This is a genomic window from Sulfobacillus thermosulfidooxidans DSM 9293, assembly GCF_900176145.1.
GTDB classification, from domain to species: domain Bacteria; phylum Bacillota; class Sulfobacillia; order Sulfobacillales; family Sulfobacillaceae; genus Sulfobacillus; species Sulfobacillus thermosulfidooxidans.
The window spans coordinates 115,344-171,601 of record NZ_FWWY01000001.1 but is presented as its reverse complement, the minus strand read 5'-3'; the positions used below and the strand labels follow the sequence as shown (position 1 = coordinate 171,601).

Below are 56,258 nucleotides of genomic sequence, written 5' to 3'. Positions count from 1 at the left end.
CGGTAGGACAAATTTGTGCTAAAGGAGTTTCACTATGTGGACAGTCATTGTGGCAGTCGATCCCAATGCCAATACGAGTTTATTGGAATGGGTGCGGGATCAAGGGCGCGATGCCGTGCAAGAAGTGCTCGAAGTGGCGCACGCCTCCCAGATTCCGAATGTGCTCACGCTGCGGTCGGATCAACCGATTGCGTTGTGGCTCTCGACCATTTGTCCGGATTTACCGCAATGGGCCCAGGTGATTATGACGCTCATTCAGCATCGCACGGCGCCCACGCGCATTGTGCTTCTCGCGGAGGGGACGCCGGATGGCGTGGCGGGGTCCTTAGGCAGTTTGGCGGCGACGCCGTTGGCGACGGCGGCGACGGTGTTTGAGGGGCAGACGCAACCGGACACAGGGGAATTGATCTATGACTATGCGGCCATTGGGGATGCCTTGTGGGGATCCGCCGCGCCGGTTGTGCCCCCGGCGTCAGGACCATCGGTCGAGGTGACTCGGGCGATGCCGGGCTCAGCTTCGGCGCCTGCATCCGCCCCAGACATTCCGGATCACGCCGCCTCGGCCCCGTCTCCGTCGTCTCGTCCGGTCAAACGGCGCTGGTGGGGGCGGGCGAAGACTCCGCCGTCTGCTCCGGGCGCGGAGGCTCTGGATGCCTACGAACCCCGTGTGGTGCGGGCGGTGCTTCCGGCCAGTCGGCTGATTGTGGTGGTAGGGGGCAAAGGGGGCGTCGGCAAAACCACGGTGGCGGCGTCGTTATTACGACAAGCCGCGCAGCGGTACGGCAGTGCGATGGGCATTGATTTTGACTATCTCAAGCCCAATCTCGCCCTCCATTTTTGGCCCATCGATGCCCGGATGCCGAATATTGATGAACTCTTTGACAGTATCGAGATTGCCCGCACCGCGATTCGGGAACGGGGCATTGACGAGGATACCGAACGCCGGATGGTGGGGGAGTGGATCGAACGCTTGCGCCCCCCCGAACCCGGGGTGTTTGTGATTCCGGGGCCGACCCGGCGGTTGCGGGTGTCCTTGCCCCCCGAACGGACCCCGGGTTACGTACTGGATTGGGCCCTGGCGCAATCGGATCCCGTCGTCGTCGTGGATACCGATCCTGCGCTCGATGAAGCAGCCGAAACGGCCCTGACGCGGGCGGGACAAGATGGAGTCATTGTGCTGGTGACGACGCCGGAGTACGATGCCCTGGCCGAAGCCGACCGGGTGCGGCAACAGATGGTGCAAGGGTTGGGGATTCCGGATGAGCGCATTGTGTTGCTGGTGAATCACCGGGGATCCCCACACGACGCCGTATCTCTGAAAGACATTCGCACCGTGCATTTGCCGAACTTAGAACTCGTCGGCAATCTTCCGTGGGTGCCGAAAGCGGCGAATGCCGCGTTGATGCATCAGCGTGCGATTCCATGGCCGCGCAAAGTGCGGTGGGATCACATCTTGGTGGCGTTGACGGGACGGCAACCGGATCGGCATGCGCGCAAACGCCGCGAGAGCCGGGTGGTGGGGCGTCAGTAATGCGTAGCGTCGAAAGGAGGACACATGGCCAACATTGATCAATATTTGCGGCGGGGGACGGAACGAGCGGCCCTCCGGGCGAATTTGCAACAGGATACGCGAGATCCGCAGATTGATGCGTATGAAAATGCCGCGTGGGACTGGATTGAACAGCATTATCCGGCGCTCATGTCCGCCTCCGCGACGTATGTGGATGCGGGACAGGTGGCGGATGTCGTGGCGCGCGCCGTCGCGCAGCTCAACATTGCCGCCCCCAAGATTCGTCAAGCGATTGTCGAAAAACTCCAAAGTCGCATTATTGGAGCGGGGGCGATTGATCCGTGGATGAACGATCCGACTGTCACGGAGATTACGGTCAGCGGAACGCGGGTGCGGATTTTGCATCAGACGCCGGAGGGCCCGCGATGGGATGTGGTGCCCGGCGTGCTCCGCAGTCCGCAGGAAGCCTCGCAACTCGCCGACTTTTTGTGTACCCGCGCCGGGGCCCGGTATCAGCCGGTGCGGCCCTTGCAAACCATTATGTGGCCCTCCAACGGAGCCCGCATCAACGTGGTGCACGAAAGCATTTCGGGCAACGATGGCCCGTTGTTAACGATTCGCAAACGCTCCCGGGGCCAAGCGATGGATTTGAGCGACCTGATTGACCGCGGGATGCTCAATGCGGAAATGGAGGACTTTTTGATTCAAGCCGTGCGGGGGCGGGCCAACATTGTGATTGCCGGGGCCACCAACACCGGTAAAACCACGATTTTGCGCGCGGTGGCGCGGGCGGCGATTCCGCCCACGGAACGCATTGTTACCATTGAAGACATTGACGAGTTGCAATTGGTGGACTTTTTCCCCGATGCCGTGTCGATGATCGGGCACGAAAAGTCGGATGCGGATGCGGCGGACGTCGATGTGTCATTGCACGCCCTGTTTGTCAATGCGTTGCGGATGACACCTGATCGCATTATCGTGGGAGAGATTCGGGGAGCCGAAACCAAGGATGTCCTCGAAGCGGGCGTGACGGAAGCTGGAGGACTCTTGCTCACGGTGCACTTGAAAGATCCGTCCATGCTCTTCGGGCGGTTTTATTGGATGCTGCTGGGAGCGGGCTTAGAGATGCCGTGGGACACGGTGGTCCAGCAAGTGAAAGCCGCCTTTAATGTGATTGTGCACATTACGCGGTGGGTGAATGCGGATGGCGAACTTGTGCGCCGCATTACGAACATTTCCGAGATTTTGGAATCCGGTGAGATTGTCTCGCTCTGGGATTGGGATGGCGCCGATTGGATTCCCGTGCACGATCCGTCTCCGACACTCATGGCGCAAATTCGCCGATATGCGCATCACGGGTCATAAGGAGGAACGACATGCTCTTCATCGCGATAGTAATCCTGGCGATCAGTTTGGGATGGATGGGGTGGATGCTCGGGGGGATGCGGATCGCACGTCAGGGATCCGCTCCGAATGCGCCGGTCTGGGATCTCGGTCCCACGTGGCCGGCTAGTGTGCAATCGCTCGCGCCACTAGGCGCCGGACTGATTGGTGGCGGCCTCGTGTGGACGATTACCCATAATGTGGGGGAAGTTCTCGGACTCGGATTGACGGCCAGCATGATTCCCGGATGGATCCGATTGCTGCTACGCCGCCGACGGCATGTGCTCCTCGATACCCAGTTTTACACCTTGGCGAATACCTTGCGTCTCCTCTTGCCTATTACGGCGAATCTCGTCATTGCGTTGCGGGATGCCCGGGAGACGGCGGAATCGCCCTTGGCGGATGTTCTCACGGCCGCGCTACGGCGCGAAACCCGGCAGACGGGAGCCGCGACCGAGTTTATTCGCGATGTCGGGCGGGATCTGGGCTTGGGCGAAGTGGAGTTGTTGGGGGATGTGCTCACACAAGTCCGCACGCAGACGGTGCAAGCCAGTGATCTGCTCACGAATTTGACAATGATGTGGGGGGACCGGCTCCAAACCGAACAAAAGCGCGCCGGAAAAATCACGGGGAGCCAACGGTTGGGGCTGATCATGTTGGGCATCACAATCCTGATCCAGTTGGGGTGGCCGCTCGTCTCGCAGACGGTGGCGACTTTGGATCGGGGCATTATCGCGGCGGTGTTTGGGGCGGTAGCCAGTGGAATTACGTTTGGGGCGTTCACGATTTTGATGAATCAGACGCAAAAAGTGGCGTAGGCTGACCGCGGAACGATTCCGCCAGGACGTCTGGACTAGGGTGAAGTCTCTGAGAAAGGTTCAGCAATGGATGGTGAGGCTCATGAATCGGCCTTCAGGAGATCCCCGGTTTTATTCCGTGGCCGCCTGGCGACGGCAAGTGTCGTGGGTAGGACGGGGGCTGTATTATGTTGGGGCCACCGAGTGGTATCTCGATTATCAACGGTGGAAAATTCGCTTCCGCTGGTGGCATCCTGTGGTGTGGCTTGTCGTGGGGATCGCGTTCCTCACATCGGCTGGTGTCGGAGCCTATCACGGCATCGAGGACGGGATCGCTGGACTGAAATTGGCCCGATCTCCGACTGCACACCCGGACACGTCATTGCGGCGGGCTCCCCGGTAGGGTCCATAGGTGACCACTTGGCAGATGGGAGGTTGACAGATGACGACGCTGTGGCGATGGGTGGCATTAGGATTATTGGGTGGAGTCGGACTCTGGACCGGATGGATGCTGGGCCCCAAACCCCGCCCCTTGTCGTACTTTGCCCCAGCCCGTCCGGGATGGGAAGACCGGCTGCGGTTCGCGGGCCAATGGGTGTGGCGGCGAGTCACGATGGAACGGATACGGCAAGACGCGGTGACCATGCGCATCAACGTGACGCAATGGTTTTTGACGGTCCTGGTCCTGGCCGGGGGGATTGGGCTGGTGCTCGGATTATCCGGGATTCCTTGGCCCATCGTGGCGCTCGGTGTGATCGGGACGGTGTTAGGCTTGCCGAATGTGGTGATTCGCCGACGTTTTGCGCGGTGGCAACGCCGGGTGGTCGCAGGCTTACCGGCCTTTTTACATCATTTACAGATTTTGTTGGACTTGGGTTTGCCGCTGATTCCCGCCATTGAAGCCGGCCGTCAGCGGGTGCGGGGGCCGTTAGGGGATCAGTTGGATCGGGTGCTGTTTGACTTGCAACGGGGTCTGCCGGTTGCGGCGGCATTTGGCCAGATGGCGACGCGGGTGCGGCGCATGGAAGCGGTGGTGCTCGCCGCCATTTTGGGGACCACGGCCGGACGACGCTTATCCGGCAAGGCGTTGGAACCGCTGGTGACGATGCTCAATGCCATTCAGTACCGCGAGGAAGAACGCATTACGGGGCAAGTGGATCAGACGATGAGCACGATTCCGATTTTGGCGGTGTTTAGTGGGATGGTCATGGGTCTCTACTTCTTGTTAGCGCAAGCCTTGAGTGGCTTGCATGGACTGCAATTATGATCTGGGATCGCTGGTATCTGCAACCGTGGGCCTGGATCTGGTCCAATTTGGAACGTGATCGTTTGGGATTCTGGGGCGTGCTGGGCATGATGGGCCTGACCGCCCTGATTCCGGCCGCCGGACTCGGGGACGTCCTGGGGGGCATGTCCGGGGCGATGATCGGCATGATCGTCACGGCGGTGGGGGCGCAGATCGCCATCATCCAGATCAATCGGATCGGGATGCGACGGGCGCAACGGGTGGGATGGCAGACGGTGTTTTGGATGCCGACGAGTTGGGCGGTCTGGCGTCAGACGGCCCAGGTTTTGGGGGTGGATCCCTGTCCTGCCGTGCCCCATTGGGAACGGCATACCATTGTGACGCCATGGGCTGGCACCTCGCCACAGGATGCGGCCCACGCCTTTCAGAGGACCCGGCGCCGTGAGTGGCAGGCGTTAGCCGATGCGGAAGCGCCGGTGGGAGCCCCTGTGCACGGCATTCTCATCAGTCATACGTTTTCGACGATTGGGGGCATTGGGCTCCGACGGGGACGGACCCGTCAAGGAACGCCGTTTGCGGCCCTTCCCCGTCGGGAAGTGCGCGAGTTGCCATGGATGCAAGCAATCATGTTTGGCGATGCGGTCCCGCTCCGGCCCGGTCATGATGTCGGGGATCCCGCGCAATGGTGGGTGGTGTGGTTGCCCCTGCAGCACATGCCCCATCCTCCGAATTGCGTGCACACGGAGTTTGGCTGTCCCGCATCGTCCCCGTCGGAGATCCCGTCATCATGATATGCCCTGCTGGCTGTGGTCGGCAGGGCGTGTGTGTTTTATGGGATCTCGGTGTGAGATCCTCGTGTCGCGCACACGCAGGATTCTAGAATTCGAGAAAGGAGACTCGTCATGGCGAATCTGATGGCATGGTGGATGGTGCACCGCACCCACGCTCGCGGATCGGTGAACTTCACGACCATTATCTGGATCGTGATCGGCGTCTTGGTTGCCGGCGGCACTGTGCTGTGGTTGACCGCCGGCGGCGGCATCACCGCGATTAAGAACTTGCTCACGAACGTTACCAACTTCTTCAACACCCAAGCCCAAACGCTCTAAGACGCAGCGGTCATCCTCGGTTTAGATCGGAATCGTTCTGATCCGAACCGAGGATTTTTTTGTGAGAGAGAGGGACCACAACATGGGCCGCCTAGAATGGATGATTTTGTTCGGGTTGCTTTTTCTCTCGGTGGACATCGTTTGGTTGGTCCTCACCCACGGGATTTGGCCCCGGTTGTGATGATGATTTTGTCGCTGAGGAGATGGCACATGGCTAAATATACTATCGACACGGCTCGGGTGATTCTCACTCAAGCTGAGATCCGGGCGTTGTTTGATCGGATTGCTCCGATGGATCTGTTTGGCGAATTTCGCGCGGGATTGGCGGCCTATCTCACCTTTGAGACTGCGCAGGCGATGGGGCTGCTCAAAGACGGGACGACAGCATCTCAATGGGGCGAACCCAAAGGAGATGTGGCGTTGCGTGAAGATATGGTGCATTACCGGGACTGGTGGCGCCAAAAGGTGGAGAACGGACGCGGCATCTCCTGCTTTCGCGGTAAAGTCCAATTTTGCATTCGCATGGCCATTGCCGGAATGCCGGAGTGGGAATCCGTTTTGGATAGTGATGGTGGCTACTATCAAGAAGACGCCTACAACGCGATGGGCGCCTTGTTCGGGTGGGAGCCTGTCGAGGGCTGTCGGCATTGTTGACACCCCTCTCCAGGTCCCCGCGGACTGAGAACAAAAAGGGAGATGAGCATCCATGCGACGACAGCAGCCCCGTCGGGGAATCGCACGTGGCGGGATCAGTTCCACCTTGGATCTCGGCGCGGTGTTGCTCTTTTGGATCGCGGTGTTCTTTGTTCTGGTGGATCTCGTCCAAGTCGGTCGGGGATGGGCGGTGGCCCAAGAAGCGGCGTATGATGCGGCCCAAGGCGTGGCCGCCTACGGATGTTGGACCTCGACGGTGACGCAGGTCGTGCAACAGGATGTTGCCGGCCTGACGCTGGCGCCGGGTCGGGGCGTGACCGTGGCGTTGACGACGCCCCAAGGGGCGCCGATTACGCAACAAGTGCTCTTTGTCTCCTCGGGCGGCGGCGGATTAACCTCGGGATATGATCCCGCGATGGTGGTCACAGTGGATGTGCCCATTCAAATCGGGGGATGGATGGGGATTCCCGTGTTATCGATCACCATGCAAGGGCGGGCGGAGGTGACCAGTGATGCGTATTATAACGCGCAAGCGAATCTCCCAGCGGGGAGCGCGAGCTGTACGACGCCGCAGGGCTAGGGGCGCGGGATGGCTTGCCACGCAAGGCAGCGTCAATATCCCCAATCTGCTCATCCTCAGTGTGGTGGTGGTGTTTCTGACCGCGATGGTATGGACCGCTCGCACGATCCTGGTGGAGATCGAACTCCAACAAGCCGTTCAAATCGCCACGCACGCGATGGCGTCAGAAGGGTGTTGGGACAGTACGGTGAACCAAGACTGGACGCGGGCCGTGGCCGTGTATCCGTTGAGTACCGTGGCGCAGCAGATCCAGTTCATGCCCGCCACCACGTTGACGTACACCGGGTATGGCCAAGCGGTGACGGTGGATGCCCAGGTGGCCGTCCCGTTTTGGTGGGGCGATAGCGCGGCGGGATCGCCGACGATCACGTGGCGGGCGATGCGGCAAGCGGTGAGTTTGGCCCCGACGGTCGATCTCAACACCAGTTGTCAGACGCCGCCGGGATATCAATAGGCACTGATCGGACAGAGAGGAGGAACCGCATGCAGTCGTGGATGGGGCAACCCCGATCCCGAGGGCCGGATGGTATCGCCATTTGGATTCTCTCGGTCGGCTTTAGTCTGATTCTGGCCGTGGCGGTATTTATCACCACCGTGGCCGCTCGATGGCAAAGCGTGGAATCCCAACTCCACGTCGCCCTCACGTCGGCGGTGCGCACGGCGGTGGCCTATAGTTATGCTTCCGAATCGGCGTCATCGTTGCAAGTCAGTACATCCCAATTTACGCAAGATCTCGAACAAGCTGCCTTGAGCGAACTGAGTACGGCATCGTCCGTGACGGGATGTGTGCCCGTACCGGGCGTTCCGGCGACGTGTTCCACCGCCAACGGCGCCACGTGGGTGGGGATTCCTGTCGCCACGCAATTAGCGCAAAACGGGGTGGTGGATCTCGGCGTCGCGCCGTCGGGATCGGGACAGTTTACGGTGGCGCTGGTGTTGAACCCCCCGCCGGTGTGGGGCATTCAGGCGCCCTTGGGATCGTCCCAAGTGGCCACGATCAATTTGGGGAATAGCACCTCCGTCCAACAGCAATCGTCCGGCAACGGCAGCGGGGGCAGCATGATGCCCGGCGGCCTGAGTAACGGCATGATGCCCTAGCGTCCGGGACAGTGGTGAACAATCCCATCATAAAGGAGGGAAGGCCCCTCGGGGCCAGAGGATGAACGCACAATGGTTACGCATTGGATTAGCCAGTACGTTGGGGATTGTGGGCGTCGTGATTGCGACCGCGGCAGCGCATCCGCCCCACATGGTCTCCGTTGCGGTGCTCCGGCAAGCGGTACCGGCCAATACGCCCGTGGGGGCCAGTGAGGTGGCGTCGGAATCGGTCCCGGCGTCGTGGGCCAGTCAAGAGCATTTGTTAACGCCGACGCAAGTCATTGGGTTTAAGGCACGGATGCCGTTGCCTGCCGGGGTGCCGATTCCGGCCGCGGCCCGCGCGGGATTTCATTTACCGCCCGGTGTCGTCGCGCTGCCGGTGACGCTGCAAGAAGGGGCGGCCACCGGCGTCGTAGTGGGCGGTCGGGTCGCCGTCTATCGGACCAGCGTGGGCGGCGCGAGCGCGGGAGAACTCTTAGGTGCCAACGTGCCGGTGTTGCAGGTCTTGGCACCGCCGGGCACGCCCAATCCGCAAACGGATGAAGTGGTGGTTTTGGCGGTACCCGTCTCCGTGGGGGCGAGTCTGGTAGGCCAAACGCTGGTGTTGGCCCCGCAGACGACGCAAGCGGCTCCCGTCTGGTACGCCGGGGGCAGTGTGCCGACGGCATCCGTGACGACATCATCGGCTCCGTCGGGATCATCGTCAGCGTCGGCGTCGTCTACCCAGTCCAAGTCCAAAGGATAAGGAGACGGAGATCGCGTCGTGAAGATTGAACAAGGAGGAATGGCATATGTGGTTTGCGAGTGGCAACACGACGGGCACGGGGAGTGGATTTACGGTGCCGAACGTACCCGTGACCAATCCCGCGCAAACAGCCTTTGGACAAGTAATCATCCAGGGGTTTGGCTGGTTTCTCGGACTCATGGGGCTGATCATCATTGTTGCGGGGGTCTGGCGCTTTGTACAGATCCTCATCGCGCATTATCGGGGCGGCGATAGTGGGTATACGAATGGGATTTTGGGATCCGGAATCTCGAAGATGCCGAAAGTGGTGGCCGCCGGTGTGGACATTTTAGCGGGGCTTGTGCTCGCGGGCATTTTTCTGAATGGCGATTGGGTGTCGATTGTCAATGGATTGCTGCACATTGGTGCCAACGCAGGGAACACGATTGGCCAGCATTTGCAAAATGCGCCGTAAGGCGACCGGAACCGTAAGACGTGCGCGAAATCTGATGTGCGTAAGACGACGAGAGCCAGGGGGTGGGGATCATGCTCGATGTGGTAGCGCGATTGGCGAATGCCGTGATTGGGATCATGGGATTAGGCGTCATTGCCTGGGGCATGGCGCATCTTGCCCTCACCCTCTGGCATGCCTATCAGAGCCCGGAGCGGATGCGCGTCGCTCCGATCAAGGGGGTCGCTGACGGGGCTCCAGTCGTGCGTCACGTGCTCCTGATTACGTTCGGGCTGATTCTCGTCGGCATGATGGTGGGCGGAGGTTGGGAAACGCTGATTACCGGCCTTGTGCGATGGAGTGCGCGATGGCACTTGCCAGGAGGGCGATCATGACGGGACAGACGCATATTGTCGCAGGAGTGGCGGCGGCGGCCGTCGTGGCCACGATCACGCATCATTCCCTCACACCGGCCCTCATCGTCTGTGGTGGGATCGGCGGTCTGGCCCCGGATCTCGATCATCCCGAAGCCTTGTTAACCCGCCATGTTCCCGGGATATCCTGGGTCGTGCGGATGGGGCAAGCGGCCGGGTGGTGGCGGCATCGCGGGTTGTGGCATTCTCTGCTCTTTTGGATGGGGACGCTGATCCTCGTGCCCGTGCTGGGACGTCTGATGCTGCATGGTCTCTGGGCCGTGGGGGTCGGATTGGGACATCCCGAGAGCGTCACGTGGCTCCGCCACCTGTGGGGATCGGGGAGTGATTGGGGATGGGGGGCTGGATATCTCTCCCACATGCTGATCGATACCTGGAATACGACGGGCGTGCAGTGGTTTTGGCCCGTACGTCTGTGGGTCCACAGTCCAGTGCCCAACATTCTCGTCGGGACGTGGCCCGAGACGCTGATTCGATGGGGGATTCAAGGCGCTTTGATTCTCTGGCGGCCGGAGTTAGGCATCCTCGTCGTGGCGAGCAGTTGGGGGATTTACCAGAGTATTCATTGGATCTAAAGAGGTGACCGATCAATGGCGTGGCAATGTCGCATTGTGGCCGATGCCGAAACGGGGAATCCGGAAGAAGACTACCGCACGCCGATGGCCGTCGTGTACATGGCGGAACGAGTCGCGTTATGGCCGGAAACCCTTCGGATTCCCGGGGAGCAGCTTCCCACTGATCCCGCGATCCGTGATCAATGGGAGCAGGCGTGTCGCACCTTGACGGATCACGGAACACGCATCTGGATTGACGAGACAGTCTGGGATCCCACGACGCCTTTACGGTTGCAATGGCCCACGGGGAATCCCATGCAGTGGCCGTGGACGACGCCGGGGGCTTGGGATGCGGACACCGCGTGTTTGACGTCCGAAGCTGGTGCGGTGTGGTGGCAACGCCAAACGGGGACTGGGCCGTGGGTCATTGGCGTGGTGCACATGGGTCCGGATTGGTCCGGCACGCCCGAAGACATCGTAGCGGCTCTCACGGCGTTGTTGCCGCCTGATGCGGCACGGGTGCGGGTGAGTCCGACGGAATGGTGGTGTGCATGGCCGCGCACCGTGGCGGCGTTATCGGGAGCGGAATGGCAGCGGCAGATGTGGGCGACGCTGGGTGCCATCACGGTGGGGACGAGCTTGGTCACAGGGGACCCGCAACAGTGGGAGCGGAGTTGGCGCCAAGCCCAAAATGCGAAAAGTGCTAAGCCGACGACGCGGGTCAAAGGATTGAGTCCCGAGGCCGCCCAACAGGTGCAACAGGCGGTTCAGGCCCGCATGCAATCCATTACCGCAGAACATCGGCAACGTCGCGATGCCGTGCAACGGCATCAGGCGGCCCAACACGAAGCCGAGCGCGCCGCGGCGGCCGCGGCCGAGGAAGAAGCGCGCTTGCAGGCGGAAAAGTGGGAATTAGAACGCACTTTGGCGAATTTGCGGGAACAAGAGCGGGCGCAAGCGCAGGCCCGCGTGGCCCAATTAGCGCAAGAAGTCGCCGCTTTGCGCCAACAAGTATGGGAGCGTGAACGAGCGTCAGCGCCCGAAGCATCCTCACCGGCATCCGACAAGGGGGCGTCCGAGGTTGGCGTGCCGGATGCCGAACCCGCACGACCGTCTGCCCCTCAGCCGACGGCATCCCAAGCGGCGGATGTGAGGCTGGACGAGACGCCAACTCCGGTGGAGCCGATTCCGGCTTCACCCCAGAACGAGACGCTACCGCTGACAAACGTGGTCGAAGATCCTAAGAATCCTGAGAATCCTGGTGAAGACTCACCGCAGGTCTCGCCATCCCCGAATGCGTTGGAACGAGCGGCATCGAATCCGGAACTGTGGGTGCCTCCGGGCCCGTGGCGCACGGCGCCCCCGCCTCAGTGGGATGCGCCCAAACCGGTGACGCCACCGCGTCGTCTTATCCCGTCATCCGGAGGTCCGTTGCGTATGTCACCAGAGTCCGTCGCATCGTCATCATCCGGGGAGGAAAAGCCCGCCGCTCCGATTTCGCCGCCCGCGTTGGATCACCGACCGGAACCGTCCGAAACCGGACGTCAGCATCCTGAGCCCGTCTTCGGGCCATCAGGGTCAGGGGGAGTCTCCTCGCATCTTGTCCAACAGGGAGAATCCTTGTCGGCTGATCTGCGGTATTGGGTCTGGGGCAATCAGCGGCGGGCCGGGGCTACGACGACGGCGGTAGCGTTGGCTCGATTTTGGGCTCAATTCGGGCAACGGGTGCTGTTGCTTGACGGCCATTTAGCGCATCCCGGCATCCTCAAAATCTTCTTTCCGGGGGACGACGCCCCGATTCGCCCCGGATTGGGATGGGATGCACAATGGATTGCGGGCCAGCCGTGGTGTGAACCGCCCCAAGCCCTGATCCGGGAGACGTTAACCGTCTGGGCAATGGCGTTGCCGGTGCGCGTGCCCCGGGAAGCCGAACGATGGCGTCGGGTGCTTCAGCGGTTGCCGGATGTACCCGTCGTGGTGATCGACGGGGGTGTGATGCCGCCCCCGACCGGGGGATTGATCGGGATGTGTGTGATCGAGGGCATGGTGGCTCCTGTGGTGCCCACGGGCACGACACGGGCGTGGCGTCATGGGGCGGGAGCCCGATCCGGTGATCTGGTGTTGCCCTCCGAACCCTTGGGATGGGATGGCGTGGGAGGCCCCGCTTGGCAGGCTGTCCCATGGCCGGGTCGGGAGTCCATGAACGGTATGAGGTCGGATTCCGCTCCGGTGTCGTAGCGCGGGCCGAATCAAGGAGGACTATCATGGGACAATTGCTCCAATTCTTACCGTCGATCACTTCCGCGATCAGTAAAGGGATTCAAGGCGGCTTTACCGGACTGAATCATGAAGTGGATGTCTGGTTGTTTTTGATTCCGGCGACGTTATGGCTTGTAGCGCAATTTGGGATGCAGTGGGGCGTCATGTTGCAGGATTTGGGGGCCTGGGTGCAAGCGACACCCACACAACTCCATCAAGTGCAGACGATTGTGCGGGCGGCTCCGCATGCGACGCTGGCGTATTCCTTGTGGACGCCGGGGGCGGTGGGATCCGCCGTCCCCCTGACGATGGGCTGGTCTCCCGCGTGGGCCGTGCTCGTGGGCATGATTTGGACGCTTGGGGTGTTGGGCGGCATTGCCCGGATGATGGCGGGCCATCGGGGGATCTCCGCGACGACGCTCGGTGTCCCGCTGATCACGGGGGCGGTGCTGTTTGTTACGCCGCGTGCGCTGCCGTGGTTCCTGACGCAGACGTGGCATGTGCTCAGCGTGCGGAGCCTGATTCCGGCGATTGGGCAGATGATTGGATTGACTCCTGCGCAAAGCGCCCAATGGTTGACGAACCCATTTTGGCTCTGGGGGGCGTTATGGGGATTGTCGGGGAGTCATGGGTTGGCCTACGTCAGCAAAATGCCATATCTGCTTGGTACGCCATTGACCGTGGCGATCGCGGCGGATTTGGCAAAAACCCTGGTCAGTTTGATGAGCGTGGCAGGCGGAAATTTGTCGGTGCCCGGGGCGGTCGGATCGTGGCTCTATGCGGTCTTTCATGTCGGGGTGGCGTTGACCGTGGCCCTCACCGTGGTGCAAACGCTTTGGACGTTGATCTTGTTGCTCGGCGCCTTGTGGTTGGGCCTAAGTCCGTTGTGGATTTGGGTGATTGCGTTTGACCCGTGGACGTTGGAGACGACACGCCGGATGGCCGGATTGACCATCCGGGTGGTGCTCTTGCAAGTGGCGGCCTGGGTGTGGACCGCCTTGATCGTTGTGTTGGATGGGGGCGATGCGCATGGTCCCCTCGGATTGCCCAAGGTTTTGACGGGATTAACTCCATGGGTCGCGGGTCTGGTCACGGCGGTCATCGTGGTGGTGGCGTGGCGCTGGGTTTTGATCCCGTTGAAGTTGTGGGTGCGAGAAGGCGAAATTGCCGTGGTCGGCGCGTGGAGCCAATGGCAACAGCAGATCGGGGCGGTGTCAGAATGGGTCGGTGGGGGATTGATCCGGGCGGCATCGGGATGGTCGGGGGAGACGGCGGCGGCTGTGCGCACTACCGGGGAGACCGTGCAACAGTGGGGGACGGATCGGCGCGCAGCCGCCGACGGGCTACGCCAGCGGACCGCGTGGTCTTCGGCGGAGATTGCCGCAGGGCAGGCGGCGCGATGGGGAACCACGACCGCGCCAGAATGGAATCCCCTGCCCGCCATGCTGTCGTCAGCATCGGGGGCGACGTCCGGCATTTGGGTGCCGGGCCCGGCTGAGCACGTCTGGCGGGTAATGGGGATTGAGAACGCGGCGGCGTGGCAAGCGCAATTAACCAAACAGGCGTGGCAGGATGCCCTGACGCAAGACGCCTGGCAGGAAGCGGACACCCGCCAGATTCCGTGGCACGAGCGTCAAGACTGGGTGACGCGACGCACGCAGCAGTTATTGCAGACAGCGCAACAAAGTCATACACCGCCGCCCCACAGTTTAGTACCGGTGGTTTGGCAACGGGGCGATCAAACCTTTGTGGCGGCGGCGCGATTGACGGATTATCAAACGTGGTGGGATCGGGCCGCAACGGAGATTGGCGACGTGCCGCCGCAGCCCGGTGAGAGTGCCGCGGATCACGCGGCCCGGCGCCTGCGCGTGATCGGAGATCGGGTGCAGGCGTGGGTCGCGGGAGATCGGCCGTGGCCATCCGAACTCCCGCGACCGGTGGCGGTTCCGGCATCGTGGAAAGCGGGAACGGGGGCATCCGGTAGCGCCGGGACTCAGCGCACGCGCCAGGGCATGACTGAAGAATATCGGCAAGGGGTTTGGACAGTGCGTCGGTGGTGGGGAGGCGACGACGAATCGTCCGCGTCGATGGCGACGCGATCCTCGCCTTCATCCCGCCCCCCGTCCAGCTCTTAAACGCACCGATCACTTGGATATCGGACGAAAGGACTGATGGGAGATGGCCGACGATCCGTTAACGCCGCTGGACATTCCGGATCTCGACCCGCGAGTGGATGCCCATCTCATTGGGCATCTGACGTGGGGACAGTTCATCACGTTTTTGGGTATCGGAAGTGTCGCGTTGGTGATCGCGCTACTCGTAGGGAGTGCAATCGGCTGGACGACCCCCGCGCTGATGATGGGGCTGATCGGCACGGGGGGACTAATGGCGTGGGGGGCTATCGACGGCCCCCATCAGTGGGCTATCCGTCGGCAATTTCGGCGGCGTCCTCGGCAATGGGCTACGTGGCCAGGTGGCGGCTGGTCGGTGCCAGCCTATCAACGGGAGGACCCCTTTTGGGTCATGGGAGATCGCGTGTGGGCGATGGCCTGGCTCACCATCCCACCCGTGGCCTTTCTCGATCCGGAGGATCTGGACGCTTGGCATCGGCGATTGGCGACAGTGGTGCGGACAGCGGCGTGGCATCGATGTACGGTGGAGATTGGGAGCGTGCAAGGCCCGGGGATGCGGGACGTACCGCCTCCGCACCTCCCGCCGGTGTTGCGGCGCCGATGGCAATGGTGGATTGAGCGCGTCGCGGCCAAAAGTATTGCCTCGGGCGTGTGGGTGCGGCTCAGCGTGCCGGGAACGCACCGGGATGAGGCGGTGCCACACTTGCTCGCGGCCGAACAAACGTGGCAGAGTTTAGCGGGACCGGGCACGTGGCACTGGCTCAGTGCATCCGCCGCCGAACGGATGTTGCAGGGGCTGGGCCATCCCGGGGCGGATTATGCACAATGGCAGGCGGTCGCCTTGGAACGGGTTCAAGGGCCCGTCGTGATTCGACGGCAAGGACCGTCGATCCGCTAAGGCGAGGAGAAAGGAGGCATCATCCAATGGCTTGGTGGTCCGCACGGGCGCGACGCTCCATGACAGAGCCGCGATCCGAAACCGCGCAGATGGGGGGATTGTGGTTTGAGACGCCCGAGACCGTGCAATTTGCGGGCGGGTCGCTGACGGTCGCGCATCAAGCGTGGGGCATTGATCAATGGCCGCCCCGCTTGACGGGGGACCACGTGGCGCCGCTCTTGAGTCCCTTGCGTCCCGATGCGTGGCCGTTGGTCACGTGGTTTTGGCGACTCGATCCCGGGGGCTTAGTGCTCAATGGCGATCTGGAACGCAAAATTCGTCGGCTGGAATGGGCTGTCCGGGATCGGGATCAAGGCGAATTAGGTCCCCGTCGGGATGAATGGGTGACGCTCCAAGGCTTGCGGCAATTGCGGGACCGCATCGTGTTTGCCGCGGATACGCTGGTCACCCTCGATGCCTTCGTGGTCGTGACCAGTACGCCGGACGCGCTGGACGCGGATGTCGCTCTGTTGCAGGCGCGATGGGAATCCTTGGGCATTCATGCGGTGCCTCTGACGTGGGAACAGGCCCGAATGCTCCAGCGCATGTGGACGGGCCTGACTAGTCGAGGATCTGCGGATCGCCCGGGATGGTGGCGGTGGCTGATGGGATCCCAGGACATCTGGTGGAATCCTCGCGTGGTGCCCACGGATCGCGTGGGGCAAATCGTGTGGCCGGGATGGGGGCATGTGACGGATGATCCCGCACGTGGCGTCTACGTAGGGCATACGCCGCAAAATCAGCCCGTCTTTGTCGATTTTTTTCAGGACGTCAACGGACTGGCGGCCAATTTATTGGTCGTGGGCGCCACCGGCAACGGCAAAAGTTTTTGGTTGAAAACCTTGACCCAGGGCTGGTTGGCCCAAGACTGGGGCGTGGTCATTCTCGACGTGGACGGGGAATATCGCGCTTTGTGTGACGCCGTGGGAGGAACGTGGATCGACATTTCAGATCAACAAGCGGGGACGGTGCCCAATCCGTTTGCGTTGCCCGCCCGGACGGGCCACGGCCCGACCGACGCTATGCGGATGCCGACGATGTTGCGGACGGCCAGCACGGTTTTGCGTTTGTTAGGATCGTGGGATGCGGTGACGGATGCCGCCGTGCAACAGGCGATTCTGCAAGCGTGGGCCACACGTGGCGTCACGCTCGAAGATCCTCTCAGTTGGGAGCGGGATTCGGATCCGCCGACAATGGCGGATGTCTGGGCGGCCCTAGAGACGATGCCGGACGCCGCAGCACAAGATGCACGAGCCCGCCTGTGGACGTATTGGCGGGGGGCGGATCAACACGTCTTGGCCCACGCGACGGGAAATTGGCCGACGATGCCCGGATCCCTGGTGGTGTGGCATTTGGGCAATATTGCGACCCAGGGCGCGTGGGGGACGACTAAATTACCGGCCGCGACGGCGGCGCGGTATTGGCTCGTCATGCAAACCACGTGGGCGTGGTTGCGGGTGCGCAAAATGCAGAACCAGTGGACCGTCGTGTTGGCGGATGAAGGGCAACGCTTGTTGGCGCAATCGGTGTTAGGCCCCGCGCTTGTCGATTTAGCGACGACGATTCGCAAATGGAATGGTGTGCTCGCCTTGGCGACGAATCAACCCCAAGCCTTATGGGATACGCCCGCGGGGCAAGGCATGTGGAATGCCGCCCCCATCAAAGCCTTTCTCCGCTTGGAATCGCAACAAGATGTTCGCGCGACGGCGGACGCCTTGCACATGCCCCAACGGGTGGCCACGGCATTACAAGCCTTGCCCCCGCAACAGGTGTTATTGCGCATGCGTGACGGCTTTCACGATGCCTGGACCCAAGTGCGGGCGATTGTCCCGCCTGAAGAAGAAGCCTGGTATCGGACCCGCGCCCGGCGCACCTCATAATCCAGTCAAAAGGAGTGATCATCGTGATGGCCGAGACCGAATCCCGTGTCGGCGTGTGGACGCCTGATGCCCACGGCCTTATGGTCATGGTGCCCGTGCCTGTGTCCATCGTGACCGGGGGACAAGACGCGATTCGCACCTGGCTCCAGCAACACGGATTCCCCGCCACGGATTGGCGCGTCGTCTGGTCTGTGATGGTAGAACCCCCCGAAGGGGGCCGACCCTAATGCTCCGTAAGATCACGGTTCGGCAGACGACGGCGGGGTTCGGAGTAGGAATGCGATGGCGTTCCCATCCGAGTCGATGGGGGCGCGTGATCCTCGTGGTGGCGTTGATGCTCTTACCGTGGCTCTTTGTGCAAGCCATGCCGTCCGCGCAATGGTGGCAGGGTTTTCAAGAACAGGAGGCCCTCCAAACGTCCGCCACGGCGCCTTTTACGCTCCCCGCCAATGCGGAAGAACGGGTGTTTCGCTGGTGGCCGGACATTCTCATTGCGGCGCAACAAACGAAAGTGCCTCCGATCCTCATTGCCGCAATCATGTTGCATGAGTCGGGCGGTGTGCCCAATGCCGGGTCGCCCGCCGGCGCCTACGGCCTCATGCAGATTATTCCGAGCACGGCGCAAAGTCTGCCGGGGTGGTATCCTGGGGCGCGCGCGAATCCGGGCGAAAACCTCATCTTGGGAGCGGAACTGCTCGCAGAAAACAAACAGGCGACGGGCAATTGGCTCTTGGCGACGGCCGCATATTATGGAGGGACGGGCTTTGTGACGCCACGGGTTAGCTATGATGCCCCATGGTCCGTCGCGGCGCCTGCCCTCGCGGTAGTGCCTTGTCCGGGCGGACTAGGCTTTGCCGCGTGCGATGCCGCTAATGCCGGACTCACCATGACCGGATACGTTGATCAAGTGGTGGCCACCATGCGGCATGTGGCGACCTGGCAGATGGAATTGGCGTTGCCATCCAGCTTGCCCAACTTCTTTCCGACCGTCGCCAGCACGCCGGGAGTCGCGTCGGATTCCCTCGTGGGAGAACTCGATGCCTTGCTGGAAGAAGCGGGGGCGGCTTTGGCGGCCTAGTTGCCGCCATCTGTCAATTTCCTCGGCTTAAAGGTCGGTACTTGTAAACGCTCGGGCCATGATCCGTCTTGGTCTGGCGGCGCTGGGCTCCGATCAGGTGGGCAGGACGTGCTCGTCCTGAACAGCGCGTCGGCGGTGGCGCGTTACGGAGTGAAAGCCGCGCTGTGATGCCTGCGAAGGCAAGGAGGTGAGGGCGTTGCATTATCGGTGTGCATTGTGCGGTCACGTGATGCGTGAAGACGAACAGGCCTACGCGATTGTCGTCTCGCACAACACAACCTTTCCGCACGCATCCGGTCAAGGGGAGCCGATCCATGCCTGGGATGGCGTGTGCGGGGATTGCATCGATTCGCTGATGGACGAGTGGGTGAGTCACCGGCGCAGTCTTCGAGCCGAATAACGAACAGGCTGGATACGAGACGTGGGGGCATCGATCTCTCGGAGCGAAAAGACTCCGTGGTGATCGATCCGCAAGAATACAAAAGCCGCTAACAAAGATAGCTCATGCGTACATGTCTTGACTGTTCAGGCAGGTCTTGAGAGTGTCAACCGAAGGCATTCGCGAGAAGTCTCTGGCAAAGGGTCTTCGGTTTTTTATTGTGCGGAGCGGCGGCGGAGCAGTTGATGATGACGACCCCGAACACCGTAAGGATCTATCGACTTTTTAGAATCAAGTCCTCATGACATCGCTAGTGATGAATCATATGGGGTTATGAGTTCTATAATAGAGGTGAAGTTTCGATGCCGCCGTTTGCCGAGATTATGGGTTGGCGGGCGTATATTTATGGAAAAGATCATTCGTTGCCTCACTTTCACTTACGTAAGGCGGGACAGTCAGTATCAATCAATATTATGACGGGCGAGCTTTTAGAAGGGCAACTCCCCGGCAAAACATTGCGTGAAGTGCAACGGTGGTTAGCCGTTCATCGCGAAGATGTCTTGAGAGCGTGGACTGCGGTCCGCAATGGACACATGCCGCCGTGGATTCAGGATTAAATGAGGTGATTGATATGCATCCTCCGATCCATCGGGTTCAACGGGTGTTTCCGATCTATCCGACTTACCTGTTGTTAGAGTTTGACACAGGGGAATATCGGATCGCGGATTTCCGTGCGGAGGTTGAGCGGAGCGGGGAATTGTTTGAGCCTCTGAAACAATGGGCATTCTTTCGGCAAGTCCAAGTTGACGAGGACCAGATTTCGATTGTCTGGCCGAATGGTTTGGATGTGGATCCGGGTGTTCTCTATGTGGAAAGCAAACCCATTACCATTCACCAGTTGATGGACTCATAAATCATGTACTGTAAAAGTAGGTGTTACCCGAAGGCACGCTCACTGACATCGTTTACGGCGGGCCGTCGGGGTTTTGTTTTGCGAAGCGGTGTTTGAGGGGACTTAAAGATGATAATTCGTATCGATATCCCATCCAATTTGCACGTGATCTTAGATTCGTATTGTGAGTTAGGGGGCCGACAGATATGGCTCGATCTGGATCATCATTGGATCTTTTTGGACGTGCGGTTGCGGGCTGGAACAATGGTGCCCGAGGCAATCACCGCTCTGGCGCACGCAACACGCGAGACGTTTCCAGAGTATCGTCACTGGAGTTGGACACTCGGAAAGCCGGGAACCTTATAAGCCGTCACGACCGGCTCGGATATTCCATACCGGATGATTTGGAACCTGATCAATCCGGTGATCAGCCCACAATCGTGAGCACGTTTCGTAAAGGAAGGGTCGGTGCATGATTGTCCATCTCTGTGGCAATCTCGGAGCGGGCAAAACCACGACGGCCCACGCGATGCAAGCGCGCGCGGGATGGCCCGTCGTCTCCGTCGGCCGCTTGCGCAACACGGTGCAGGATGAGGATCGCGTGTGGGCCGAGGTGGTGCCACGTCTCTGGCGTGCATGGGATTCACCGTTCCTCATTCCCGGGCGGACCGGAATTTGGGTGTCCACGGGGCTGAATTGGCGAGAACTTGTCGCCTGGGAACGCCATGCCCCTCGGTATGTCTTCCGCGTGTGGCTAACCGCCCCCGTCACGGTGTTGCGGCAACGATTTTCGGTTCGTCAGACGGGGAATGAGGGATATTGGCCGTATCAGGACACGGCGGCGGACTTGTTGGAAAGGTTTCTGCGGTACGATAGCGCGGCGGTCCCCTTGCCGTGGCCGACGGATTTACAGGTCAATACGGCGACGATGCCCGTTGAGGATGTGGTCGATTTGATTATTAGTCGCTGTAGGAGGGGTATAAAATGACCGAAACCCCGGCGGCGCAAGCCCCGCGCTTGAGCGCTGGGGATAAGCCGCCCGGTTGTGATAGAATATCCTTAAGCTCCACCCCGTTCGCGGAGGGTGCAGCCATCCAAGTATCGGGGCTTCGGCCCCGTAGTTGGGGCGATGGCGTCCCCCACGGGCGTGCAGTGGCATCCCCACCAGCACGTCCGCGTAGCTCGCGCAGAGCGAGAAAGAATCCCCGCGCTTTAGCGCTGGGGAGAACGTCAATGCCTCCTCGCCGGAGAGTGCCGAACAACTTTTGCACGCTTTGGATCAACAAAAAGAAGAGGCCAAAAAGACGATTAAAGGATCTTAGAGGTTTGTTGTGAAATAATGTGTTTGAGTTCAGCAATTGCACGAGGCAGAGCATCATTTATAATAAGATAATCTGCCAATTGTTGGGCTTCGTTCACTTCTTGCTGCATAACCGGCCATCGTACAGCTAAATCGTGATCGGAAATCCCACGATTGAGTAAACGTTGATACAAGGTTTCTGGATTGGGGGGGAGTACGGCCACGATAGTTGACTGGGATGGCCAGCGTTGTTTGATAGTTCGAGCGCCTTGAAGTCCCATAGAGATAAGAACAATGTGATTTTGATGCAAAGCATCCGATAATGCTTGAATGGGGGTCCCGTACCATGTTCCGTAAAGATATTCACGCTCTAATAAGTCCCCTTGATGAAAGGCTGCGTCAAATTGCCCTGGAGTTACAAAAATGTAATCTCGTCCAGGCGCTTCGCCCGGTCGAGGGGATCGTGTTGTCCATGTCACGATGCGATGGGCCAATCCTTCCTGATGAAGGGTGTTCGCTAAAGTCGTTTTACCTGCTCCGCTAGGGCCTATCAGGATAAAAATATGTCCTTTCATAATTCTTTTCCCCATAGTTCTTCAAAATCATACCGTGCTGAAACGGGAATATCCTGAACAAAGATGTCTGGGGGCATGTTTCCAGGCAGATCGGCTCGCGTGACAATCGGTACGGGGTTAATGCCCAATAACATTGCGGCAGCCAACCGATGATGACCCTCCAAAACATAATAACGATTTTGAAATTCCAGTACCTCAATCGGAAATGACACATCATATCCATGTTCTTGCATAATCGGAACCAGTGTACGAATTTGCCCAATCATAGTCGCTAATTCTTGAGTAGGGATCAGTTGACGAGGATCAATCCATTTCATGAGGAAGACTCCTTCTCGAACGGTATCGAAAAATCTTCGGGAAGGGTCGAAACGATCACGTGACCGTCAGATTGAATCGTCCATATCAGAACGGACCCTCGATCAATGTGTAATTTTTCCCGGATGGCCCGTGGAACGGTTGTTTGATAACGCGGGCCATTTACCCGTGTAGTCACGGTTATCATATCTGCATCCCTCCGGGCATCATTATCCTGATACTCAGAACTATCATGATTGTTTATTGTATCATGTGTGCCAATCACAAGCAAGAACCTGGGGGAATGCCTGAAAAATCCGGTCATTGTGGGAGATCGAATGCCGAATGGGAAGCCGAGGATCCCTCAGCAAACGTAAATATCTGACAAAGGAGAGGTGTGCTATGAGTGTCATCCTGTTTTCCATCGCCCAACCACGCACGCCCTTTCTGCGGACGGTGGACTGGGGGGTGGGCGCAAAAAGCCTGTGGCGTGCCGCCGACCTATTCCGCCTTAACGGAAATCAATATTCCTGTTGAAGACTCTGAGCCGGCCACTCCTTGGCATATGCCCCCCGTCGTCCCCCGCCTTCGGTTAAGAAGGTGGGGATTTTTATGGGCGTCATGGCCCGCAATCATGTCTTTACGGGAGGTCGATCCAGATGTATCGGATCGTGCGCTTTTATCGGGATGGGCATCGGCGCGTCATTCAACGGGGATTAACGCTAGAGGACGCGCAAGCGCATTGCCGGCGAGAGGATACGCATAAGATTGACGAGCAAGGGCAAGTCGTGTGGTTTGATGGGTATGAGGAAGACCATTAGACGCCGAAGATGACCCGCGTGTTGGGGGAACGGAGGAGACATCATGGACGAGATGCTACAATGTTGGCGCTGTCGGCGGCCCGGGATCTATCAGTGTGGGGTCTGTATCAAGTCTTTTTGTGAGATCCACGGAGACCCCGATGCGGTGTGTGTGGTCTGTCACAAGTATGTTTGTGAGGCCCACGGAGAATCCGATGCCCTAGGCGATTTAGTGTGTGACGCATGCCGTCAGGAGATGCCGGAACTGTACGGGGACTGAGTATCCCATCGAAAATGCTTAGGATCCTGGGGGATAAAATGGTATGTCATATTTGCGGAACATCTATTCATCATACTACCGCCCGGTACGAAAGCGGGTGGGCTAATGCGTATGCAGACCACGAGACATCGTATTATTTTTGTTCCGATCAGAAGAATTAACGGTTCAACAGGTTCACAGCGTCAAAATCCAAGAAACTGGAAGGATGAGTGAACATGGCATTCATTTATACCCAACTGCCGCCGGGATATAGCCAACATGTGTTATCATATGCCGATCTCGATGGTTATGTGCCAGAACTAGGGGATTTTCCTAGTCAATTCCGATATCCTGACAAATATGTGTTTACGGAAGAACAGTGGAAAAACTGGGTAATGGAAGCGTATGAAGCTACGCAAGCCGCATTACTTGATTTTGCGGAGCATAACGGTGAGAGGGAAGTGTGACTAACATTTTCTGTGTTATCTCTAGCAGGGAGAAATATTGGGCGCGTTAAAGGCTTTGTCGTACCGTAAAGCTCCGAACGGTTCAGTCCATACGGAATCTTGGGAGCGGAAGTGTATCTTTAATCGAGCATTGTCACAAAGCTCATCGTTCAGACCGAGTCCGCGTAGGACTCGGCTTTTTTAGGCCGGTGAACGTCGGGATAACGAATGTTTCAAAAAAGAATCCCGTATGGTCCGGGCTGGGATTTATCGACAATGTAGTGAACAATGGAGGGATCACTCGGATGACCACAACAGTTTCGTTATCCATGTGGGATTTGGTGGATCAGCAGATATTAAGCGCAGAGACGGCCTATCGGCTCGTAACCCATGTTCGGCAACACCATCGCTTGCTGGTGACTGGATCATCAGGAACCGGTAAAACGACGCTCTTGCGAGCTCTTCTCCACGAAAGTTTGATGCCCGATCAATCGGTGGTGATTGTCCAACCACTGAACGAGTGGCCATCGTTGCCAGGGGCACGAGATCTGCGCATCACCGGACCGCTTACGATGTCTACTCTCGATCTCGTACAGACAATATCCCCTGATTACGTGATCATTGATCACGAAGGTGATGGTTCGGAGATTTTGCATGCTGTTGTTCATCATCCCTATCCGGGACTGCTGATGACGTGGAATACAGGGATTCAGCGTGATCCCGCGATCTTAAAGGCATGGGATCTCGTAGTGCGGTGCTCTCGGGATGTCCATTATCGTCGCACGGTCGAAATTATTCATGACATGGCCATTGATAACCTCTAAGCCAGCATTTTCGCCAGTGGTCCAGTAACGATTATTCCGTGTGGTTCAGGCATGGTCCGAAGTCTTCCAATGTTGGGCCATGCCTGAAAAGTTTTGCGGGATCAATCATGAAGTGGAATTGGGGAGCTTGTCGGAGGAGAACTTCTCAGCTAGTTCTGATGCTGACGGGTGGGATGATTTGCGAGTCTGTTCTAACCTTACGATGACCATTCCCCAATTGCATTTAGAAACTCCCAGATGTTTCCCCAATTCGGATAATTCTTATGGTGGAGTCTATGTTTGATTTGCCTACGTTAAATTGGATTGGAAAACGGGATGGTTAAGGGTGGGATGCCAGCGCGGACCAACGGTTCGGCAATCAAGGTCAAAGGAGGCATTGTTTGGGTTATACTTTATATTAATAACGCGTCACAAAAAGGACGGATAACCTATGGGTCAACCAGTACAGTTGAGCGACTTGAACGTCCTTCCCCAGGCGTGGCGCATTCGCTTGGCGGATGTGCTTGCGCTATTGCCTTCTTGTCGCATCGTTATTTGCTATGGTTCCCGATGGAATGGAATACCTCGCCCGTCAAGCGACTATGACATGATGCTGATCGGGGACAAACCGTTGAGGGATCAAGAGATTGTCGAATTAAGGCGGTCCATAAAGACGGGGTGGCCTGACGTTGATTGGCATTGGCTTTCGATCAAAGGGGCAAGAGCCAATCGGCTCATCAACCCTACGCTGAATTGGATCATGAAAACTGGGTACGTGCTCGGAGATGTGACGCTATTGGGCGAACCGGTTCCCACCCCGATTCTCAGTGTTCTGGGAGCGGCACAAGATGTCATGGTCGAGCTGGAAGATCTGCAACAGTGGGACGATCCGTGGGGGGGACGATGGGCGGGAATACCGTCAGTTGGCTAAGAGGCTCGTTGTGCTGGAACAAACGTTAAACGGCACCGCCAATAGTCAAAAACTGTCACGAGAAGTTCAACACATTATGGAATCGCCAGACGTTGGGGGCCTTCTGAAGCGGCGGACCGAACAGGTTATATGGCAAGCGCGCCATTCGACAGCCAATGCAGGAGATCGTATGCTGGAGTCTACCGTTCATGGCTAGTCGTAAGGATTCTCTCCGAAAAGCCGCTCATCTTTTCGGTTTGGCCGCTGCTCATTATGCGTTATTTGGCGAGGACTTTCGTGAAGGTGATATTTACAACAACGACGCTATCGAGGTTATGGAATCGTATAAACCCAATGCCGATAAGATCAATATGATGATTGATGAAGCATGATGGCGAGCCATGAAGAAAATCCGAAGTACTTTTGGCAACTCACAAAAGACGACTTTCGCAATATCAATGACACTGCCAAAATTGCTTATGCGCTAATTGACGATATGCTAGATCGATACCAGCTTTAGAATTGTTGCATGATAATCCTCGCCTTTCAATAGAACTGCTGATCCCGTCACATAAATGAAAGCAGATTTTTCGGCAAATAGGGTCGAAACAGTCCGAAACCACGTCTAGAGCGATCGGCGTAAGATGTGGTGAGTACACAATGGACGCCGAACCAGGACCTCAATCCGTCAGGTTTCGGCGGTGAGCAAGTTCATTGGACTGAGGCATCGGGGGCGCCGGACGTGATACAATCAGCTCAAACGTGACGTTCTTAACACCAGGATCGGGAGGGACCGCGGTGTCGGGGAATAATGTTTATCAATGGATTCCCGTGCGTTGGTCGTTAACGGGCTTACGCCAAGTCATGGGACAAGAAATTGCGAAGGTGACCCGTGACGAGCAATGGCGCACCCCGTTGCCCGGGACCCGCGCGACCTGGAACCACTTGCGTCAGATGGCCCAGGTTGTCCCACGGATCACTGTCTGGGAAGGTCCGTGGCTCCTGATGAGTGATGCTGCGGTGTTCACGGATGTCTTGGCCGGATATGAGGTAGCATCCCCCGATGAACAGGTGGCCATTCGGGAAGCGTTATGGTTTTGGGGGGCGTTACATTGGGGATATTATGCGAATGACACCACGTGGGCTCTCGCATCCTATTTGATGACCACTTGGCCGCCGGACTTTTGGAAAAGTCTCGTGCAGTGGCCATCCCGCCCGGTGCGAGATTGGTTGCGCCTCGAACGCCGGGTCATGTATCTGCGCGTCGCGATCGATGCCGCGGCCAAAGGCCGTGTTCAAACACGATGGGGGCAGGGCTGGATTGATTGCCGACCCTTAATCCCGAATACAAACGGGATCGAGAGATCCGAACCGATTTAGAGGAGACTTGAAGAAATGTTTTTAACAAATCAGGACAATGTTCATCAGGCTCTTAAAATGCTTGATAGTCATTCAGCGTGGCCACCTGATGCTGAGGCGGTCATTATTGTGGTTGGAGGCGCTGCATTAGCGTTTTATAATCCCACAACGATTCGAGAAACCGATGATCTCGATGGGATTTTGTTGACTTCCTCGGTTCCTTCGGAGCAAGTGATTCAAATGGCCGAGCAAATTGGCATTTCGTTTCGTGCGGGTAGTGTTATGTGGATGCCAGAAGATTGGGAAGACCGGATTCAATGGAGCAATTGGGAATTTAGGCATTTGCGGGTGGGATGGCTCGATCCGTATGATTGGGTTATTAGTAAGTTGGGACGTTGGATTGGGCACGATTCACATGATGTGGAGATGATTGCGGCTCAACTGGATCCGGAAACTTTGTATCATCGTGTGCGCCAAGCCCTCCCAGATTTCATTGGGGATGAGCAGCGCGTTCGGTGGAATTGGCGCGATTTGGTGGAAGGGATGCAATGGTCGCCTCACTTGCGGAACTTGTAACTGCATTGTAACGAGGTTAACCGAGTTAAATTGCCGAGATGCCTGATGCAGGGGCATCTCGCTTGCTTTTGCGGAGGGTGCCGTCTGCCCTGGGTGGTTCCGGGGATGCCTTTGACTAGCAGCCCAGGATAGATCCCCAAGGGTCAGCGGACGCTCGGGTTGAGCCCCGATGAACAAGGAGGCGTTGCCATCGTGTGGGCGTGGCTCATTTTGTTGGTGATGATCGGGTTGGGGTGGCATGTGGCGGCCATCCATCATTGGGTTCCGGCGGTGCCGTGGAATGGCGCGGCGGCCTGGCACGCCCTGTGGTCTCCGTTACCGTTTTCCGTCCCTCGGCCACCCGGGACATTGGGACGGATTCCGGGACGGCATTCTTCTCTGAGAGGAGTCATGTTGCCCTCACATCATGTTCCTATCGCGTGGGGAGCCATCGGATGGGGCGTGGGCTTGGGACTCGGCGGCCTGTGGGTGCTCATCGGGACACTGGCATGGCTCTATCACACGCCGGCGTCGGTTCGCAACGGCCAGACCTGGCGGGACTGGATGCTCTGGCGATGGCCAATGATTGTGCTGGGTACGCTGACTCATCAGCCATCATGGGTGACGGAAGCCTTTCACCGGTATCATCGGACATGGACGGCCGGGGGAAATTCCACGGGCATCGATCCGACGTGGCAAACGGTGGCCCACGTGTTGGATGCGGGATTGGCTCGGAGTTTGGGCGACGCCATCTGGATGACCGGGCCGGACGGGGGCCCTGTGCGCCGGATTCAGATTGTCGCGGACGGCGGCGGCGTCCATCCGGCGTGGTCCCATGGTTTTGATGCGGAGATGATGCAAGCCTGGATGCAATGGGCAACGCAATGGGCGGAAATCGCTTTGCATCACGCGGGAGTCCCCGGATCGTGGACGGTCTCGGATGAAGGCGTGGTGCACCGGGGACGGGATCCCCAACACGGACCGTCCCAACAGGTCGTCTCTGGCGACTTACCCTCTCCGGCCTCCCGGACGACGCAGGATGGGTTATCGGATACCACGCGATGGGGTGCGCAGGGATTGACGTGGCAGGATCTTCGGTCTGCCGCGCCGAATCCCCTGCCCTTGTTGACGACGCCGCTTCCCGCGGACCGGGTGCAGGAAGTCGTGCAGGTGTTAGCGCACTTAGGGTTCCCTGATGTGGAGGCCATCGGCGGGCAACGGGGTCTCACGGTCGATGTCGCCAAGATTCGCCCCCCGGCGGCGTTAGCCAAACGCATTTTGGCGGAATCCGCCACGCTCGCGGGGCAATTGGGGCATGGGAATCTGCCTTTGCGCATGACCTATGTGGATGGCGAACCCGGGGTCATTGCCGTGGAACGTCCCCGTCCGGATCGCCAATTTGTGGATCTGGTGACGGCGTTGGCACGAACGGATCCCGATGATCGGCAGAAAATTCAACGCATGGCGGTTCCCATTTGTTTGGGCGTGACTCCGAATGGCCGTGTTGTGTGGTCGGATATTACCACATGGCCCCATTGCCTGATTGGAGGGTCTACGAATAGCGGCAAAACGACGGTTATTTCCTCCATGCTCACCAGTATCACGATTACGATGTCTCCGTCGGATTTGCGGATTACGGTCGTGGATCCCAAAGCGGGATCATCCTTTCCCTGGATTTATCACATGCCGCATGTTGATGCCGTGTTGCTTGACCCGGAAGATGTTGTCGCCCTTGTCGCACAATGGGCCGATGAACAAGAAACCCGGTACAAACAATTTGCCAAATTAAAAGTCCCTGATTTAATTACTGCACGGCAGCGAGGCATCTTATCCTTGCCCTATCGTCTGTTAGTGATCGATGAATACAAAGATCTCAAGGACCATCTGGACAAGGAGACGCTGAAAGAGTTTGAACGGAACATTGGCCGATTAGGGCAAAAAGCCCGAGGAGCCGGGTTTTATCTGTGGATTGCCACCCAACATCCGTTAGCCAATATCATTAGTTCGCCCTTAAAAGCCAATTTGCCCACTCGCATTGCCCTGCTGACATCTTCCACATCAGATTCTCAGGTCATTTTGGATCGCCCGGGCGCGGAAACCCTATTGGGGAAAGGTGATGCGTTATTTCTACCCGCTGATGCCACTGAACCCATTCGCATCCAAGCTCCCATTGTTTCGCAAGAATCGCTTTGGACCTATATTATCGAGGCCTGGAAGAATCAACAAAACACCTGATAGCGGAACCTCGTCCATCCACTGCTACCGCATAGGCGGCCTACGGCCCCGAAAAGCTGACCACGCCGGTCTTCCCTGTGTACGCACGGGAGCCCGGCGTGGTCGTATTCCCGAGACGCCGTTCTGAGATGAAATGCTCTGTGATCGATCAGACACCAACACGGCGAAATGTGTGAAAGGAGTCGATTCTTCCGTGGCGACATCATCCCGATTCCCAGTCATTGTGCACTGTACCAATCATTTGACGAGGGCTGAGGCTCATCAGTATTGGGACGCGTTGCTCCGCGATGTGCTCTGGCCCCGCGCCCGACAATCCCCGATGGCGATCCCCAGTCTTGATCCGGACGCGCGTTCTCGCGATAATGCCGGGCAGGGGGAGGAGAATGCATCATGCGAGTCTTAGGTGTCGTCCGGGTCTCGACGAAAGAACAAGCCACGGATGCCCATTATAGTTTTGCCGCCCAGCGCACGCGGATTCGGGCTTATTGCCACGACCGCCACTGGGACCTCGTGGATATTGTCGAATATGTGCAATCCGGCGGATCGAATCGCCGGGAATTGCGCGAGATTTTGGCGCGGGTGCAACGGGATCAGATCCAGTGCATTGTCGTCAATGAATTGGATCGGTTGACCCGCGACATGGTATCGACCATGTTGTTTTTGGAAGAATTGCAGCGCGTCGGCTGTCGGTTTGCCAGTGTGTCAGACGATCTCGACCTCACAACGCCGGATGGTGAACTCAAAATGATGATGCTGGCAATGTTTGCCCATTACTTTCGACGGCAGCTATCCCGCAAAGTCAAGGGCGGCCAAGCCGAACGCGCCAAACAAGGTAAACGGCATGGAGAACGGCCGTTTGGCTATCGACCGCATGGGGATTCCTGGGTGCCCGATCCCCAGGAAGCGCCCGTAGTGCAACAGATCTTTCAGTGGTATCTTCAGGACCAATTGGGGTTTCGGGCCATTGCGCAACGCCTCAATGCGGCCGGAATTCCCGGTCAACGCGGGCGCACAGGGACGTGGGATGTCCGAACCGTGGAACGCCTCTTGCGGCGGGAAGCCTATGTGGGGGATACCATCTATGGACGATGGATTCAGGAGACGGATCGGGAGGGGCACACGCATGTCCGGCGCCAGACGCCGCAAATCATTCGGGACACGCACCCGGCGATTATTGATCGGGAGACGTGGAATCGGGCACAAGATCGTCTCCGAATTCGGCAGAGCCTGGGGCGACGCACCCATGATTCGCCGTATTTGTTCTCCGGGTTGGTGCGGTGTGGGGCGTGCGGCGCCTCGATGGTGGTGGTGCGGACCGGGCGGCGGCAACCCGACGGTCGCCGGGCCCCGGTCTATTGTTGTCGGGCCTATCACACGAAAGGACAATGCTCCACCGCGACCAAAATCCCGGTCGCCGATCTGGATGCCGCCGTCTTGGGGGCTTTGCGTGAGGAGTTCCGGCAAGTCCAAACCGCTCCGACGCCCGAGCAGGTAGCCCGATGGTTAGGGGATGATCCCGTGATGGCTCAAGCCCAAGCCGCGCGGCACCGGGCGGCGCAACGGCTGGCGGCGATCCCAGCTATGCTGGCGCGTGCCGAGGAGATGGCCCTCGCCGGAGCGTATACGATTGACGAATATAAGCAGGCGAAAGCCCGCTTGCTCGCAGAACAAGCCGAGTGCGAAGCCGTATTACATGCGCCTTGGCCGCAACTGGACGATCCGCAACGGCTGGCGGCGCGGGTCGCGGCCCTGATTCCGCAATTGGAAGCGGCATTAACCGCTGACGTCACCACCGCCCGGCCGTGGATTCAGTCGGTGGTCGAACGCATTGTCTGTCATCCCGGCCGACACATTACGGTGACGTGGCGCAGCGCGGGAGAGGAAGTCTGCCCAGTGGCCGTGGGGGCAGCCCAACGTCCATCCGAGTAGACGGTCCCTGGCACATCCCATTGCGCCACCTGGGACGAGTCTTTCTCGGACGATCCGTAGGCTCTCGCATTATCACCTACGACGCGAGCACTACGATAATGATCCAGATACCATTTTCGATAAAGACGTTTCCTTTTGGATCTCTCAATTTGGCGACGAGTTTTTGTCCCCGGGTATTCCACCATTGTTTCACATCTGACCCTCCTTTAAAATCGCGCCGCATCGTGGAAATTGCGGCACTTGAAGAATATCAGAATTTTTTGGGAGAATTCCTGCCCAATTTTTTACCATGAATATGGGATATGATTGCGAACAACCAAAACGGTCATGGGAAGAAAACCTTAACTCTGAGTTCACGAGTAAGATTGTCGGCGTATCTAAAGAGTAGAGAACACGACAAGCCTCTGGCGGTTCTCATAATTTAGAATACGAAAGCTGCCAATAGGTATATGATTTATCGCGCCGCCCTCAAAGCATACAGCGTATAATGGGTGTGGAGGATGAGAAAGAGGTGTCCTGGATTCATATGGTTGCTTAGGGGAGTTTCCAGCTATGGAATCCAGGGGATTAAGGCGGTGGCTTATGCACTTCGAACATATTGATCAGGAAATGATCCAAATTTCTTTGCCACCCAAGAATACTGTGGGATGCTTATTCCTTCGTTTTGTAGACTCGCGAAAAGTGGCGCAATCGGAGCCATTTCCCTTTTCTCCGTTGGTAGCGAGCAATCTCTCCCTGGTGCGCTGGGCCGTCGTACCGAACGACCAGGAATATGAACGACGTCTCCGTTATGCGCGCTCTTTATTCCCAAAAAGAGTGCTGTAGGTCAAATCAATTAGGCACCAAGACCCGGATTACGAGAACCCGATATCTGTTTAAGACTGGGATATCGCTTTAGCACTGGCCTTATCAAGAAACCAGTGCAGTTCACCATGAACCGGGTTTACGCGTGCCGCCGGAACATCACAGTGTTCCAAAAAGAGTTCGGAAATAATCGCCTGTTTGCTTTCTCCTGTCACTAAAAACGCGATCTGATGTGCGTGGTTAATAAGCGGCAGGGTAAAGGTATAACGCCACGAGTGGTGGCTTGGCACAAAAACATGCGCGACAATATCGTGGCTTTGAAGGACAGGTTGATCGGGAAACAACGAAGCCGTGTGTCCTTCTGGTCCGAGCCCGAGCAAGATCACATCTAATGACGGGGGATAGGATGCTGTGCCATTCGCCGTGAGATGGGCACGGTAATCTGCTAAGGCTAAGGGCGGCGAGTATTCTGTATACCAGCGGTGGATAGCCCATGGTGGGGTTTTGAGACGGGCTAATAAAGCCTTATTAGCCATTTGATAATTACTATCTGGATGAGTCGGGGGAACATCGCGCTCATCGCTAAAGAAGATTTCGGTCCGTGACCAATCGATTTGGCTTTGATACGGTTCCTGAGCGAGATACGAATAGAGTGCTTTAGGCGTGCTGCCTCCTGATAGGGCAAGACGAAAATGCCCGTGATCTTGAATAGCATTGTGTGCTTCTTCAATGAGCCAATGCGTCAGATTGTCGACAACGTCCTCAAGAGAAGGGGAAATATGGATATGGCCTCGTGGCATCGTAATCTAGTCTCCCTTTAACAAATTACCCGTTATCATTATGGCGTGCACATGATGGAAATAGTCTATACCCGTTCATTGAGAATTAATGCTGTCAAGGCTTGATCGAATAATTGGTCGTGACCGCGGTTGAGCAACTTGACCACGTCTGTAACCGGATCGGCAATATTACAGGGATCGACCATTTCATATAACACTTCCGAACCTTGATGGAGCTTTGATTGCAGTTCATCCTCGACTTCTTGCGAAGATAGGATATATGGGCCATGGTAAAAAGAAAAGGCCGGATCATCCGCGTTATGGATTTCGATCGGAATGATTTGTCCATGCTCGGTTGTTATAGTCATATAAGTAGGTTCAACATCGACAACCTGCCAATGCAGCCGATCCATGAGCCATCCCACTAATAAGCGCCAACCCGTAGACTTGGACACAGGCCACTCAATCACAATTTTGTCCGGATGTGTTAGGGTCCGTAGCCCTTCGGGATAATCGGTCAAGTTAGCCCAATGGGCACGCCATAAACCCAGGCGTTGCCAATAAAGATCATCCACGACCATTCCTAGCGGTTTTCCCGTGAGAATCGCCGTTTTCCATGGACCAAGACCCGTCTGCTCTGTATCAATCACCAAATGCGTAAACCCAGTACTCAAAAGATCCCAACGAAATCCGGGCAGGGGAGGAACCCCGAGCCACAAGAGATAGGCTGGGAGATCTGATTTAATCAACGACTGCACCAGATCAATCCAGTGATTAGCCAAGCCTCCTTTCAGATTCATCTGCACACACTCTGAGAATAAAATCGGCGGATCATTGGGTCTGCGGTAGGTAATGGTGGCGGAAAGTTGAGCGTCTACTTGGGTAGAAGTGTCATCTCCGTCCGCAGATATAGGATTAATAATTAAAACCCGTGCGGGATGTACCCGGGCAATTTTGCCGGCAAAGCCTATCCAGTCCGTGGTTGGGATTCCCTTCACATAGAGTCCCAAGGTCAGAACGGTCGCTGTCACCGGAATTACGCCCCCTAGTGATTGCGGGACGGAGGTGCGCAACAGTTCCAGAAGCTCAGGACCTTTGATATTTGGATGATCCCAGTGCAGTGTTTGACTCTCCACAAGAATTCCCCCACATTGAAAATTTTACGGTCGACGCCAACGAAATCCGTCGCGCGCGATCAATTCGTCAGCCTCGGGAGGCCCCCATGTCCCGGCCTCATAGGTCGGGATTGGACCTTTAGCGCGGGCCCAGCCGTTAAGAATCGAATTGACGAGGGTCCACGCGGCTTCGACTTCATCTTTTCGGGTGAACAAGGTGGAGTCCCCAATCATCGCATCGAGCAACAGACGCTCATAGGCTTCTGGAGCCTGGTCGGCAAACGATGTTCCATAAAGAAAATCCATGTTGACAGTGCGAATACGCACAATCGGTCCTGGCACTTTGGCACCAAAACGGAGAGCAATGCCTTCGTCGGGTTGAATTTTCAAGGTGAGTAAGTTGGGTTCTAAATCTGGTGTAGCAGTCTGACTAAAGAACCGGTGGGGCGCCTTTTTAAACTGAATGGCAATTTCTGTGGCGCGTTTGGCGAGCCGTTTTCCAGTGCGTAAATAGAAGGGGACTCCGGCCCAACGCCAATTATCGATGAGAAGACGCATGGCAATATAGGTTTCGGTTCGGCTATCTGAAGGAATATCTGGTTCATCTAAGAAGCCAGGCACCTTGATTCCTTCGATATAGCCTTCGTCATATTGGGCTCTCACAGTGTGCATAGCAATATCCCGGGTGGATAAGGGCCTAATGGCGCGCAACACTTTGACTTTTTCATCACGGACTGCATCGGCCTCAAACGCCACAGGTGGTTCCATGGCAATCATCGCCAAAAGTTGCATCATGTGATTTTGGACAATGTCTCGTAGGGCTCCTGCTGTGTCATAATACGTTCCGCGTCCTTCAATGCCGAGTGATTCCGCCACGGTAATTTGGACGTGGTCAATATATTGACGATTCCATAGGGGCTCGAAAATTCCATTAGCAAACCGAAAGACTAAGATATTTTGAACGGTTTCTTTGCCCAGATAATGGTCAATACGGAAAATTTGTTTTTCCTCGAAGACTTTGTGCAGTTGCGCATTCAGCTCTAAAGCGGAGGCCAGATCATGGCCAAACGGCTTTTCAACGATAATGCGAACCCATCCGTTGGGACTAGGCGAGACATTAAGACCCACTTGACCAATCTGTTCTGCAATAATCGGATAAAATGCCGGGGGAGTGGCTAAATAAAAGAGATAATTTCCCGGTAGATGCTGTTCTTCATTCAACCGGGTTAAGACATTGCGCAACTCGACATAGGCTTCCGGATCATTGAAATTTGCGGTGATATAATGCATGCCTTTGGCAAAGTGTTGAAAAATATTGGGGTCCAGTGGCTGGCGAGAAAATTGCTTGATGGATTGTTCCACTTCAGCGCGAAACGCATCGTCATCAAAGGGTTGTCGGGAAAATCCTACAACATTGACCTGATGTGGGAGCCAATGATCAACCATCAGATTGTAAAGAGCCGGGAATAATTTGCGATGAGCTAAATCACCCGCCGCACCAAAAATAATCATGGTGAAAGGTTGGGGACGACGGCTTTCTACGAGTCCTTCGCGTAGCGGATTTGTCACACTGTGAGCATCGGTCATGAGGGCATTCAATCCTTTCGCGCGGGAAATTATTCTGTTTTAACGGGATGACCACCAAAGGCGTTTCGCAAAGCGGCGATCACTTTGGCTCCGTAGGATTCTTCTTGTCGTGACGCAAACCGAGCAAATAATGAGGCGGTAATGACAGGAGCCGGAACATTCTCATTGATGGCTTCTTCCACCGTCCATCTTCCTTCCCCGGAATCTTCAATATAGCCGCGGATATTCTTCAAATCAGGATTTTGAGCATAAGCTTGTTCGAGCAATTCCAAAAGCCACGAGCGCACCACACTACCGTGATTCCACAAAGCGGCGATGGCGGGAAGATCTAACGGGAATTGGCTTTCCTTAAGAATCTCGAATCCTTCTCCGTACGCTTGCAACAACCCGTATTCTATGCCGTTATGAACCATCTTAACAAAGTGGCCGGAACCAACTGGCCCGGTGTGAAGATAGCCATTTTCGGGAGCTAATGTCTTAAAGACCGGCTCGCAATAATGGACGGCATCGTTTTCTCCCCCGACCATAAGGCAATAGCCGTTAGCGAGCCCCCAAATTCCTCCACTGGTTCCGGCATCAATGAATTCAATTTGCTGGGCACGACAGAGTTTAGCTCGCCTCATGGAATCGCGGAAATTGGAATTTCCGCCGTCAATAATAATGTCGCCCGGTGATAAGAGACTGAGCAGCGTTTCGAGGGTCTGCTCCGTGGGATCACCAGCTGGAACCATCATCCATACAACGCGCCGCGGTTCTAAAAAATTAACGAGTTCGGGAATTGAAGAAGCTCCTTGGACATCATTTTCTTCCTGTAACTCTTTAACGGGCTCAGGGTTGCGGTCGTAGGCGACCACTTCGTGGCCGCCTAGTACTAACCGCTTTACCATATTTCCGCCCATCCGTCCCAATCCAATCATGCCAATTTTCATATTCATCGCCTCACTTTACGTTAATGGTTTGAAGAACTTCGGCGAGTTGCGCCAATCCTGGAGCCAATTCCCCGTCAAACAAAATTCGGACAACCCGTCTTCCATGCGCTTGCAACGCCTCGTAGTCTCCAATAGCTTGCGCCTGCATTAAGGTGAGAAAGTCAAAGGGTTCGCCAGGTATCAACACCTTTTCACCTTTCATCGCAACGAGTTGGATAAATAGACCATGGTCGTTCCCGCCTTTATGCAGTTGTCCGGTGCTGTGGAGAAAGCGGGGGCCGAATCCTAACGTTGTGGGAAGCTTCCAATTTCGACCGATAATTGCGCGGACTTCCTGTAACTGCGCCCAATTTTCTTCAGTAGGATTGACATAAGCCATGATGGCAACATAATCACCGGCTTGATGGGTATTTAACAGCGATTTGAGCACATCGCCGAGTGCTGACTGACTCGTGGACAAATGCGCAGCAGACCAGCGCATTTGGTCGAGTTGGCCAAGTTCTGTCACAGCTGGTAACACTTTTTCCGTTTCAAACTGCTTTAGAACACGTTTGGTATTATCTTTGCTTTCCTGGACATTGGGCTGATCAAACGCATCAATTCCCAAGACTGAGCCAGCAATGGCCGTGGCAAATTCCCACCTAAATAATTCACCACCCAAGGAAATGCGGTTAGCCATAGGCAAAATAATCACAGGATGACCATGCTGACGTAGCTCGTTAACGTGTTCCATTAATTCGTTATCCGGTTCACTGTCGAATTGATAAGCAATAAACAAGCGATCAGAAGAATAGTCTTCAACGGGTAGCCATGGTTCGTGGGCGATAGGTAATAGGCCTTTGCCTTCTTTACCGGTAGACTCCGCAAGCAATTGTTCAATCCAGTCGGAGAAGGCACTCAGTGCTTTAGGCATGAGCAGGGTCATTTTGTCCCGTCCGTTGTTGGCAAACGAACCCATTAAAGCGCCTAAGAGTGCGCCGGGATTTTCTAAGACGTCGTCCACCTTGCACATTTGCTGCATCTCCTGCGCATTTAACAAGAGGGCATCGATATCGACACCAGATAAGGCGGCAGGAACCATGCCAAACCATGACAAGGCGGAATAGCGCCCGCCAATATCTGCTGGATTGAGAAAGATTTTACGAAACTGGTAATGTTCGGCTTCCGATACGAGAGCTGTACCGGGATCGGTAATGGCAATGAAGTGTTCTCCCGGTTTGCTGCTAACATGACTCACGGCGTCAAAGAAGTAACGGAAATATTCCTGGGGTTCAGTGGTCGTGCCTGACTTACTGGCCACAATAAAGACGGTTGTGGCCAATGGTAAATTATTTTTCAAAGCGAGAACTGCATCTGGGTTGGTCGAATCGAGAATCTGCAGTTTTAAATAGGGAGCGGGGGCGGGGAAAATGTGCCGGAGTACATCGGAGATTAAACTGCTGCCGCCCATTCCCAGCACAACAACGTCGGTATATCCTTCGTCGATTAATTGTTTAGTGAATGCTTTGAGATTCTTGGCGTCTTTGGCTACAGCTTCCGGGACAGAGAGCCATCCTAACGCATTCTTTATAATGGCTTGATGTTCCGGTTCTGATTTCCACAAAGAAGCATCATGTTGCCATACCCGTTGCACAGCTTTTTGTTGATTCAGATGGGATACGGTTTCCGAAGCCGTCGACCGCAGAATGTTTTGATTCCAATCGAATGGTTCAGCTTCTCCAGTAATTTCAGCCCGTTTGCGGCGAAGACCTTGGAATAGGGTGACAAATGAGGCGGAGAAACTGTCGACCCCTTCTTGCAGGAGTTGGTCAGTGACAGCTTTCATCGAGATACCATGCGATTCAAGTTCCTGAATAACGTGATGAGCTTCATCGAGATCTTTATCGACAGTGCGTGCGACTTTAACATGATCGAGAACTGCCGAAACCGTTTGTGGAGGCAAGGTATTAACCGTGTCCGGACCAATTAACGTGTCGACATATAAGAGATCGGGGTAGGCAGGATTTTTGGTACTGGTGGATGCCCATAATGGCCTTTGAACCATAGCCCCGTGGTTCTTTAAGGCTTCAAAGCGGGGACTATTGAAGTATTTTAAGAATAACTCATAGGCCAGTTTAGCATTTGCCACGGCTGCTTTCCCTAAGAGGGATTCGGGTAACCCCTTTTCCTTTATTAAACGATCGACGAGGGTATCCACTCGACTGACGAAAAAGCTGGCCACTGATGCAATGCGGTCAATCGGTTGACCCTGGGCTAAACGGTCTTCCAGTCCGGATAAATAGGCATCCATGACCTCTTCGTAAGCTTCTAGACTAAAAATCAGGGTCACATTGATATTGATGCCTTCGGATAATAATTGCCTGATAGCGGGAATCCCTTCGGGAGTCGCTGGCACCTTAATCATCACATTGGGCCGTGCCAATGTGTGAAAGAGGCGTCTGGCTTCTTCGATAGTTTTGTCAGTGTCTTGGGCCATTGTCGGCGGGACTTCCACGCTAATGTAACCATCGACACCATGGGTCCGGTCATAAACCGGTCGCAATAAATCGGCGCCCCGTGCAATATCTTCGAGCACGAGTGTGTCATAAATTTCCTGAAGCGATTTGCGTTCTGCCACCAATTTTCGTAAGGCATCATCATAGTCATTGGACCCATTAATGGCCTTTTCAAAAATCGTTGGGTTAGAGGTCACGCCGGATATTCCTTGAGCGATGAGATGGGCTAGTTCTCCGGAATCAATGATGCCGCGCCGAATGTTGTCATACCAAATACTTTGTCCCAACTCGTTGAGACGGTGAATTGCTGTGGTCATAACCATCCCCCTTAGTTTAACGGTGCAGTAATTGATGCGCTTCGTCGATAATGTGTTGTGTTGTAAAGCCGAAGTGCTCCATAAGGTCTTCAATTTTGCCGGATGCTCCGAAAGTTGTCATGGCAATAATTTTGCCCTCTGCACCCACAAAACGTTCCCAGCCAAAGGCTGATGCGGCTTCTATCGCAATGCGTTTGGTCACATGAGGCGGTAAAACATGGTCCTGGTAATCTTTGGGCTGGGCAGCAAATAATTCCCATGAAGGCAGGCTGACGACGCGGACTAAGATACCTTCTTGAGCAAGTTTTTCATAGGCGGCATAGGCAATACCCACTTCGGAACCTGTTGCCATAAGAATAAGTTCGGGATGGGGCGAGTTTTCGGCCAAGATATATCCACCTTGTCGTAATGAGGCGGTTTTGTCTGCAGGTAATGTGGGAACTTTTTGGCGTGTGAGGGCCAAGGCGATGGGTTTATCCGTCGTGGTTAATGCGACTTTCCAGGCTTCTTTGGTCTCATTGGCATCCGCCGGACGAATAACCAGAATATTGGGCATGGCCCGTAATGCAGCTAATTGTTCGATAGGCTGATGGGTAGGACCGTCTTCGCCTAATCCGATAGAATCATGGGTCAAGATATAAATGACCGGTTGATGCATAAGACTGGACAACCGTATAGCCGGCTTCATGTAATCGCTGAAGATTAAGAAGGTTCCTCCGTACACGCGTAAGCCGCCATGCAGTGACATACCATTTAATGCGGCGCCCATCGCATGTTCGCGCACACCGAAGTGTAAATTACGGCCGCTGGGATTTTCCGCCGAGAAATCGCCACCATCTTTTATCGTGGTGTTATTCGAGGGACCCAGGTCCGCCGATCCTCCGATTAAGTTCGGGAAATGAGGAGCAATAGCATTAATAACTTTTCCAGACGCGGCGCGAGTTTCAATCATTTCACCCGGATTGAAAGAGGGCAAATCTTCAAAAATATTTTCGGGAAGAATATGATCAAATGCTTGCGTTAATTCGCGAGCTAATTCTGGAAAACGTTCTTGATAGGCGGAAAATAGTTGATTCCACTGGGCCTCTTCTTGTTGACCCTTGGGCACGGCTTCACGGAAGTGTTTTAAGGCTTCATCAGGAATGTAAAACGTCTTGTCTTCAGGCCAACCATAGGCTTCCTTAGTCAGTTTAACTTCCTCTTCGCCCAGAGGTGATCCATGAGCTGAAGCTTTGTCTTGCTTGTGGGGACTGCCGTAACCAATGTGGGTTCGTACAGCAATCAAAGAAGGACGATCTTGTTGTTGGGCTCGCTTAATGGCTTGTTCGATAGCATTAACGTCGGTACCGTCTTCTACACGGTCCGTGTACCAGCCGTAGGCATCGAAGCGTTCTAACACATTCTCAGAGAAAGCAATATCTGTATTGCCCTCAATAGAAATATGGTTATCATCGTACAAATATATTAATTTGTTCAGTTTTAAATGGCCAGCAAGAGATCCTGCTTCGGAACTGATGCCTTCCATTAAATCGCCGTCGGATACAATGGCATAGGTATAGTGGTCTATTATCGGAAAGTCTGGGCGATTATAACGGGCTGCCAAATACCGTTCGGCCATCGCCATTCCGACACCTGTGGCAAATCCTTGCCCCAACGGTCCGGTAGTGGTTTCAACCCCAGGCGTGTGACCATATTCAGGGTGGCCAGGTGTTTTTGAGCCTAATTGGCGAAAATGCTTCAGCTCGTCCAAAGATAAGTCATATCCCGTTAAATGAAGGAGAGCATAAAGTAGCATGGAACCGTGACCGGCCGACAAAATAAATCGATCCCGGTTTAACCACTTGGGATTATGGGGATTATGTTTAAGAAATTTTGTCCATAAAACATAAGCCATGGGCGCAGCACCCATAGGTAAACCAGGATGGCCAGATTTGGCCTTTTCAACAGCATCGATCGCTAAAGTTCGAATGGTGTTAATGGATAATAAGTCTAACTCCGTGGGGGTCATGACAACGCTCCTTTATTAGTGGTGTTGCGATGTGTGCCTGAACTTGTGAAGACAATGGGCTCGGTATGTAGGCTGTTCATCTTTTAATCATTTTAGTAGTCCTTGCAGGGATTGGCAACTTGCCCCATTATAGATGATGAAATAATCAGACCTTGGAAGCAGTTCACACTTTGAGCATAGACAACGTGTTTTTCAAAGATTTTCAGTCGTTTAATGGCTTAATTAAGGAGGTTTCCTGTTGGCATACTTTGCTGGTGTCGATATTGGCGGCACCAAAATTGCGATAGGAATTGGAACAGAGACAGGGAAAATTTTATTTGAAAGTCGGTTAGTGACAGCGGATTGGCATTCAGGCAGTGATGCATTAGATGCCATAGCCCAGGAAATTCAACATTTGTGTCATCAAGCACACATTGCATTAGAATCGATTTCCTGTGTGGGAGTTGGATCGCCTGGACCTCTTGATGGAGGAAAGCTATTAAAAACGGCGAATTTGCCTTCTTGGGAAGGTCTGGATTTACAAGCTGGATTAACACTGCGCACAGGTCGTCCTACCGCGGTAGAAAATGATGCGACCGCAGCAGCTATTGGCGAATGGCTTTTTGGAGCCGGACAGGGGCTACAGCATTTTGTTTACGTGACCGTGTCGACGGGAATTGGTGCCGGTATTGTCGCTAACGGATCCCGTTATGCGGGAATCCAAGGGAACGCTGGGGAACTCGGTCATATTGTTTTGAAACCCGATGGCCCGTTATGCCGCTGCGGCCGTCATGGCTGCCTGGAAACATTGGCCTCGGGAACGGCGATACAAAAAGCCGCATTAGAACAAGCCAACCACAGCCGCTATCTGAAAAGTCTTTCGGTAATCAATACGTCCGCCGTATTTGAGGGAGCACGGCAAGGTGATGAGACATGTCAATCCATTCTTTTTGAGGCTGGAAAATATCTGGGCTTAGGATTGTCATATCTCGTGAATCTTTTTAATCCTCAAGCCATAATCCTTGGCGGAGGGGTTGTGGTGAACCAACCTCAGTGGTTGGACACCATCAAAACATTTACGGCGGACTATAGTATGAAAGAGCTGTTTCAAGCGGTTTCCATAAATTTAGCACAACTTGGAAAGGATTCGGGATTGCAAGGTGCCTTAGCAACGGCCATTACGAGTCAAGTCTAAGCGCGAGTAGGGATGCCGCCCAATTGGGTGGCTCTCTCGCCGGCCGCTTTTAGGGCTTGATGCATGATATCCTGCCATCCGGATTGATCGAGGACTTTCAGCATGGCTTCGGTTGTTCCACCTGGGGAAACAACTTGCTCTACCAATTGTTGTAAACTTTTATCGCTATCGACTAAGGCCAATTGCGAAGCACCTTGCACCATGTAAGCAGCCAGTTCACGGGCTTGATCAGCAGGGATTCCAAGATCCTCGGCAGCATGGATAATTGATTGTAAGAACACGTAGACGTAAGCTGGGCCACTTCCATACAAGGCCGTCATGGGGTTTAACAGATGTTCGGGCATTTCCACAACATGCCCTAGGAGATTCAAAAGGGACAAAATCCATTCTTTACGGTCTTCGGATACCTGATCGAAACTAATACCCGTTACCGAGGTGCCTATTTCTGAACAGATATTGGGCATCGTACGAACAATACCCTGTTCCGGCAATAATTGGCGAATTTGAGCAATAGCAATGCCTGCGGCGACCGATAACACGGTGGTGGTTTTAGAAATTAAGGGTTTCAATTGGGCAATGGTTGCGATCATGTCCTTAGGTTTTACGGCAAAGACGACCAAATCCGCATCAATAATCACTTGCGGATCAAATGTCACAACCTTTTGTTCTTCAGCACTCCAACCTTTGGTTAGATATGTCTTGGAACGAGCTAATACATAAATATGAGCATGTGCTACACGTAACCATCTCGAGACAATAGCATGTGCGATATTGCCCGGTCCTACGACAACAATTTTTTTGGACATCCGGTTTTTCCTGCCTTTCCACTCCAAGATTCCCGAAGGTTATCTGATGAAAAATAGGTCATACCGAGCACAATGCTTAGAAAACAAAAAACCCCATTGTCCTAAGGACGAACGGGAGTCGCGGTACCACCTTAGTTACACACTCAGAGGTTACACGAGTGTGTATCTCATACCTCGATAACGGGAGGGAACCGTCTGGTTGGGAACTCATGAGATGGGACAGACTGCTTTACGACGGCCTTGCACTCACTACCGTTCGCTGGACGTAAGAGGCAATCTTTAGTCTCAGTCATCGCTAATACTATGAAATTTTATACAAATTCTAAAGGGTGAGATATTCCTTGTCAAGATTTTTTGTGGGCAAGTCTTTGGTTTCTAACGGCAATTTGTTAGCATAGTGTCTATGAAAATGACAAAATATCCGTATCCTATATGGCCTTGGCAATTGAGTCAAGGATTCCCATGGCCGCGCCTACAGTTTTTACGAACATCGGATCCTTTCCGCTTAGATAGTGGCGACGTGTTGCCGGAATTACTCATCGCCTATGAGGAATGGGGACAAATCGGAAAGGGTACCCCGATCATTATTTTTCATGCCTTAACGGGCGACAGTCATGTGACCCGTCATACCTATCAAGATAGTGCAGGTTGGTGGGATAATTTAGTCGGATTTGGGAAGCCCATTGATTTACACCAATATCATGTCATTTCTTTAAATGTGTTGGGAGGAGCCATGGGATCCACGGGACCGCATTCTCCTGCGGAAGATGGACATCCTTATGGAGGGCGTTTTCCTAAACTTTCCTTATTCGATATGGCCCGTGCAGCCAAGATTCTGATAGACGCTGTTTTGGGCGATCGTGACAAACCCCTAGTGATTGGTGGTTCCATGGGGGGGATGATGGCGTATGCCTACGCCATGCTGTATCCAGAGACCCTTCGTGGTATTTTGACTATTGGTTCCCCTATTTGGCATTCACCGTGGGCGATTGCCTTTCACACTGTGGGACGTCAGGCTATTATGTCAGATCCATATTTTAATGGTGGGAACTATTATTTGACTGGTGCCTATCCCAGTCAAGGATTAGCCCTGGCACGGATGGCGGATATGATTTCCTATCAAAGCCCCAAATCTATGGAGACAAAATTTGGCCGATTATATCAGACGCCCGAACGCGATGAATTCCAAATTACGTCGTATCTTCGGTACCAAGGACAGAAGCTGGTCCGACGGTTTGATGCGAATACTTATATTCGAATTACTGAAGCCATGGACCGGTTTGATTTGCGCGAGGGAGATCTGTCAAAACTCCGGAATGTGCCTGTCTGGATGGTAGGTATTACTAGTGATCAATTGTATCCCTATGACGAGATCCGGCAACATGCCAACATCCTCCGGGACGCCGGGATTAATGTGCGCTTTGAAACATTACATTCTCCCTGGGGCCATGATAGTTTCTTAGTGGATATTGTTCCCATGGGAAAGATATTACGACGATTTTTACAAGTAATGTCTCATGCGATGGTGAATTAGTATAGATTTTCGTGGTGTCGTTCATCCTGTCTGTATGCGTACAGAATATGTGATGATGCTCAAGAATGACAAAACTTTTTACGCGAGTCATATTCAGTGGGACGCCTATGGCATTCATGTCTGGGGACGGTGGGCAGATCAGAGGACAGCCCATTCTTATTTCATTCCTTTGGCATGGATAAAGAGTATAGAATTTGTAGGGAGTTCACCGAGACGGTCACGGCCAAGACGCTATCGACATTCTCATTATTGTAAAGAGTATAAAGAAGGATATTGTGGGGACCACGGCGAAACAAGCGTCAGACAGCAGCATAGAAGGAGATTAACAACATATGGCCGTCGACGCCGTAACTTTTTTCGACCGCGATAGTCGTCCCTATCTGATTCGAGAAGCGACTGAAGAGGACGCATTAGATATTATCACTGTGATTAAGGAAGTCGGGCAAGAAGGGCATTTTATTGCCAACGAAGGAGAGTACTACACCCTCGAACAACAACGCCACATTCTACAAAATCGGAATCCAGCGATTCAGCTAATTTTGGTGGCGTTAGTCGATAACCGCGTGATTGGAACCCTTGAAGCTATCCGGGGCACATTCATGAAAAATCGACATGTGGCCACTATGGGGATGGTTCTTCGTCCGGGATTTCGTGGTCAGGGGCGAGGTACGGGACTGATTAACGTCCTTGAACACTGGGCGCGGCAGCACGAGATCGCCAAAATTGCTATTTCCGTTTTTGAAACCAATGTTTCAGCCTTGCATTTCTACCAGCGCCACGGATTTGTGATGGAGGGCAGGCGTCCTAATCAATTCGTTATTGACGGGAAAATGGTAGCAGAAATCTTTATGGCTAAATACATAGGCCAGTAGGGGGTTAGTTCCCTAAAGCCTGTATGTATTGCCAAAACTCGTCATCATCACCCGGAGCAGCAACGGCTAATTCCACAGCTTTCTCTGCGGCATCGCGCATGGATGCTGAATAAAAGTAGAAGGTCTGTCGACTTTCTACCACTCGGTCGTTGTGATCCGGATGTCCTGCCCATGCCGCTGCAAAAGCCCACGCATTTAATAACACCCGAATTTCTTCCTGGCGTTGCTCCCAAATCGAATCGATGAGTTCTTCCAAAATCGCATGCTGATTGCCCACCCAAGGTGTCCCCCCAACAAGGCGATGACTGAGTGCGTGGAGGACTTCATCACGATGACGTTCACTTAAATGATCCCAATCGAGTGTGGCTTGGGGTGGTTCCATGACGGGATGATCGCGGTAATCACGTTTTACCCATCCTAGTCGCTCGAGTTGCCTTGTGTCATCGGGACTGAGGACCTTTTGAGGAACTGTTCCAAATAAGGCCCCCTCCGTAACGTGCTGCGTATCAATTTGCGATTTTAATTCATTGTCCAGTCCGAAGTTCAAGTCTGCCTTCTCTTCCATTCAAGACCTCCCTTTCTTTCTTTCTTGCTTTCCATGATGGCTCTTCTCTATTTTTGTTCTCTTGATGCCAAATATCATTCGGCCATATTCTCCGTGACTACCAACTGAATCTTGTGCGAGGATAATGACAAAAGGCCCAAGGGTTTTATGGCTGACATGCTGCGTATGGCCACTATTATAACGGATTTAGTTAACCGATTCGAATCCACTGTCCCGGATTCTTATTTCTCCCAAGACCCGTCACTTGAGTGCATAAGTCTTTAGGAAGGCGGCTACGCTAGCCATACAAGCAAAGGGGGAGAATCATGAAAAAGTCACTTGTAACCCTTTTGGTGTTGTCGGCAATCTTTTCGGGTTTTCTTGGCGGGTGCGGGAGCCAGTCTAGCTCTCCGGCACATCAAAGTAATCACGGGGCACGTAAAACCGAATCGAATACGCGTCACGCCACCAAAACGGTGAATCGAAAAGTCAATAATCCATCAAATGGGCATACGACCACCCATAACGATGCGTCAGGGGTGAGTCTTACGCAAGGCGCAAAACTTTATGCCTCCACATGCCAATCGTGCCATGGAAAAGCGGGAGCGGGAACCAGTCAAGGACCCAAGTTGGCGGCTTCCCCCACCGTGGTCTCGCGGTTTGGCACGGAAACGGCATTGGAGGCGTTTATAGCCCATAATATGCCCGCGACTAATCCCGGGTCATTATCGAGTTCACAATCGCGTAATGTTTCGGCATACATTTGGAATCTGGCTAAAAAATAACAGGGATTGTCAGGTGAAAAAACCCTTCTCATGAGGTAACGGCATGAAGAAGGGTTTTTGTTGTGGATTTCCATCGTGAACACGACAAGTCATGGTCATGACAAACTGAGTCCGATACACGGACTCGCGGGTTTGTGACTATTCGATCATGGACCACCAACCATTAAATGGGGAAATCAGGTATATTTAGATTTTAGATTCCTGATGAATCCCTGCAAGCTTATTATTATAATGAATTCAAACTGTTAAAGATTGGAGTCAAATAATGCCCTTGTGGCTCGTAATCGGTGGAAACAGCTCAGGAAAAAGTGCATGGGCTGAGGAATTTATGGTAAAGACGTTAGGTTACCGCGATGTTGATTATATTGCAACGCTAGACGAATCCTATCACGCGTTGAATGATGCCACGTTGCAAGAAAAGATCAAAGAACATCAAATGAGACGACCGTCCCAATGGACGGTATGGAATGAACCCGTGAATCCCATCAATCGGATTCTAGCGTTACCCACAGACCACGGCGTACTCTGGGATGGCGTTGGTCCCTATATTGTGCGCAATATGCTTGATGATCCCAGGCATACGCCAGTTAACAAACGTCATGCGAGCGCTGATGACGCGTTATGGTCGTCAACGAATTCACTGCATACCATCATGAAGGATTGGGAAGATCTTTTAGTGAAGATCCATCGCCGTTCTGCGGACACTGTGATTGTCAGTGAAGAAACGGGACTTGGCATCTTAGACATAAACTCTTTTACACAAGATTTTGTTCGGGCACTGGGTAAATTTAATCAAGTGGCATCGTCCTGCGCTAAAGGTGTCATCATGGTGGTAGCTGGGCTTCCAATGTGGCTTAAAGGAGCATGTCCATGACCGCCAGGGCTTTAAGCATTTTGGGAACGAGTTCTCATGTTGGGAAAACCTGGATTGTGGCAGGACTATGTCGTCTTCTTGTTGATCAAGGCATCCGCGTCGCCCCATTTAAGGCACAAAATATGTCTTTGAATGCCTTCATTACGTCCGAGGGGCACGAAATGTCGTATGCGCAAGCCATTCAGGCATGGAGCGCTAGGCTCTCTCCCCGTGTGGAAATGAATCCTATTCTTCTCAAACCCGAAACGACGTCCCGTTCCCAATTAATTGTCCGGGGACAAGTACAGGGACCTTATGAAAGTCGCCATTTTCGGGATAACCGGGATGAACTCTTCAAAATCGTACAGCAAGCTTATGATGAGCTGGCGCAGCAATATGATGTCATTATCATCGAGGGCGCGGGTAGTCCCGTTGAACTGAATTTAATGCATACCGATTTATCGAACATACGGATGGCTGAGTATGCCGATGCATCGATGATCCTCGTGGGGGATATTGATCGTGGTGGAATTTTTGCGAGCTTATATGGCACAGCGAAGCTCCTGCCTGCTTTTGCACGTCATCGGCTAAAAGGACTGATTGTCAATAAATTTCGCGGGGACATCACCTTATTCGATGATGGTATTCGCCTCTTGGAAGAGATTACGGCCGTCCCGGTCCTAGGCGTTATTCCCTATGTTGATTTGGCTTTTCCCGAAGAAGATAGTTTAGGCGTTCCAGAACCTATTACTCCTAAAAATCAGATCACTATCTGGGTGGTCCGTTTGCCCTATATGAGCAACTTTACCGATTTTGATCCATTCCGGTTTGAACCTGACGTCAATTTACTGTTTTCTTCGACACCGCCTGGCTCACGTCCGGATATGATCATTATTCCCGGTAGCAAAAATACGTTAGCGGATTTAGCGTGGGTGAAAGAGAGTGGATGGGCTGACAGTATAAAGTACTGGGCAAGTCACGGAACGATGGTGGCAGGTATCTGCGGCGGATTCCAAATGATGGGACAAAAGGTGGATGATCCGTTGGGTATTGAAGGGATGGTGAAGGGGGACTTCGGGTTAGGATTGTTACCTATTCGCACGGTTTTAGGCCCTTATAAAGTCACCAAACAAGTGCAAGGAACCGGGCTTGCCCTGCCTTGGAAAAATCAAGTTGTGTCGGGCTATGAACAACACATGGGTGAAACCACACTGGTCAAGCCAGATGATCATTCGTTTACGCCTCTTTTGGCTTTAGACGGCTATACGGATGGTTTAGTGAGCTCTTCTGGTAGAATTTGGGGAACCTATTTGCACGGAATTTTTCACAATACGGCCTTTCGTCATACCGTTATTAATCTCTTGGGCGGTCATGGAGTCATGACCGAGAACCCTTTTGATGTGATTATTAATCAATGGAAAGAGGTGATGGCTGAACATGTCGACCTCTCAGCTCTTCTTCGTTTGGTTCGGAGCTAGTCAGACTCCTTGGATCCTTTTAGGCGTAGTGCTTGACATATTATTCGGCGATCCCCCCTGGCCTTATCATCCTGTGCGACTGATAGGACATGTGGTTGATAAATTAGAAACCCTCGCGCGCTATGTCGCTCATACTCCGCGGCAATTACGTGTCGCGGGCGCCATATTAGCGATTATCGTCATGATCGCGGTCACAAGTTTAGTAACCGCCTTATTAGTGGTTGCCCATATCTTGTCGATTTGGTTATTTCGTGCACTGATCGTTTTATTGACATATTGGGGGATTGCGATACGTGGACTCGCTGAAGCAGCCCTGGCCGTCTACCGTCCCTTGGCACAAAGTCGTTGGGACGAAGCCCGTTATTATCTTTCGATGATTGTTGGACGAGATACGGAAAAATTAAGTCAAAGTGAAATTATTCGGGCGACGATTGAATCGGTGGCAGAAAATACATGTGACAGCATTGTTGCCCCCTTGTTTTTTACGTTTTTAGCCGGCCCTGCCGGACTATGGCTGTATAAAGCTGTCAATACTATGGATTCGATGATTGGGTATAACAATGCGCAATATAAAGATTTAGGATGGTTTGCGGCGCGTACCGACGATTGGTTAAATTGGATTCCTGCGCGCATTTCCGGTTGGGCCATTGCCATTACAGCAGGAGTTGATGGGCGATTCCGCGACTCCTATCAAATTATGCGAGCCGATGGTAGACGCCATCCCAGCCCTAACAGTGGCATTTCTGAAGCTGCTATGGCGGGTGCTCTCGGAGTCAGTTTAGGAGGTATTAATACTTATCAAGGTATGGTTTCTTTACGTCCTAAAATAGGCCGGGGAACTAAACCCTTAACCGTACCTATGATAATCCATGCTGTATCGATTATTATGCGGGTTGCTTTAGTTACGTCATTAGTCTTTGCGTTTTTGGCCGTGTTAGTAACGGGTAGGTGGTTATCATAACCGGATTATTTGATGCGTTGAGCATTCTAACCCGCATTCCGTTGTCAGGCGAATCGGAGTGGACAACGAGAACGTGGGCCCTGGCCTGGTTTCCTGTGGTTGGAGCGTTATTTGGCGCCCTCTGGATGATATGGTTCCAACTGTTTCCGGGACTACCGATCTCGTTACGAGCTGTGGGTGCGCTGACAACGGAGATTATTTTGACTGGTGGGCTACATTGGGATGGTTGGGCGGATGTGTTCGATGGGTGGGCCGCCAGAGCTGAAAAACGGGATCAAGCTCGCAAGGATTCCCGAATTGGAACCATTGGGGTACTGTGGGTAGTGTTGGCTGTTGCGGCTTTTATCGGGTTGTGGGTGCAAGTGGATGTGATCCAAGGCGCAAGGGTTATCGTGTTTATGGCTCCCGTGCTGGCCCGTACGGCCATTGCGGTGGGTTTAGCGGTAATTCCCGCGTCATCTCAAAGTCAATTAGCTAAATGGACTCAAGACCACGTCAATGCCCGCGGTGCGGTGATTGCAGTGATGATCACCCTAGCTGTTATTGCCGGATTTTGGGGATGGAAAGGGATTTTAGGCCTTGGGATCATTGCGGTTGGTGACACGCTATTTCTAGAATATTGGCGACGGTTGTTTAATGGATTAAATGGCGATGTGTTAGGAGCCACCGTTATCTTTACGGAGCTCCTCTCTTTGAGTGTGGGTATTGGATTATGGAGGTAGGAAAAGGTGCATGGCGGGGACTGGGCTGTTTATGATGCAGCCACGTGGGCAGAGAAAAATGTTTTAGATTTATCGAGCAGCATCTCACCGTACGGTCCTGGTCCTAGGGCTCGTGCATTGTGGCCGTCTTTGATTGACCGTTTGGATCGGTATCCTGATTGGCGCAAAAGCAAGGTGAGTGAACAATTGGCCAGACACCTTGGAGTAGCCAAAAAAAATCTGATTGTGACCGCTGGCGCGATGGAAGCCATTGAACTGCTTTTTCAGACATACCGTCCGCCTCATGTTTTGATTAAAGTACCGGCCTTTAGTGAATATGAAACGCGTGCAGTATTGCATGGTCACGATGTCAGGTACGTGAGGAGTCCCACCGACTTGTCATCTGAACCTGGGATGCTGTTTTTAGCGAATCCAGCCAATCCGACCGGTCACCTGCTTTCGAAACAAGAAATCCAGCACTATAAACAATGGGCTTATAGTTCGGATCATGTCATGGTGGTAGATGAGGCTTTCATTGAATTCGTTGAAAACTGGCATCATCATAGTGTGATTCGTGACGCTATTCAATTGGACCATCTTGTGGTGATAGGCTCTTTGACAAAATTTTACGGATTAGCGGGTCTACGCATCGGATTTGTCGTGGGACAAGAAGATGTCATCGCCAAAATTTCTCAGTACACGTATCCTTGGCATGTATCGTTGGTCGCGCAAGAAATGGCTGCGGCGAGTTTGCACGATCAAACGTATTTTGAGTTGACCCGGTCATGGATGCACAATGAAAAGCTCCGACTACAAGACTTATTACGACCATTTGGCCGGGTTGACGATGCAGCACAGGCCAATTATTTTCTGTTTTATCCTAACGATGTATCCTGCGATGATATTATTAAGGGATTAACCTCACAGGGTATTTTAGTGCGTGATGCGAGAACCTTTAAGGGATTAGACCAACCAGCAATACGCATTGCTGTGAAACGCCCAAAAGATTCGGACCGACTGGTGAAGGCATTATCGGCCATTTATGGTATCACTTCATAGCCTTGCCATGAAAACTGTTCCAAGTTCCAAGGAGATAAATCTGAACGGAGACGAGATCGTGGACATTACTTTGGCGCATTTATATCCCCAACACATGAATTTGTACGGAGATCGGGGCAATGTTTTGGCGTTACAGTACCGGGCACAAAAACGTCACATGGGCTTTCACATAATCAACGTAGAAATCGGTGAACCCGTGGATTGGCGTCAGGTCGATATTGTCTTTATGGGAGGCGGTGAAGACTCCCATCAGGCCAAAATTTATGAAGATTTTCTCCGTCGTAAAGACTCGTTGTCGGAAGCCCTATCTCAAGGATTGCCCATGTTAGCGGTGTGTGGCGCATATCAATTATTGGGACATGAATACCGCACGGCTGATGGTCAGATTTTGCTCGGTCTGGGTTATTTAGACGTGGTCACAAAAGCCGGAGCAACACGGTCTATTGGTGATGTGGTTTGTGAAGCGGTACTGCCTCTGACGCCTAATACCTTGGTCGGGTTTGAGAATCATGGCGGGCAGACATTTTTAGGGGAAAAGGCTAAACCCTTGGCTCATGTTCAGTTAGGTCATGGCAATAATGGGGAGGACGGCACTGAAGGCGCTTTGCAAAACCATGTGATTGGGACCTATCTTCATGGGTCCCTATTGCCCAAAAATCCACATTTAACAGATCTTTTTTTGTCGTGGGCACTGGAGTGGCGGGAAGGGAAACCTGTAGAGTTGCCGCCTTTAGATTCTTCCTGGGAAATGGCAGCGCATGAAGTTATTGTAAAACGGCGAAACTTAAAGCATGTTTAGGGCTCGTTCGTGTTATAATGTGTTATACGGAATTGATGGCTCGGTTTAAGAAAGGAGTCCACGATGGATCTATTATCTCCGATGCATATTATTGTCTTGCTTGTGGTGGCGCTATTAATTTTTGGACCCAAGCGGTTACCGGAAATCGGATCAGGATTAGGCAAAAGCATTCGTGAATTCAAACAATCCATGAATAGTCAAGTACAAGAACCCAAAGCTCCGCAACCGACCGAATATCCGGTTCAAGCGGTGACGAAAGAGCCCGAACCGCCTCAAGAACAATAAGTGGTTTCAAAAATTATTCAGCCTTCTTCATGATCTTTGTGATCATGAGTGAGGGCTTTTTTGATAAAAAACGCCTCGCGTATAGTCGTATACGGTTTTCACGTTAGTATTTGTTGGGGGAGACGGTTAGTGTGGCGGATATTGCGCATTTGATAGGGAATACCCCGATTGTTGAATTAAAATCATTGCAAAAATATGGAGCCGAAGTGTGGGCCAAATTAGAATCCTTTAATCCTGGAGGATCGATAAAAGATCGCACGGCCTGGTCGTTATTAAAAGATGCGATCGACAGCGGAAAAGTGACAGCGGACACGGTCATTATTGAAGCGACCTCGGGTAATACAGGTATTGCTTTAGCCATGGTTTGTGCTATGGAGCATTTAAGATTGGTGGTTTTTATGCCTGAGGGGCAGAGTTCTGAACGAAAACAACTCTTTTGGGCCTATGGCGCCACGATTGTTGAAACCCCCCGGGAAGAAAAAACGGCCGGCGCGATCAAACGTGCTAAAGAGCTTGAACAGACACTACCTAATGCGCTCATGTTACGGCAACATGAAAATCCAGCCAATCCCAATATTCATGAATTGACGACGGGACCGGAGATCTGGGAACAAATGCATCATGATGTGGATGTCTTTGTGGCTGGTGTCGGAACTGGCGGGACAATTACCGGCACAGGTCGTTATCTCAAGAAGATGAATCCGAACATCGAGATTGTGGCCGTGGAACCTGAAGGATCCGCAGTATTAAATGGCAAACCGGCTGGCAGTCATAAGATTCAAGGGATTGGTGCCGGCTTTATTCCTCAAGTTCTCGATACATCTGTGATTACCCGGATTGTCGACGTTCCCGATGATGCGGCTATCTCATCAGCACAAGAGCTTGCCCGAACTGAAGGGCTGGTGGTGGGTTTATCTTCAGGCGCGGCTTATTGGGCCTGTAAACATCTGTTGGAACAAGGATTATTCCATGGTCAGCGAATCGCGGTAATTTTTCCGGATTCAGGCGAACGGTACCTATCGACTGGGCTCTATCCTCCCACATCAACGGATTGGCTCGAACCGTATTTGTAATCTTCGCGTTTCCTCAACAAATGTCCTTAAAAAGGATGTAGGAAGGGGTTCGACCTTTTGACAAACAAATAGGCTTTGCGTATTATGGTAAAGGCTCGGGGGTAGTTGGGGGCTTGGTGCCTTCCATGGACTTCAAATCCAATGGCTGGCCTTAGGGGTCAGCGGTAGGTTCGATTCCTACATACTCCCGCCAAAAGTCTAGTCCTGCAAGGCTTCTAAGGACGAAACACCCTGTTATTGTTCCTTCCAAAAACCCAAAGCAACCCAGTTTTATTCCAACCGTCACCACGAGGTGGTCGCCGACAATATCGAATGCATCGAAGGATTGGGGAGCGGGCCACGGTGGTTCCAGAGAAAACATTGAGTAATGACTGTCTCACGTTGTGTGTTATCGATGTGGAGCACGGCGCGCAAGCGTGGTATATCGCCAAGCAAGAACCGGACGTACACTGGTGAATAGGTAATCGGATTTGCGACTAGCTGTTTCAGCCATGGGAGGTGTATCGAAAGAGGGTACAGTTACCGATGTGCGTTTCACGCCATAAGCTTGTCTCGACTACTCCGTATATTGGTTCATTTTTGCTATCATTGACATTGCTTGGGCTCCTGTTCCGACATCTATGCTCGATAAGGACGGATCTCAGAGAAGTTATCATCCCAGGTCTACCCGCAGAAAACACCGTATCGGCACCATGTGGTTACATTGTTCGCTCGGGCACGACATAGAAGGCCAAATGTTTTCTTCCCTCTTTCAGCACGTATGGTGTATTTTGGGAAGCAATTTAACCTCATAACGGACCAATATGAATTAACAAGAAATATGAACACATAGACGTCATCCCATAATGTAGGAGGTTATATTGTGACGACGGTAATGAAAACTGTGAGAAAAACGCACGACACACTTCCTGTACCTGGGACTGATATTGTCCTACCTTACACACGGATTGAAGGGGAAAGCGATGGTCCGACATTACTTGTGACGGGTGGTGTACATGGTGGTGAATATCCAGGAATTGAAGCGTCTATCCGCTTTGCCCAACAACTTGACCCGTCAAAACTTCATGGCCGTGTTGTGGTAATTCACATCACCAACCCGCCAGCCTTCTATGAAAAGACCCAATATGTTGTGCCTCTCGATGGGAAAAATCTCAACCGTGTTTTCCCCGGTAAAGCTGATGGAACAGTGTCTGAACGTATAGCCCATGTTGTGACTCAAGTTGCCGAGACAGCTGATTATTGGGTCGATCTTCATTGGGGGCGATATTCATGAAGCTCTGATTCCTTTTACCATCTATTCGGGTGGAGGAACCGGTGCCGTTGTTAAGCTCTCACGAGCTATGGCTGAAGCCTATGGCATTCCCATTATTTTGGAATCGGATTCGGTGGTGGGTGGCACTTATGCTGCAGCATCCCATATGGGAATTCCCGCTATTTTAACAGAAGCTGGCCAAGTAGGTCAGCTTGATGAAAATGCGGTTTCTACACATTTACGCGGATTGAACAATTTATTGGCTACTTTTGGTTTTGTTGATGCTCCGGTTGTGTCATTTCCGCCTGCTCAGATTATGCGTCAATTTATCTGGACACGCTCACCGCATCAAGGCTTATTTTATCGGTATATTCAGCCAGGCCAAACTGTCCACCGAGGCGATATCGGAGGAATTCTCAAAGATGCCTATGGGACCCTTATAGAAGAGGTATTAGTGCCGCAAGACGGACTGGTATTGTTTACCGC

At 53.8% G+C, this 56,258-nt stretch carries 63 protein-coding genes, 1 tRNA gene and 1 pseudogene (2 of these 65 cut by a window edge); 54 read left to right on the top strand and 11 right to left on the bottom strand.

Features of this window, described 5'->3' with window-relative positions; all coding sequences use genetic code 11:
* The 27 genes from B8987_RS00920 to B8987_RS00790 all read left to right on the top strand — a co-directional run.
* Window positions 1–6, top strand: partial view of a hypothetical protein gene (locus B8987_RS00920; protein ID WP_084660697.1) — the end only. Its footprint begins 360 nt before the window's first position; only the last 6 of its 366 coding nucleotides appear in the window; its start codon lies off the left edge, out of view; its stop codon occupies window positions 4–6.
* 28 nt (window positions 7–34) lie between these two features.
* Window positions 35–1,531: a MinD/ParA family ATP-binding protein gene (locus B8987_RS00915; RefSeq protein WP_084660696.1), complete on the top strand. Its 1,497-nt coding sequence runs from the start codon at window positions 35–37 to the stop codon at window positions 1,529–1,531.
* 24 nt (window positions 1,532–1,555) lie between these two features.
* The gene (locus B8987_RS00910; RefSeq protein WP_084660695.1) at window positions 1,556–2,875 is read left to right on the top strand and encodes a TadA family conjugal transfer-associated ATPase; all 1,320 of its coding nucleotides are present in this window, start codon (window positions 1,556–1,558) and stop codon (window positions 2,873–2,875) included.
* An 11-nt stretch (window positions 2,876–2,886) separates the two neighbouring features.
* Window positions 2,887–3,711, top strand: coding sequence for a hypothetical protein (locus tag B8987_RS00905; protein WP_084660694.1), 825 nt, complete (start codon window positions 2,887–2,889; stop codon window positions 3,709–3,711).
* An 82-nt stretch (window positions 3,712–3,793) separates the two neighbouring features.
* Window positions 3,794–4,093, top strand: coding sequence for a hypothetical protein (locus tag B8987_RS00900; protein WP_084660693.1), 300 nt, complete (start codon window positions 3,794–3,796; stop codon window positions 4,091–4,093).
* Window positions 4,094–4,132: 39 nt separating this feature from the next.
* Entirely contained in the window at window positions 4,133–4,957 is an 825-nt protein-coding gene (locus B8987_RS00895; RefSeq protein ID WP_084660692.1) for a type II secretion system F family protein, read from the top strand.
* On the top strand, window positions 4,954–5,727 hold the full coding sequence (locus B8987_RS00890) for a hypothetical protein (protein WP_084660691.1): 774 nt from the start codon (window positions 4,954–4,956) through the stop codon (window positions 5,725–5,727). The genes B8987_RS00895 and B8987_RS00890 overlap by 4 nt, the downstream gene beginning before the upstream one ends.
* A gap of 111 nt (window positions 5,728–5,838) precedes the next feature.
* Window positions 5,839–6,045, top strand: a complete 207-nt coding sequence (locus tag B8987_RS00885) for a hypothetical protein (protein WP_020373547.1) — start codon at window positions 5,839–5,841, stop codon at window positions 6,043–6,045.
* 210 nt (window positions 6,046–6,255) lie between these two features.
* Entirely contained in the window at window positions 6,256–6,699 is a 444-nt protein-coding gene (locus B8987_RS00880; protein WP_084660690.1) for a hypothetical protein, read from the top strand.
* Window positions 6,700–6,751: 52 nt separating this feature from the next.
* Entirely contained in the window at window positions 6,752–7,279 is a 528-nt protein-coding gene (locus tag B8987_RS00875) for a hypothetical protein (protein WP_084660689.1), read from the top strand.
* Window positions 7,212–7,733 (top strand): hypothetical protein, encoded by a 522-nt coding sequence (locus tag B8987_RS00870; RefSeq protein WP_139793439.1) that lies wholly within the window; start codon window positions 7,212–7,214, stop codon window positions 7,731–7,733. The genes B8987_RS00875 and B8987_RS00870 overlap by 68 nt, the downstream gene beginning before the upstream one ends.
* A gap of 29 nt (window positions 7,734–7,762) precedes the next feature.
* A complete protein-coding gene (locus tag B8987_RS00865) occupies window positions 7,763–8,377 on the top strand; it encodes a hypothetical protein (protein WP_084660687.1) in 615 nt (204 codons plus the stop codon).
* Between the two features lie 61 nt (window positions 8,378–8,438).
* Window positions 8,439–9,122, top strand: coding sequence for an SAF domain-containing protein (locus B8987_RS00860; RefSeq protein WP_084660686.1), 684 nt, complete (start codon window positions 8,439–8,441; stop codon window positions 9,120–9,122).
* Window positions 9,123–9,168: 46 nt separating this feature from the next.
* Entirely contained in the window at window positions 9,169–9,576 is a 408-nt protein-coding gene (locus B8987_RS00855) for a hypothetical protein (protein WP_084660685.1), read from the top strand.
* 71 nt (window positions 9,577–9,647) lie between these two features.
* On the top strand, window positions 9,648–9,947 hold the full coding sequence (locus B8987_RS00850) for a hypothetical protein (protein WP_084660684.1): 300 nt from the start codon (window positions 9,648–9,650) through the stop codon (window positions 9,945–9,947).
* A complete protein-coding gene (locus B8987_RS00845) occupies window positions 9,944–10,561 on the top strand; it encodes a metal-dependent hydrolase (protein ID WP_084660683.1) in 618 nt (205 codons plus the stop codon). Before B8987_RS00850 ends, B8987_RS00845 begins: the two co-directional genes overlap by 4 nt.
* A gap of 15 nt (window positions 10,562–10,576) precedes the next feature.
* Complete coding sequence (locus B8987_RS00840; protein WP_084660682.1) at window positions 10,577–12,778, top strand: hypothetical protein; 2,202 nt, start codon at window positions 10,577–10,579, stop codon at window positions 12,776–12,778.
* Window positions 12,779–12,804: 26 nt separating this feature from the next.
* Window positions 12,805–14,934, top strand: a complete 2,130-nt coding sequence (locus B8987_RS00835; protein WP_084660681.1) for a hypothetical protein — start codon at window positions 12,805–12,807, stop codon at window positions 14,932–14,934.
* A 43-nt stretch (window positions 14,935–14,977) separates the two neighbouring features.
* A complete protein-coding gene (locus B8987_RS00830) occupies window positions 14,978–15,829 on the top strand; it encodes a PrgI family protein (RefSeq protein ID WP_084660680.1) in 852 nt (283 codons plus the stop codon).
* Between the two features lie 26 nt (window positions 15,830–15,855).
* Window positions 15,856–17,748, top strand: a complete 1,893-nt coding sequence (locus tag B8987_RS00825) for a VirB4 family type IV secretion system protein (protein WP_176213122.1) — start codon at window positions 15,856–15,858, stop codon at window positions 17,746–17,748.
* 23 nt (window positions 17,749–17,771) lie between these two features.
* Window positions 17,772–17,975, top strand: coding sequence for a hypothetical protein (locus B8987_RS00820; RefSeq protein ID WP_139793438.1), 204 nt, complete (start codon window positions 17,772–17,774; stop codon window positions 17,973–17,975).
* Complete coding sequence (locus B8987_RS00815; RefSeq protein ID WP_084660677.1) at window positions 17,975–18,826, top strand: lytic transglycosylase domain-containing protein; 852 nt, start codon at window positions 17,975–17,977, stop codon at window positions 18,824–18,826. Before B8987_RS00820 ends, B8987_RS00815 begins: the two co-directional genes overlap by 1 nt.
* Window positions 18,827–19,022: 196 nt before the next feature.
* A complete protein-coding gene (locus tag B8987_RS00810) occupies window positions 19,023–19,226 on the top strand; it encodes a hypothetical protein (protein ID WP_084660676.1) in 204 nt (67 codons plus the stop codon).
* Window positions 19,227–19,567: 341 nt separating this feature from the next.
* Entirely contained in the window at window positions 19,568–19,822 is a 255-nt protein-coding gene (locus B8987_RS00805) for a DUF4160 domain-containing protein (protein WP_084660675.1), read from the top strand.
* A 14-nt stretch (window positions 19,823–19,836) separates the two neighbouring features.
* Window positions 19,837–20,118, top strand: a complete 282-nt coding sequence (locus B8987_RS00800; protein WP_084660674.1) for a DUF2442 domain-containing protein — start codon at window positions 19,837–19,839, stop codon at window positions 20,116–20,118.
* Window positions 20,119–20,226: 108 nt separating this feature from the next.
* The gene (locus B8987_RS00795) at window positions 20,227–20,463 is read left to right on the top strand and encodes a hypothetical protein (RefSeq protein ID WP_084660673.1); all 237 of its coding nucleotides are present in this window, start codon (window positions 20,227–20,229) and stop codon (window positions 20,461–20,463) included.
* A gap of 106 nt (window positions 20,464–20,569) precedes the next feature.
* Window positions 20,570–21,085 (top strand): hypothetical protein, encoded by a 516-nt coding sequence (locus tag B8987_RS00790; RefSeq protein ID WP_084660672.1) that lies wholly within the window; start codon window positions 20,570–20,572, stop codon window positions 21,083–21,085.
* A 320-nt stretch (window positions 21,086–21,405) separates the two neighbouring features.
* Here the strand turns inward: B8987_RS00790 and B8987_RS00785 are convergent, their stop codons facing one another.
* The 3 genes from B8987_RS00785 to B8987_RS20175 are packed head-to-tail and all read right to left on the bottom strand — an operon-like array spanning window position 21,406 to window position 22,474.
* Complete coding sequence (locus B8987_RS00785; protein ID WP_176213121.1) at window positions 21,406–21,972, bottom strand: guanylate kinase; 567 nt, start codon at window positions 21,970–21,972, stop codon at window positions 21,406–21,408.
* Window positions 21,969–22,289, bottom strand: coding sequence for a ParB/RepB/Spo0J family partition protein (locus B8987_RS00780; protein ID WP_084660670.1), 321 nt, complete (start codon window positions 22,287–22,289; stop codon window positions 21,969–21,971). Before B8987_RS00780 ends, B8987_RS00785 begins: the two co-directional genes overlap by 4 nt.
* Complete coding sequence (locus B8987_RS20175) at window positions 22,286–22,474, bottom strand: AbrB/MazE/SpoVT family DNA-binding domain-containing protein (RefSeq protein ID WP_084660669.1); 189 nt, start codon at window positions 22,472–22,474, stop codon at window positions 22,286–22,288. Before B8987_RS20175 ends, B8987_RS00780 begins: the two co-directional genes overlap by 4 nt.
* A gap of 451 nt (window positions 22,475–22,925) precedes the next feature.
* On the opposite strand from B8987_RS20175, the gene B8987_RS19530 reads away from it, so the two are divergent.
* The 12 genes and pseudogenes from B8987_RS19530 to B8987_RS00735 all read left to right on the top strand — a co-directional run bounded on the left by B8987_RS19530 (window position 22,926) and on the right by B8987_RS00735 (window position 31,562).
* Entirely contained in the window at window positions 22,926–23,087 is a 162-nt protein-coding gene (locus B8987_RS19530; protein ID WP_176213120.1) for a hypothetical protein, read from the top strand.
* Between the two features lie 126 nt (window positions 23,088–23,213).
* Window positions 23,214–23,264 (top strand): annotated as a pseudogene (locus tag B8987_RS20170) (hypothetical protein); the annotation flags it as partial.
* A gap of 297 nt (window positions 23,265–23,561) precedes the next feature.
* Window positions 23,562–23,792, top strand: a complete 231-nt coding sequence (locus tag B8987_RS00770; RefSeq protein ID WP_084660668.1) for a hypothetical protein — start codon at window positions 23,562–23,564, stop codon at window positions 23,790–23,792.
* 284 nt (window positions 23,793–24,076) lie between these two features.
* Complete coding sequence (locus tag B8987_RS00765; protein WP_084660667.1) at window positions 24,077–24,595, top strand: P-loop NTPase family protein; 519 nt, start codon at window positions 24,077–24,079, stop codon at window positions 24,593–24,595.
* 430 nt (window positions 24,596–25,025) lie between these two features.
* Window positions 25,026–25,505 carry a hypothetical protein gene (locus B8987_RS00760; RefSeq protein WP_242940605.1) on the top strand — a complete coding sequence of 160 codons (480 nt, stop codon included), beginning with the start codon at window positions 25,026–25,028 and terminating at the stop codon, window positions 25,503–25,505.
* Between the two features lie 10 nt (window positions 25,506–25,515).
* Window positions 25,516–25,701: a hypothetical protein gene (locus B8987_RS19905; protein ID WP_242940604.1), complete on the top strand. Its 186-nt coding sequence runs from the start codon at window positions 25,516–25,518 to the stop codon at window positions 25,699–25,701.
* Complete coding sequence (locus B8987_RS00755) at window positions 25,694–25,876, top strand: hypothetical protein (protein WP_242940603.1); 183 nt, start codon at window positions 25,694–25,696, stop codon at window positions 25,874–25,876. The genes B8987_RS19905 and B8987_RS00755 overlap by 8 nt, the downstream gene beginning before the upstream one ends.
* Before the next feature lie 406 nt (window positions 25,877–26,282).
* Window positions 26,283–26,864, top strand: a complete 582-nt coding sequence (locus B8987_RS00750; protein WP_084660666.1) for a hypothetical protein — start codon at window positions 26,283–26,285, stop codon at window positions 26,862–26,864.
* 15 nt (window positions 26,865–26,879) lie between these two features.
* On the top strand, window positions 26,880–27,419 hold the full coding sequence (locus tag B8987_RS00745) for a DUF6036 family nucleotidyltransferase (RefSeq protein WP_084660665.1): 540 nt from the start codon (window positions 26,880–26,882) through the stop codon (window positions 27,417–27,419).
* Between the two features lie 192 nt (window positions 27,420–27,611).
* Complete coding sequence (locus B8987_RS00740) at window positions 27,612–29,633, top strand: FtsK/SpoIIIE domain-containing protein (RefSeq protein WP_084660664.1); 2,022 nt, start codon at window positions 27,612–27,614, stop codon at window positions 29,631–29,633.
* A gap of 193 nt (window positions 29,634–29,826) precedes the next feature.
* Window positions 29,827–30,036, top strand: a complete 210-nt coding sequence (locus tag B8987_RS19230) for a hypothetical protein (RefSeq protein WP_139793436.1) — start codon at window positions 29,827–29,829, stop codon at window positions 30,034–30,036.
* Complete coding sequence (locus B8987_RS00735) at window positions 30,024–31,562, top strand: recombinase family protein (protein WP_084660663.1); 1,539 nt, start codon at window positions 30,024–30,026, stop codon at window positions 31,560–31,562. The genes B8987_RS19230 and B8987_RS00735 overlap by 13 nt, the downstream gene beginning before the upstream one ends.
* A gap of 875 nt (window positions 31,563–32,437) precedes the next feature.
* Here B8987_RS00735 and pgl read toward each other — a convergent pair.
* The 6 genes from pgl to tkt form a co-directional block, all read right to left on the bottom strand.
* Window positions 32,438–33,166 carry a 6-phosphogluconolactonase gene (gene pgl, locus B8987_RS00725; protein ID WP_020374451.1) on the bottom strand — a complete coding sequence of 243 codons (729 nt, stop codon included), beginning with the start codon at window positions 33,164–33,166 and terminating at the stop codon, window positions 32,438–32,440.
* A 65-nt stretch (window positions 33,167–33,231) separates the two neighbouring features.
* Window positions 33,232–34,281 (bottom strand): glucose-6-phosphate dehydrogenase assembly protein OpcA, encoded by a 1,050-nt coding sequence (locus tag B8987_RS00720; protein ID WP_020374452.1) that lies wholly within the window; start codon window positions 34,279–34,281, stop codon window positions 33,232–33,234.
* A 24-nt stretch (window positions 34,282–34,305) separates the two neighbouring features.
* The gene (zwf, locus tag B8987_RS00715) at window positions 34,306–35,847 is read right to left on the bottom strand and encodes a glucose-6-phosphate dehydrogenase (protein WP_020374453.1); all 1,542 of its coding nucleotides are present in this window, start codon (window positions 35,845–35,847) and stop codon (window positions 34,306–34,308) included.
* A gap of 29 nt (window positions 35,848–35,876) precedes the next feature.
* Window positions 35,877–36,776 (bottom strand): phosphogluconate dehydrogenase (NAD(+)-dependent, decarboxylating), encoded by a 900-nt coding sequence (gnd, locus tag B8987_RS00710; RefSeq protein ID WP_020374454.1) that lies wholly within the window; start codon window positions 36,774–36,776, stop codon window positions 35,877–35,879.
* Between the two features lie 10 nt (window positions 36,777–36,786).
* Window positions 36,787–39,588, bottom strand: a complete 2,802-nt coding sequence (locus B8987_RS00705) for a bifunctional transaldolase/phosoglucose isomerase (RefSeq protein WP_020374455.1) — start codon at window positions 39,586–39,588, stop codon at window positions 36,787–36,789.
* A 16-nt stretch (window positions 39,589–39,604) separates the two neighbouring features.
* Window positions 39,605–41,596, bottom strand: a complete 1,992-nt coding sequence (gene tkt / locus B8987_RS00700; protein ID WP_020374456.1) for a transketolase — start codon at window positions 41,594–41,596, stop codon at window positions 39,605–39,607.
* Between the two features lie 238 nt (window positions 41,597–41,834).
* Here tkt and B8987_RS00695 point away from each other — a divergent pair, with 238 nt between their 5' ends.
* The gene (locus tag B8987_RS00695) at window positions 41,835–42,770 is read left to right on the top strand and encodes an ROK family protein (RefSeq protein ID WP_020374457.1); all 936 of its coding nucleotides are present in this window, start codon (window positions 41,835–41,837) and stop codon (window positions 42,768–42,770) included.
* On the opposite strand, the gene proC is transcribed toward B8987_RS00695, so the two are convergent.
* Window positions 42,767–43,576 (bottom strand): pyrroline-5-carboxylate reductase, encoded by an 810-nt coding sequence (gene proC / locus B8987_RS00690; RefSeq protein ID WP_020374458.1) that lies wholly within the window; start codon window positions 43,574–43,576, stop codon window positions 42,767–42,769. The genes B8987_RS00695 and proC overlap by 4 nt on opposite strands.
* Before the next feature lie 403 nt (window positions 43,577–43,979).
* Between proC and metX the strand changes: the two genes are divergently transcribed.
* Together metX and B8987_RS00680 are read left to right on the top strand one after the other, a co-directional pair.
* A complete protein-coding gene (metX, locus tag B8987_RS00685; protein ID WP_028962433.1) occupies window positions 43,980–45,110 on the top strand; it encodes a homoserine O-acetyltransferase MetX in 1,131 nt (376 codons plus the stop codon).
* 332 nt (window positions 45,111–45,442) lie between these two features.
* On the top strand, window positions 45,443–45,982 hold the full coding sequence (locus B8987_RS00680; RefSeq protein ID WP_020374460.1) for a GNAT family N-acetyltransferase: 540 nt from the start codon (window positions 45,443–45,445) through the stop codon (window positions 45,980–45,982).
* A 4-nt stretch (window positions 45,983–45,986) separates the two neighbouring features.
* Here the strand turns inward: B8987_RS00680 and B8987_RS00675 are convergent, their stop codons facing one another.
* Window positions 45,987–46,547 (bottom strand): hypothetical protein, encoded by a 561-nt coding sequence (locus B8987_RS00675; protein WP_084660662.1) that lies wholly within the window; start codon window positions 46,545–46,547, stop codon window positions 45,987–45,989.
* Between the two features lie 305 nt (window positions 46,548–46,852).
* Between B8987_RS00675 and B8987_RS00670 the strand changes: the two genes are divergently transcribed.
* The 12 genes from B8987_RS00670 to B8987_RS20085 form a co-directional block, all read left to right on the top strand.
* On the top strand, window positions 46,853–47,311 hold the full coding sequence (locus B8987_RS00670) for a c-type cytochrome (RefSeq protein ID WP_020374462.1): 459 nt from the start codon (window positions 46,853–46,855) through the stop codon (window positions 47,309–47,311).
* Window positions 47,312–47,576: 265 nt separating this feature from the next.
* Window positions 47,577–48,185: a bifunctional adenosylcobinamide kinase/adenosylcobinamide-phosphate guanylyltransferase gene (locus B8987_RS00665; protein WP_020374463.1), complete on the top strand. Its 609-nt coding sequence runs from the start codon at window positions 47,577–47,579 to the stop codon at window positions 48,183–48,185.
* A complete protein-coding gene (locus B8987_RS00660; protein ID WP_020374464.1) occupies window positions 48,182–49,642 on the top strand; it encodes a cobyric acid synthase in 1,461 nt (486 codons plus the stop codon). The genes B8987_RS00665 and B8987_RS00660 overlap by 4 nt, the downstream gene beginning before the upstream one ends.
* On the top strand, window positions 49,602–50,603 hold the full coding sequence (cbiB, locus tag B8987_RS00655; protein ID WP_020374465.1) for an adenosylcobinamide-phosphate synthase CbiB: 1,002 nt from the start codon (window positions 49,602–49,604) through the stop codon (window positions 50,601–50,603). Before B8987_RS00660 ends, cbiB begins: the two co-directional genes overlap by 41 nt.
* Complete coding sequence (locus tag B8987_RS00650; RefSeq protein WP_020374466.1) at window positions 50,591–51,325, top strand: adenosylcobinamide-GDP ribazoletransferase; 735 nt, start codon at window positions 50,591–50,593, stop codon at window positions 51,323–51,325. Before cbiB ends, B8987_RS00650 begins: the two co-directional genes overlap by 13 nt.
* A gap of 6 nt (window positions 51,326–51,331) precedes the next feature.
* Window positions 51,332–52,363 (top strand): pyridoxal phosphate-dependent aminotransferase, encoded by a 1,032-nt coding sequence (locus B8987_RS00645; RefSeq protein ID WP_020374467.1) that lies wholly within the window; start codon window positions 51,332–51,334, stop codon window positions 52,361–52,363.
* Window positions 52,364–52,421: 58 nt separating this feature from the next.
* Window positions 52,422–53,162, top strand: coding sequence for a type 1 glutamine amidotransferase (locus B8987_RS00640; protein WP_020374468.1), 741 nt, complete (start codon window positions 52,422–52,424; stop codon window positions 53,160–53,162).
* Between the two features lie 63 nt (window positions 53,163–53,225).
* Window positions 53,226–53,447 (top strand): twin-arginine translocase TatA/TatE family subunit, encoded by a 222-nt coding sequence (locus tag B8987_RS00635; RefSeq protein WP_020374469.1) that lies wholly within the window; start codon window positions 53,226–53,228, stop codon window positions 53,445–53,447.
* Window positions 53,448–53,578: 131 nt separating this feature from the next.
* Window positions 53,579–54,520 (top strand): cysteine synthase A, encoded by a 942-nt coding sequence (cysK, locus tag B8987_RS00630; protein ID WP_020374470.1) that lies wholly within the window; start codon window positions 53,579–53,581, stop codon window positions 54,518–54,520.
* Window positions 54,521–54,617: 97 nt separating this feature from the next.
* Window positions 54,618–54,713: transfer RNA gene (locus B8987_RS19525), tRNA-Sec, on the top strand.
* Between the two features lie 669 nt (window positions 54,714–55,382).
* Window positions 55,383–55,793, top strand: a complete 411-nt coding sequence (locus B8987_RS20090; RefSeq protein ID WP_084660661.1) for a M14 family metallopeptidase — start codon at window positions 55,383–55,385, stop codon at window positions 55,791–55,793.
* Window positions 55,741–56,258: the 5' portion of a succinylglutamate desuccinylase/aspartoacylase family protein gene (locus B8987_RS20085; protein ID WP_139793434.1), read on the top strand. The gene runs 55 nt beyond the window's last position; 518 of the gene's 573 nt are visible here — the first part of the coding sequence; its start codon is at window positions 55,741–55,743; its stop codon lies off the right edge, out of view. The genes B8987_RS20090 and B8987_RS20085 overlap by 53 nt, the downstream gene beginning before the upstream one ends.

Excerpts from the sequence above, each read along its gene's own strand:
- B8987_RS00915 (WP_084660696.1), top strand. The coding sequence starts at position 35 with ATGTGGACAGTCATTGTGGCAGTCGATCCCAATGCCAATACGAGTTTA.
- B8987_RS00910 (WP_084660695.1), top strand. The coding sequence starts at position 1,556 with ATGGCCAACATTGATCAATATTTGCGGCGGGGGACGGAACGAGCGGCC.
- B8987_RS00905 (WP_084660694.1), top strand. The coding sequence starts at position 2,887 with ATGCTCTTCATCGCGATAGTAATCCTGGCGATCAGTTTGGGATGGATG.
- B8987_RS00900 (WP_084660693.1), top strand. The coding sequence starts at position 3,794 with ATGAATCGGCCTTCAGGAGATCCCCGGTTTTATTCCGTGGCCGCCTGG.
- B8987_RS00895 (WP_084660692.1), top strand. The coding sequence starts at position 4,133 with ATGACGACGCTGTGGCGATGGGTGGCATTAGGATTATTGGGTGGAGTC.
- B8987_RS00890 (WP_084660691.1), top strand. The coding sequence starts at position 4,954 with ATGATCTGGGATCGCTGGTATCTGCAACCGTGGGCCTGGATCTGGTCC.
- B8987_RS00885 (WP_020373547.1), top strand. The coding sequence starts at position 5,839 with ATGGCGAATCTGATGGCATGGTGGATGGTGCACCGCACCCACGCTCGC.
- B8987_RS00880 (WP_084660690.1), top strand. The coding sequence starts at position 6,256 with ATGGCTAAATATACTATCGACACGGCTCGGGTGATTCTCACTCAAGCT.
- B8987_RS00875 (WP_084660689.1), top strand. The coding sequence starts at position 6,752 with ATGCGACGACAGCAGCCCCGTCGGGGAATCGCACGTGGCGGGATCAGT.
- B8987_RS00870 (WP_139793439.1), top strand. The coding sequence starts at position 7,212 with ATGCGTATTATAACGCGCAAGCGAATCTCCCAGCGGGGAGCGCGAGCT.
- B8987_RS00865 (WP_084660687.1), top strand. The coding sequence starts at position 7,763 with ATGCAGTCGTGGATGGGGCAACCCCGATCCCGAGGGCCGGATGGTATC.
- B8987_RS00860 (WP_084660686.1), top strand. The coding sequence starts at position 8,439 with ATGAACGCACAATGGTTACGCATTGGATTAGCCAGTACGTTGGGGATT.
- B8987_RS00855 (WP_084660685.1), top strand. The coding sequence starts at position 9,169 with ATGTGGTTTGCGAGTGGCAACACGACGGGCACGGGGAGTGGATTTACG.
- B8987_RS00850 (WP_084660684.1), top strand. The coding sequence starts at position 9,648 with ATGCTCGATGTGGTAGCGCGATTGGCGAATGCCGTGATTGGGATCATG.
- B8987_RS00845 (WP_084660683.1), top strand. The coding sequence starts at position 9,944 with ATGACGGGACAGACGCATATTGTCGCAGGAGTGGCGGCGGCGGCCGTC.
- B8987_RS00840 (WP_084660682.1), top strand. The coding sequence starts at position 10,577 with ATGGCGTGGCAATGTCGCATTGTGGCCGATGCCGAAACGGGGAATCCG.
- B8987_RS00835 (WP_084660681.1), top strand. The coding sequence starts at position 12,805 with ATGGGACAATTGCTCCAATTCTTACCGTCGATCACTTCCGCGATCAGT.
- B8987_RS00830 (WP_084660680.1), top strand. The coding sequence starts at position 14,978 with ATGGCCGACGATCCGTTAACGCCGCTGGACATTCCGGATCTCGACCCG.
- B8987_RS00825 (WP_176213122.1), top strand. The coding sequence starts at position 15,856 with ATGGCTTGGTGGTCCGCACGGGCGCGACGCTCCATGACAGAGCCGCGA.
- B8987_RS00815 (WP_084660677.1), top strand. The coding sequence starts at position 17,975 with ATGCTCCGTAAGATCACGGTTCGGCAGACGACGGCGGGGTTCGGAGTA.
- B8987_RS00805 (WP_084660675.1), top strand. The coding sequence starts at position 19,568 with ATGCCGCCGTTTGCCGAGATTATGGGTTGGCGGGCGTATATTTATGGA.
- B8987_RS00800 (WP_084660674.1), top strand. The coding sequence starts at position 19,837 with ATGCATCCTCCGATCCATCGGGTTCAACGGGTGTTTCCGATCTATCCG.
- B8987_RS00795 (WP_084660673.1), top strand. The coding sequence starts at position 20,227 with ATGATAATTCGTATCGATATCCCATCCAATTTGCACGTGATCTTAGAT.
- B8987_RS00790 (WP_084660672.1), top strand. The coding sequence starts at position 20,570 with ATGATTGTCCATCTCTGTGGCAATCTCGGAGCGGGCAAAACCACGACG.
- B8987_RS00785 (WP_176213121.1), bottom strand. The coding sequence starts at position 21,972 with ATGAAAGGACATATTTTTATCCTGATAGGCCCTAGCGGAGCAGGTAAA.
- B8987_RS00780 (WP_084660670.1), bottom strand. The coding sequence starts at position 22,289 with ATGAAATGGATTGATCCTCGTCAACTGATCCCTACTCAAGAATTAGCG.
- B8987_RS20175 (WP_084660669.1), bottom strand. The coding sequence starts at position 22,474 with ATGATAACCGTGACTACACGGGTAAATGGCCCGCGTTATCAAACAACC.
- B8987_RS19530 (WP_176213120.1), top strand. The coding sequence starts at position 22,926 with ATGTATCGGATCGTGCGCTTTTATCGGGATGGGCATCGGCGCGTCATT.
- B8987_RS00770 (WP_084660668.1), top strand. The coding sequence starts at position 23,562 with ATGGCATTCATTTATACCCAACTGCCGCCGGGATATAGCCAACATGTG.
- B8987_RS00765 (WP_084660667.1), top strand. The coding sequence starts at position 24,077 with ATGACCACAACAGTTTCGTTATCCATGTGGGATTTGGTGGATCAGCAG.
- B8987_RS00760 (WP_242940605.1), top strand. The coding sequence starts at position 25,026 with ATGGGTCAACCAGTACAGTTGAGCGACTTGAACGTCCTTCCCCAGGCG.
- B8987_RS00755 (WP_242940603.1), top strand. The coding sequence starts at position 25,694 with ATGGCTAGTCGTAAGGATTCTCTCCGAAAAGCCGCTCATCTTTTCGGT.
- B8987_RS00745 (WP_084660665.1), top strand. The coding sequence starts at position 26,880 with ATGTTTTTAACAAATCAGGACAATGTTCATCAGGCTCTTAAAATGCTT.
- B8987_RS00735 (WP_084660663.1), top strand. The coding sequence starts at position 30,024 with ATGCGAGTCTTAGGTGTCGTCCGGGTCTCGACGAAAGAACAAGCCACG.
- pgl (WP_020374451.1), bottom strand. The coding sequence starts at position 33,166 with ATGCCACGAGGCCATATCCATATTTCCCCTTCTCTTGAGGACGTTGTC.
- zwf (WP_020374453.1), bottom strand. The coding sequence starts at position 35,847 with ATGACCGATGCTCACAGTGTGACAAATCCGCTACGCGAAGGACTCGTA.
- gnd (WP_020374454.1), bottom strand. The coding sequence starts at position 36,776 with ATGAAAATTGGCATGATTGGATTGGGACGGATGGGCGGAAATATGGTA.
- B8987_RS00705 (WP_020374455.1), bottom strand. The coding sequence starts at position 39,588 with ATGACCACAGCAATTCACCGTCTCAACGAGTTGGGACAAAGTATTTGG.
- tkt (WP_020374456.1), bottom strand. The coding sequence starts at position 41,596 with ATGACCCCCACGGAGTTAGACTTATTATCCATTAACACCATTCGAACT.
- proC (WP_020374458.1), bottom strand. The coding sequence starts at position 43,576 with ATGTCCAAAAAAATTGTTGTCGTAGGACCGGGCAATATCGCACATGCT.
- metX (WP_028962433.1), top strand. The coding sequence starts at position 43,980 with ATGAAAATGACAAAATATCCGTATCCTATATGGCCTTGGCAATTGAGT.
- B8987_RS00680 (WP_020374460.1), top strand. The coding sequence starts at position 45,443 with ATGGCCGTCGACGCCGTAACTTTTTTCGACCGCGATAGTCGTCCCTAT.
- B8987_RS00675 (WP_084660662.1), bottom strand. The coding sequence starts at position 46,547 with ATGGAAGAGAAGGCAGACTTGAACTTCGGACTGGACAATGAATTAAAA.
- B8987_RS00670 (WP_020374462.1), top strand. The coding sequence starts at position 46,853 with ATGAAAAAGTCACTTGTAACCCTTTTGGTGTTGTCGGCAATCTTTTCG.
- B8987_RS00665 (WP_020374463.1), top strand. The coding sequence starts at position 47,577 with ATGCCCTTGTGGCTCGTAATCGGTGGAAACAGCTCAGGAAAAAGTGCA.
- B8987_RS00660 (WP_020374464.1), top strand. The coding sequence starts at position 48,182 with ATGACCGCCAGGGCTTTAAGCATTTTGGGAACGAGTTCTCATGTTGGG.
- cbiB (WP_020374465.1), top strand. The coding sequence starts at position 49,602 with ATGTCGACCTCTCAGCTCTTCTTCGTTTGGTTCGGAGCTAGTCAGACT.
- B8987_RS00635 (WP_020374469.1), top strand. The coding sequence starts at position 53,226 with ATGGATCTATTATCTCCGATGCATATTATTGTCTTGCTTGTGGTGGCG.